The organism is Cupriavidus sp. BIS7 (assembly GCF_000292345.1).
Lineage (GTDB): Bacteria > Pseudomonadota > Gammaproteobacteria > Burkholderiales > Burkholderiaceae > Cupriavidus.
Window position 1 is genome coordinate 115,344 of the sequence record NZ_ALOU01000009.1, and the last position, 57,671, is coordinate 173,014.

Sequence of the window (57,671 nt, forward strand, 5' to 3'; positions counted from 1 at the left end):
TGGGCAACCTGGCCTCGACGCAGCTTCAGCTTGATGTCTACGGCGAAGTCATGGACGCCCTGTTCCAGGCGCGCCTGGGTGGCTTGCCGCGCGACCAGGCGTCGTGGGCGCTGCAGCGGGCACTGGTCGAACACCTTGCCGCGATCTGGCAGCAGCCCGACGAAGGCATCTGGGAAGTCCGCGGCGGGCCGCAGCAGTTTACGTTCTCAAAGGTCATGGCATGGGTAGCGCTGGACCGAGCCATCAAGACGGTGGAAATGCATGACTGGCCGGGCCCCGCCTCGCGCTGGCGTGCGCTGCGGGATGCCATACGTGCCGACGTGCTGACCCACGGCTTCAACCCGAAGCGCAACAGCTTCGTCCAGATATTCGGCGGAGACACCACCGACGCCAGCCTGCTGCTGCTCTCGATGGTGGGGTTCATCGATGGCAAGGACCCGCGCATGCTCGGCACCATCAAGGCAATCGAAGCCGATCTGCTGGCCAATGGGCTCGTCCGCCGCTACCTGCCGTCCCAAACCCCGGACGGCCTTCCCGGCCAGGAGCAAACGTTCCTGGCCTGCAGCTTCTGGCTGGCGGATGCCTATGCGCTGGCCGGCCGCATGCAGGAAGCACGCGATCTGTTTGAACGCCTGCTGCTGCTGCGCAACGATGTTGGCCTGCTGGCCGAAGAATATGACCCGGTCATGCACTGCATGTACGGCAACTTTCCGCAGGCGCTATCACATATCGCGCTGGTCAATACCGCCCTGCTGCTTGACAGTGGCGCAACCCGGAAGACCTGACGAGACTGCGACGCCCGACGCGCGCCCTTATCGCTGAAGCAGCATGAGCGCACGCTGGCAGACGTTGTCGACGGTAAAGCCGTATTCGCGCAGCATCACCTCTCCGGGTGCGGACGCACCGAAACGATCCACCGCCAGCACGTCGCCATGCTCGCCGACATAGCGATGCCAGCCCTGCGACACGCCGGCCTCTACCGCAAGCCTTGCGCCAATCGCTGGCGGCAACACGGTATCGCGATACGCCTGCGGCTGTTCGTCGAACAACTCCCAGCTCGGCATCGAGACCAGACGCACCTTGATGTTCAGCGCCAGCAGTTGCCGGTATGCAGCGACGATCAAGCCAACTTCCGACCCACTGGCGATCAGGATCAGTTCCGGCTTGCCGTCCGGCGCATCAGCCAGCACGTACGCACCGCGCTGCAAGCCATCGGCGGCGGCGAACTGCGTCCGGTCGAGCGTAGGGACGTTCTGCCGCGTCAATACCAGTGCGATCGGCCGGCCTCGTGTTCGTACCGCAACGCGCCAGGCGCTGGCCGTTTCATTGGCGTCGGCCGGACGCACCACGATCAGCCGAGGCACGGCACGCAAGCTGGCAAGCTGTTCCACGGGCTGGTGCGTGGACCCGTCCTCGCCCAGCGCGATGCTGTCATGGGTAAAGACGTAGACCACATGCAGCCCCATCAACGCGGCCAGGCGGATGGACGGACGCAGATAGTCGGAAAACACGAGGAAAGTGGCGCCGAACGGCAACGTGCCACCATGCGCCGCCATGCCGTTCATGATCGCGCCCATGGCATGTTCGCGAACGCCGAAATGCAGATTACGGCCCGCATAACTCCAGCCGCCCTGCGAGCCTTGCCGGTCTTGCCCGCTCCGCCTGCTCTCACCGGGCGGCTGAAAATCCCCGAGGCCGGTCAGCGCCGTATAAGTCGACGGATCAAGGTCAGCGGAGCCGCCGATCAGCGCCGGCAGGCGCCCTGCAATGGCGTTCATGACCTTTCCCGATGCAACGCGCGTGGCCATGCCTTTGGCGTCGGCGGGGAACTGCGGTATCGCGCTATCCCAATCGATGTCCCAAGCTTCCTCCATCAGTTGCCGCAGTTCCGCCGCGAGTTCGGGATACTTCGCTTCATAGGCGGAAAATCCTTCACGCCATGCCTGCTCGCTCTGCTTCCCGCGTGACACTGCTTCGCGAAAATGCGTGTTTGCCTGCTCGGGAACGTGGAACGGCGGCTCCTCCGGCCAGCCAAGGTTCCGCTTGGTCAGGCGGACCTCTTCAGCACCCAGCGGCGAGCCGTGCGCCTCGAACGTGTCCTGCTTGTTGGGCGAGCCGTAGCCAATATGCGTACGCACGAGAAGCAACGAAGGCCGCGTGCTCTCGGCGCGAGCGGCATCCAGCGCGTGCCCGATCGCCGCCACGTCATTGCCGTCTGGCAGCACCTGTGTGTGCCAGCCATATGCGTCGAAGCGTCGCGCGCGGTCCTCTGTAAACGCCATGTCGGTGGCGGCAGACAGCGTGATCCGATTGTCGTCATACAGGTAGATCAGCTTGCCCAATTGCAGATGACCGGCCAGCGATGCGGCTTCCGATGCGATGCCCTCCATCAGGTCGCCGTCGCTCACGATGCCGTACGTGAAATGATCGATCACGCGGCAGTCGTCGCGGTTGTAGCGCGCGGCCAGGTTCGCTTCGGCAATTGCCATGCCCACGCCATTACCGAAACCCTGGCCAAGCGGGCCGGTGGTGACGTCAACGCCCGGCGTCAGGCCCCGTTCCGGATGGCCCGGCGTGATGCTGCCCCACTTCCGGAATTGCTGCAGTTGCGATAGCGGAAGGTCGTAGCCCGTGAGGTGCAGCAGGCTGTACAACAGCGCCGATCCATGCCCGGCGGACAGCACGAAGCGATCGCGGTCGAACCAGCGCGGATTGCCGGGGTTGTGCTTGAGAAAGCGTGTCCACAGTACATAAGCCATTGGCGCCGCATCGAGCGGCAAGCCGGGATGCCCGCTGTTGGCCTGCTGCACGGCATCAACCGACAGAAAGCGCAGCGTGTTGATGCACAGATCGTCCAGCGTTGGGTTGGGTCCAGATGCGATGTGGTTCATCTTCACGTCCTGGCTAGCCTTTCTCGTCGTGCCCGCCAAACTGCTTGCGCATCGCGGACAGGACCCGATTGGCGAAATCGGCATTGCCGCGCGAACTGAAGCGTTCATAAAGCGCGGCACTGAGAACCGGAGCAGGCACCCCCTCGTCAATGGCTGCCGCAATCGTCCATCGCCCTTCCCCGGAATCGGAAACGCGGCCTGCATAGTCCTTCAGGTCCGGGCTGTCCTGCAGCGAGGCAGCGGTAAGGTCGAGCAGCCATGACGCAATCACGCTGCCACGGCGCCACACCTCCGTGATCTCGGGAACGTTCAGGTCGAACTGGTAATACTCCGCCTCGCGCAGCGGCGCGGTTTCGGCGTCCGCATCGCGCACGTGCTTGCCGGCATCGGCGTGGTACAGGATGTTCAGACCCTCCGCATAGGCCGCCATCAGGCCGTACTCGATGCCGTTGTGAATCATCTTTACGAAGTGGCCCGCGCCGTTGGGACCGCAATGCAGATAGCCTTGCTCGGCGGACGTGGGAGTCCCGGTCCTGCCGGGCGTGCGCGAGGCTGCCTCGACCCCGGGCGCAATGCTCCTGAAAATCGGCTCCAGGTGCTGGACCACTTCCGCCTCGCCGCCGATCATCAGGCAAAAGCCGCGCTCCAGCCCGAATATGCCGCCACTGGTGCCGCAATCGACAAGATGGATCCCCTTCTGGCCGAGTGCCCTGGCGCGTGACAGATCGTCGCGGTAATAGCTGTTTCCGCCGTCGATGATGATGTCGCCTACGTCCATGCGGGCAGCGACCTCCTCGATGGTCTGGCCGGTCACGGCTGCAGGAACCATTACCCACACCACGCGCGGCCTGGACAGGTTAGCGACCAGTTCGTCCATCGAGTCCCGCCCCTGGACACCGGCGCCCTCCATCTTCCGCACGGCGGCCGGGTTCACATCGTGGACATCGCAGGTGTGGCCATCCTTGACAAGACGCTGTACCAGACTGGCACCCATGCGCCCCAATCCGATCATGCCGAGATGCATATTGGATCCCCCTCAGCTCTCTTTCGGAGAGCAGTCGCGATAAAGCATAGTGCCGCCGATTCATTCCCGCCAGATCACGCCTGCTCCGCCATAAAAAAGCGCCGCGGCATGGTGGTCGCGGCGGAAATGGGGGTTCGGCGAAAGGAGCCCTCGGACTTTCGTTTATCCCCTATGGTCTGCGGAATTGCGAGCAACCGCAGCCCGCTCACGGATCTGCCCGTCGAGCTCGTGAATCAGCAGTTCCACTCTTTTCCACTTCGCCAGCCGGGTGGCAATGGCAATGGCTTCCTCCCGGGACCGGTACCGCGTGCGGGTCCCGGTGCCTTCGATGGCAATGGCCCACTCACTGCCGTGAGGGACAACGTGGATGTCTCCGGACATGGTGGTTCTCCGTTGGCGCAAGACAGAACCGACAGGCATTCGACATGCATGGCGTGGTCTGCGGGATATCTCTGTTCTATGCGCAATCAGCCAGGCGCGATGTAGGACGTATTCCGATTCTTTCGGCTTGCACGGCTCACGAAAGCACCCTGGCGCTCCACCGGCATTGCTCGACGTGCGGCATGTTTCATTCCTGCTGTCGAAGACCGCACGTTGCCTCGCGAAAATAGGAGATCGTCCGACATCTGGATCAACCGCTGCAGACTAAAAACAAGGAACAGGCACGCGAAATGAGGCGTGTGGCCCAGCCGTGGGCCCCCAACATTCAGGAGTCAGGTATGAACTGGGATCGCATCGAAGGCAAATGGGAACAAACCAAGGGCAAGGTCAAGGAGAAGTGGGGAAAGCTGACCGACAACGACATCGCACGGATTGGCGGCAAGCGAGACCAGCTTGTTGGCAGGATCCAGGAACGCTATGGCTGTACCAAGGAAAAGGCCGAGGAAGAATTGAAGGCGTGGGAGCGAGACATACGCTGGTAAGTCTTGCCGAACAATCCAAATAACCGGATGGCAACGAACGTGCCGCAGGAACGGTTCGAACTTCAGTCGGCCCATCGGCCCATCACCCGCTTCTGCGGCGATCCAGCCAACCATATGGAGCATAGGGAGCCATCATGACCGTCATCACCAGCGCCGGACCTCTCATATCGCTGATCGCGGGCATCCTGATTCTGCTTGTACCGCGATTGCTGAACTACATCGTCGCCATCTACCTCATTGTCATTGGCCTCCTTGGCCTGTTTGGCGGACATCTGCGCTAAGTATCCCTGAGTATCCCGTCTTGCAGTTGACGGGATACTCTCCATTGCACGCATGGCCGGCGCTATCCGCTAGAATCGCTTCACGCCCCCCAGTTCCCCACTGCTATGCGCTCCTGGCGCCTTGACCGCCCTGCCGTCTCCGGCCAGCTTGACTTGTCGCGAGCCACCAGTCTCATGTTGTCGATCGGTGCCACCGACGCCAACGCATTCGCGTCGGAAGTCCTCAAGCTGACGAGTGGCGTGGCGGGCATCTCGCAATGCACGGTATTCGCCTATGAGTTCGGCAACCGGCCGCGCACCATGTCCGTGGCGGACCATCGCGGCGGCCGCTACCTGCGCGACGTGGCCGACACCTACGCGAGCCGCTTCTACGCGCTGGACGGCAACCAGCGCATCGTCAGCGCGGCGGGGTCGCGGCGGCACGGGAGCAGCCTTCTGCTGCACCAGCAGACCAGCGACGACATCGCGCACGAGGGCTACCGCGCAGCCTGCTATCACCAGCCCAATGTATCGGACCGGCTGTCCCTGCTGCTGCAGCCCGCCGAAGACATCTGGCTTTCGGTGAACCTCTACCGCGACCACAGCCGGGGTCTGTTCCAGGTGCGCGAAATCGAGCAGCTGGAGGCCATGGCACCGCTTATCGCCCACGCCGCCAGCCACCACTACACGCTGTGCGGCCAGGTGCAGATGGGCATTCCGCAGCTCATGCTGGCACGCGTGCGCGGTTTGTGCCCGGACCTTTCCAAGCGCGAGCTGGATGTGCTGCGCGGGGTGCTCGAAGGACACACCGCACAAGACATCGGCGAGCGCATCGGCGTCAAGGCGTCCAGCGTGGTGACATACCAGAAACGCGCCTACCGCCGCCTGGGCATTTCCAGCCAGCGCCAGTTGTTCGCGCTGTGCCTGGCCGCCGCCAACTCATAAGGGTTATTACCTAGATCAGGTGCTTGCAGCCTTGTACCCAAATTGGGGACAAGCGCGACTGTCGTGCCATCCATACTCCGGCCATCGCCACGCGTCATATCGTTGACGCGCCGAGCGATTGCATCGGGCCCAGCCCGAGATAGCCCAGATCCCGGAGACAAGCAGCATGGCAACGCCCTCGATTTCAGCATCGTCCCCCCACGTTCCATCTACCCAGTCCCCGGCCGCCGGGCACGTTGTCGGCAAGGTATCGCGGCGGCTGTTGTGGTTCCTGTTCCTGCTGTTCTTCTTCTCGTTCCTGGACCGGATCAACATCGGTTTTGCCGGGCTGACCATGATGAAGGACCTTGGCCTCACCGGCACGCAGTTCGGGCTGGCCACCACGCTGTTCTATATCGCCTATATCGCATTCGGCATCCCTAGCAATATCGTGCTGGCCCGCATCGGCGCGCGGCGATGGATCGCGGTGATCATGGTGGCATGGGGGCTGGCCTCCACAGCGACGATGTTCGCCACCAGCCCGCATACGCTCTATGTGCTGCGCGTTCTGGTCGGCATCACCGAGGCGGGTTTCCTTCCCGGCATGCTGCTGTACCTGACGTACTGGTTCCCGGGCGCTTACCGGGCCCGCGCCAACGCGCTGTTCATGATTGCCATGCCGGTCACCGCGGCGGTTGGCTCGGCACTGTCGGGCTACATCCTTGGACTGGATGGCACGTGGGGGCTCAAGGGCTGGCAGTGGCTGTTCCTGCTTGAAGGGCTGCCTTCGGCCATCCTCGGCCTGGCGGTCTATGCCTACCTGGACGACACGCCCGACCAGGCTCACTGGCTCGACAGCAACGAAAAGACCGTGCTGGCGCGCACGCTGGCCGACGAACACGCGATGCAGGCCGCCACCGCTGCCGCCGCAGGCGCGCCCAAGTCGCTGCTGACAGAGTTGCTGTCCCCGGCCGTGCTCAAGTTCGCGCTCGCCTATTTCTGCCTGGTCAACACGCTGGCAATGGTTGCAGTGTGGACGCCGCTGATCGTCAAGAGCTTCAGCGCCGACGCCAGCAACCGCACCATCGGCCTGCTCGCAGCAATCCCGCAGATCTGCACCATCGTTGCCATGATCTGGTGGGGCCGTCGATCCGACTGCAAGCAGGAACGCAAGTGGCACCTGATGCTGCCAATGCTGTGGTCCGCCGCAGGCTGGCTGTGCACGGCGTACTCCGCGCATCCCGCCGTGCAGCTGCTGGGCGTTTGCCTGGCTTCCGCGGGTTCCTATACGGCCATGTCCATCTTCTGGACCACGCCCGACCATGCGCTGAGCCTGCGCGCGCGTGCCGTGGGCATCGCCGTGATCAACGCCACCGGCAATATCGGCTCGGCGCTCAATCCGCTGGTGGTGGGCTGGCTCAAGGATGCCACGCACAGCTTTACCGCCGGCCTGCTTTACGCAGCCGTGCTGCTGGTGATCGGCGCCATCGTGGTGATGGTGCTGCCGATCCGCAAGCACGCGCCGGCCTGACATTTCGAATCCGGAGTCAACCATGGGTATCGCTTTCCAACCCTATCCCTTTGCGGCAAAGACCTACGCTGCCGCAGTACCTGCGCTGCGGGATGGCGTCGAGACCAGGCGCCACAAGGTGGCCATCGTCGGCGGCGGGCCCGTGGGCCTTACGCTGGCGCTGGGACTGGCCAGCCACGGTATTGCCAGCGTACTGATCGAGGCCGACGATTCGGTCTGCTACGGCAGCCGCGCGATCTGCATCTCGCGCCGCAGCCTAGAGATCATCGAGCGCGTGGGCGCGGTGGACGGCTTTCTCAAGACCGGCCTGCCATGGACCGGCGGGCGCAGCTTCTACCGCGATACGGAGGTGCTGCACTTCACGATGCCGCAGGATGTGGACCAGAAGCTGCCGCCGATGGTCAACCTGGCGCAGTACCACATCGAGCAGTTCCTGCTTGATGCTGCAGAAAGGCACGCCGACCTGATCGACATCCGCTGGCAGACACGCGTGACGGGCCTGTCCACGCGCGATGACGGCGCCAAGCTGCAGCTGGGCACGCCGGCTGGCAACTATGCGCTGGAGGCCGACTGGGTAGTGGCCTGCGACGGCGGCCGCAGCACCATCCGCGAAGCCATGGGCCTGCAGTTGCAGGGCACCAGCTACGAAGGCCGCTATGTGATTGTCGATATCAAGCTGGAAAGCAACCGTCCCACCGAGCGGCTGGCCTACTTCGATCCGCCCTCCAACCCCGGTTCGACCGTGCTGGTGCACAAGCAGCCTGACAACGTCTGGCGCATCGACTACCAACTGCGCGACGGAGAAGACCCCGACGCGGCAGTGAAGCCAGAAAACGTGATGCCTCGCGTGCAGAGCCTGCTGGACATGATGGGCGAGCGAGGGCGGTGGGCGCCGATCTGGATCACGATCTACAAGGCGAACGCGCTGACGCTGGAACGCTATCGCCACGGCCGCGTACTGTTCGGCGGCGACGCCGCGCATCTGGTGCCGATCTTCGGCGTGCGCGGCGCAAACTCTGGCATCGACGACGCGGACAACCTCGCATGGAAGCTGGCGTTCGTCATCAAGGGTCATGCTGGCGACACGCTGCTCGACAGCTATTCCGACGAGCGCGTCTACGCCACGCACGAAAACCTCAGCTATGGCACCAAGAGCACGGAGTTCATGGCCCCGCCGTCGTTTGCGTTTGACCTGATGCGCAAGGCCGTTCTCGGACTCGCGGTCAGGCACGAGGGCCTGCGTTCGCTGATCAACCCGCGCCAGACCTCGGCAATCACCTACTCGGCTTCGCCGCTGAACGTGGCTGACACCGATGCTTTCCAGTCAGGCCCCGTACCGGGCGCGGTGCTGCCCGAGATACCGCTCACGATCATCGCCGATGATGCGGAGCGCGAAGGCCATCTGACCGATCTGATCGGCCCCCGCTTCACGGTTTTGGCATTCACGCAGGACGGGGCCGTGCCTGCGGGCCTGGCGGCACTGGAAGACACGATGCAGGGCCGGGGTGTGCCGTTCGCGGTCCTGCCGGTCAGTGCACAACGGCCATCCACGGGCTCGGGCCAGTGTGCGTGGGACCACACCGGGCGGCTATTCGCCCGCTACGGCGCGCACCCCGGCACGCTCTACCTGGTTCGCCCCGACGGGCACCTGCTTGGCCGGTGGCTGACCGGCTCCGCAGCGGGCATTGCGGATGCCATGCACCGTTGCCTGCATTCGTGAACCCACCTGCATCAAGGAATATCAGGACTACCGGAGTACCACCGTGACCGACACCGAACTCGATACCGTTTATACGCACCTGTGCAAAACCATGACGGCGCTCGGCGAAGCCAACGCCTCGCTCTATCTGGCCCGTCTCGCCCTGCTGGCATTCGATACGATCGCGGATGCCACCGTGGCATCGCGATTGATCGATAGCGCCGCCGAAAGCATCGATGCAGGATGACTGCGGGTTATTCCAAGTTCAGATCATTCATGCAATGCCAGGATTGCCGTCCATGCCCGTCAGACGCGGCAGATTCAGGGCGCGCGGCTTGATGACTTTCTGGTCGCGCAGATACTTCGCAACCACATCCCATATCGGCTCGCCGCCCGCGTGCTTCGCATCCTCCGACACTGGCGCCCAGCCGGCCACCTTGTAGGTCTTGCCCGCGTCGATCGGCTTGCCATGCAGCGACATGCCGCTGATGCGGTTGCCGATACCCGCGTTTGGACTGCAGACATACTGCAGACCGCCGACGCGCACCATGTCACCGCCCTGCTGGTAGTACGGGTCGGGGTTGAAGAGGTTGTCGCAGACGTCTTCAAGGATGGTCTTGATGGTGGCCCCCGTCATCGGCGTCACGGTCGTGTACGGGTACGTGATGGCGGTCTGGTCCAGCACGTTTTCCATCAGGATTGGCTGCCCCGGCAACAGTGATGTCCCCCAGCGGAAACCCGGCGAAAACGCGATTTCCGCATCTTTCGTGGCCATCAACGCATCAAGAATGAGCTGGTCGAACGTGCCGTTGAAATTGCCACGCCGATACAGCACGTCTTCCGACACCGCGAGCTGCTCGCCCAGACGGGACTCATACGGCGCGCGGACCTTCTGGATAAGCGCCTCCATCTCCGGATCGGCCGGCAGCAGGTTGGCGAACACCGGCATGAGCTTGTAGCGGTAATCGACCACCTTGCCGCCCTTCACGTCAAGGTCCAGTACCGCCAGGAACTTGCCGTTGCTGCCCGCGTTGGTGACCAGCGTCTGGCCACCGCCGTTCCTGACGATGACCGGGGTCGGCACACCGTCATGCGTATGGCCACCCAGAATGGCGTCGATGCCGCGCACGCGCGAGGCCATCTTGAGGTCCACGTCCATGCCATTGTGCGACAGCACTACCACGGCCTGCGCGCCCTTGGCGCGCGCTTCGTCCACCACCTGTTGCAGGTTGTCGTCCTGAATGCCGAAGCTCCAGTCGGGCACCAGGTAGCGCGGGTTGGCAATCGGCGTATAGGGAAAAGCCTGGCCAATGATGGCCACCGGCACACCGTTGATCTGGCGAATCGTGTAAGGGCTGAACACCGCGTCGCCAAAATCGGTGGTCTTGATGTTCTGTGCCAGAAACTCGACTTTGCCCTTGAGTTCCTGCTCCACCAACTCCTTGACGCGCTCCTGCCCGAGCGTGAATTCCCAGTGTCCGGTCATGATGTCCACGCCCAGCAGCTTGCAGGCCTGCACCATATCCAGCCCGTTGGTCCACAGCGCGGTACCCGAGCCTTGCCACGTGTCGCCGCCATCCAGCAGCAGTGCGCCCGGGCGGCTGGCCTTCATGCGCTTGACCAGCGTGGCCAGATGCGCAAAGCCGCCGACCTTGCCGTAGGTGCGCGCGGCCTGCGCAAAATCGAGGTACGTGAACGCATAGGCATCGTGGCTGCGTTCTTTCATGCCAAAGTGCTTGAGCAGCGCCTGGCCCACCAGATGTGGCGGCTTCCCGGCCGCTGCGGCCACGCCCATGTTGACATTGGGCTCGCGGAAATAGATTGGCCGCAACTGCGCGTGGCAATCGGTGAAATGCAGCAGGCTGACATTACCGAAGCGGGGCATGTCGTAGTACCCGCCATCGCTGCCGGCTGCCATGGCGCTGTCAAGCGCAAATCCGCCGGCTGCCGCCACGGCCAGAACCTGCAGGAACTCCCTTCGGTGCATCGACATGAAGCCATCCTCCTGATGACGCTGCCAGCTAAATGGCTTTATTGGTTGACCGGGGATTCGGGGTCCAGCAGGAACGCGACCACATCCCGGATCTGCTGCTCGCTCAGGATGCCCTGATGGCCAAAGCGCGGCATGTTCGAGCACGCTGCGTACGCCTGGGAGTTGTAGATCTTGCTGTAGGTGTAGCGCACCAGCGCCTCCGAGTTGCCGCGCAGCTTGCCGTATTGATATAGCGACGGGCCCAGCGTGCCGAATGCGATTTCCTTGGGGGCCATCTGGTGACACGCGTAGCAGTTGCCACCAACCGGGCCGCCCGGCGCATCCGAGAACTGCAGGCCACGGCCTTCCTGCGCGACCCTCTCGCCTTCGCGCCAGTCCCCTGTCAACTTGCCCGATGCGGGATACACCAGCGTGGCAAGTTGCGCCTTTTCCAGCTTCTGCCGCACCTTCGCGGGCGGCTCATTGCGGTACTGGCTGCAGACCGCCTGCGCCTCGTCCTGTTTCAGCCGGGCGGTCCACTCGGGACTGGCATCGGCAAACCCGGCCTTGATCACGGCGAGGGCCGCCGCGCGCTCCGTGGCTGTCGACGCGGACTCGGCGTGGGCAGCGGCCACGCCAGTCAGCATCAGGGCACAAGCTGCCAGGGCACGTGCATGGATGGTGTTCATGACCTTGTGTCCCCTTAGCGTTTCAGTCCGGGGGCGGAGAAGACCCCGCCATTTGCGTTGCGCGCCATGTACTCCGTGAGCGCGGTCGTCAGTTCCGATCCGTATTGCACAGGCGGAAAGCGCTGCTGGCGCAGACAGTCATACAGCCGGTATTCCGTCGATCGCACGGTGCCCTGCGAAACCCGGTACGCAGGCCAGGTACCGTAGACTTTCTGTGCATCTGTGGTGTCCGTCAGATTGGCCAGACTTTGCAGACGGATACGCTTGCCCGATTGGCTGTGGCACGTCGCACACGAGAAATCATGTGGACCGGCGCGAAAGAAGAATGCCTGCTCGCCAATGCGGTAAGCCTCCTTTTCTTTCGGGTGCGACAACGGCACGTTGATCTTCATGCCATCGGACTCGCTGGCGACATACGCAACGAGCGCCTCCATGTCCGATTGCTTGCCGTCGCTGGAGAAGTGATTCTTGCTGGCCTGCGTTTCCGAATACCCTTGCAGCCGCACCATGCAGGTCAACAGCCGCGACTCCAGGCTCTGTACCTTGCCCGTGTCCTGGAAGAAACGGGGCAACTGAACATAGGCGCCCTTGACCACGCCGGGGCCAAGACCGAGGTCGCATTGCTCGAAGCTGGCCTGCCGGGGGCCCTGCTTCTGCTTCCACAAGTCCTCCCCGCGCGCAATCCACAGGTCGGCGGGATTTCCGTCCTGCAGCATCTCGCGGTATCTGGCAATCTCGTCTTCCGGTGAACTGACCTTGCTCGCGCCGTCCTGGGCGGCAGCCAGGCTGGCGAACGCGCCGATGCCGATCGCGGCGACGAACGCCGCCGCGATCGAGCTACGCTGATGATGCATGTGGCCTCCTCCTTGCAGCCGGTGCGGCCGGCTGTCTGTTGTCGCGCCCGGCGGTGCCGCGCCGGGCAACAGCCGTTATCAGCTGATGGTCGATTCGTCGGTGCGCGATTCCCCGCGGTTATCCACCCACGTCACCTGAATCTTGTCTCCCTTCGCCCCGCCCTTGAACCTGAACGCCAGGAACGGGTTGGCCGAAACCGCTGGCCCCCACTGTGCCGACAACACAGTCTTGCCGTTGCACGTTGCCTTCACGGTCTGGATGAAATGGGCCGGGATCACCTGACCGTTCGTGTCCTTGCGCTGCCCCGTTTCCATGATGTGGTTCATCAAGACTTTGACGTCCACTTCGTCGCCCTGCATGGACGCACGAATCCGCATCGGATTTGCCATCTCGTACTCCCTCTCAGTATCTTGTGATCAACCGCCGCAGCCGCCGAGCGTGACCTTGACTTCCTTCGAGGTCACGTAGAACTTGTCGTCCGCCTTCACCAGCGCATAGACGTTGGAGCTTTGCCCCATCTTGACGCGGGTATTGACGGTCGGCGTGGTGCCTTCCGCAAGGTCGAACGCGGCAGCGAGCGTGTTCGGGTTCTTCTCGACCAGAATTGCGATCGACTGGGTCTTGGGGAGATTGCTGGTGACCGTGATCGGTACCACGGCGCCATTCTCGGCAATGCTGGGCGCGGTCAGCGTGATCTCGGCGCTCTGTGCGGCACTGGTGCCGTTCAGGGCCTTGATCGTGCCGTCCACACTGGTGGTGGCGAACGCTGCGGGGTTCCATCCGGCTGCCGCCTGTTCCGCTGCCCGGGCCAGCACGGATCTGGTCAGCCCTGTGGCAAACAGCGCGCCCATCAGCGCAAGGTTGCCGCCTGCCTTGAGTGCTTGTCTACGTGTTTGATTCATCGTCTCTCTCCTTCTTGCTGCCGCCTTGGTTGGGTAGGCGTGTCATGAATGATCCGCGGGCCTGCAATCGCCATCTGCAACATCATTTCGCGCCGGCCAGGACCCATCGAACCAGCGCGTTCAGGTCGTCTTCCTTGACCTGACTTTGCGGCGGCATGGAAATGGCGCCCCATTCTCCAGAACCGCCAACCTTGACCTTTGCCAGCAGCCTGGCGGGCGCTGCCGCATCGCCCTTGTACTTGGCGGCGACGTCCTGGAATGCCGGCCCAACGATCTTGTTGGTGACGCCATGACAGGCCATGCATCCGGATTGGCTGGCCAGAGACTGAAGCGACGGCTTGCTCCCGGCACTGCGGGCCGGGTCCGCGCCACCCGCAGGCCGCGTGCCCGGCGGCAGCATGGTCTGCGCACCGCGAATCGCCCCGTACGGCCGGTTCTGCTGCGACAGGTCGCCATGCGCGTCACGTGCCTCAAGCGGAAGCGTTGACGTGACACGGACCTCGGCCTCGCAGTTCTTCATGCAGGCGACGTTATGCGTATCGGGCTTGCCCCGGGTCTCCCATAACCCGTGCGCGCGCGTCATGCCATTGCGGTTCGGCATGGTCTTCTGGACCTCGGCAATGTTGTCGCTGCTCAGGGTTGCATCGGCAGGCAGGATCTCGCCCAGGTTCAGCAGGTACGCCAGCACCGAATACACCTCGTCGTTCGACAACGACTTGGGCGCGTTCCACGGCATCGCACGGTGGATGTAGTCCCATAGCGTCGAGAGCGTGGCAACTTTGGACAGCGTGGAGCGCAATGGATGCGGCGAAGCCAGCGTGGCCGATCGCCCGCGCTTCATGTCTTCCGCGGTCGTGCCGCCTGTCAGCGGGCCGAATACCTCGGAACTCTCGCCGAACGTGCCATGACACGAAGCGCAACGGGATTCCCAGACCTCCTGGCCCTGCGCTACGGTGCCTGACCCTTTTGGCAGCCCCTGGAAATCGGGGCCCACGTCAATATCCCACGCGCGAATCTCCGCCGGCGTGGCAGCACGCCCAAGGCTGGCCGAACCATTCCCCTGCGCGAGCGCAACGCCTGCACACAGCATCAGCGCGGCGGCCGCAACGATCCGGTTAGTCGACCTGGACATTGGACACCTCCCCGGATTCGGCAACGTTCCACGATTGAATGGCGTTGTTGTGATAGATCGACCTGGTGCCGCGCACCTCGCGCAACTGTCGGATCTTTGGCTGCACGAACCCGGTCTCGTCGATCGCGCGGCTTTGCAGCGTGGCAGGCTTTCCGTCCCAGTTCCAGTCGATGTTGAAGCGCGTAAGCGCCTTGCTCAGGACCGGCGTTTCCAGACGTGCAGTACGCCAGTTCCTGCCGCCGTCGACCGACACGTCCACGCGCTTGACGCGCCCGCGCCCGGACCACGCCAGCCCCGTGATGTTGTAGAAACCCTTCTCCATCAGGAACTGCCCGCCGGAAGGCGACGTGATGACGGACTTGCATTCCTGCACCGACGTGTACTGGCGCAGCGTGCCGTCCGGCATCAGGTCAACGTAGTGCACGGCCTCGTCCTTGGCAGCGAACGGCATATCTCCCACCTTGATGCGACGCAGCCATTTGACGGAGGACACGCCCTGGACGCCCGGCACGACCAACCGCAGCGGATAGCCGTTCTCGGGACGCAGCATTTCGCCGTTCTGCCCCCAGACGACGATCACGTCATCGAGCGCGCGGTCGATGGCAATGGTGCGGGTCATGCCGGAGCCGTCGGCACCTTCGGCCAGCACGTACTTGCCGTTCTTCTTGTCGAAGCCGCAGTCTTCCAGCAGCACCGACAGCGGCACACCGGTAAATTCGCTGCAGGACAGCATGCCGTGCGTGTACTGCACGGTGGGCACGGCCACGTTGCCCCATTCCATGCCCGTATTGGCGCCGCACTCGATGAAATGGATGCGCGACACCGAAGGCATGCGCATCAGGTCATCCATGGTGTAGACCTTCGGATTCTTCACCAGGCCGTTGATCATCAGGCGGTGCTGGTTCGGATCGATATCCACCCAGCCCTGATGGTGCCGCTCAAAGTGCAAACCGCTGGGTGTGATGATGCCGAACAGACCCTGCAATGGCGTAAAGGCGACCGATGACTGCGGCACCTGCGTCAACCCGGGGCTTTGACGCCGCACCAGGTTCTTTTCGTACGACGAAGGCATGCCGTACGGTTGCGTTGCAACACCCTTGCCGAGCGAGGTGCTCCACGGCGGCAAATCGAGAATGGCGGGATCCCCCTCGCCTTGCGCGGCGGCAGCCTTGCCTGCAACAGTCGCAACGGCTGCGCCACCGGCCAGCGCAAGACTGCGGCGCAGAAAGCCCCGGCGGCCGGTCTCGACCTCCCTGATCTCTTCCGGCGAAAGAAAGCCCTCCGGCGCGGGCCTCAATCGGCCCCGCCGCTGCGTCATGTTCGACATGCGTCTCCTCCTCGGCGCGCTGGCGTACTCGTGTACGCCGTCTTATGGGTATGGCAACGTGAAGCGGCAGCGCACGCCAGGTGCCGCTTCTTCGCATCAGGACTGCGTATGGCGCATCGCTGCCGGGGTAGGGAGAAACCCGAGTTTTCCCGCCATCCCGTATGCTGATGCGCGATGCACGGAGGCAGGGTCGCCGTGTGCAACGCCGGTACGCTTCCATTGATGGTTAAGACGCAGGACTCCCCCGATTTATTCCAGGAATTTTTCAGACGTAATAGATGGAATAACTTGCCGTGCCCGGACGTCTTACAAGGAGACCGGTAGTCCCGTTGCACGTCATCCCCATAACGACACCAAAAGCGCGATGAAAATTTTCGGCCTGCTGGGCAGATCCAGAGAGTTCCACGACAAGCTGGAGGGCAGCCGCCCAAGGCTTTATCGCATGGCGCGCGCATGGTGCCGCAATGCGGTGCTGGCCGATGACCTGGTGCAGGAATGCCTTTCCAAGGCATTGCAGAATTCGGCGCAGCTGCGGGATCTGGCGACCATGGATAGCTGGCTGTTCAGCATCCTGGCGAACTGCCTGCGCGACCATCTTCGTCAGCATCGGGCGACGGAAGACATCGACGAGGTGGCCGAGCAGCATCTGGTGAGCGATCGCACCCCGGAAGACGACTGCGCCCGGAATGAAATCGTTACAAGGGTCAGGGCCGCGATCAAGTGCCTGCCGCTGGGCCAGCGTCAGGTGCTGGTGCTGGTCGATGTGGAGGAATGTTCGTACGCCGAGGTTGCGCAGATTCTCGACATTCCCGTGGGCACCGTGATGAGTCGCCTGTCGCGCGCGCGGCAGGCCCTGAAGGCAAAATTGCTGGCTCCCGCACCGCGATGGCACGCCAATGCGGTAGAGACGGCAGACAACGTGGTGAGGCTGAAATGAAGAACGACGTATCGGATGAACTGCTCAACGCATTCGTTGATGCCCAGCTCGACGATATCGAGCGCGGGCGTGTACTGTCCATCATCAATGACGACCCCGCCGTTGGCAAACGCGCGTTCGATCTGTGGCGCCTCAAGGAAATGGTGCAGCACGCCCTGCCCATGCCGGTGCCGCAATCCACGTCCGGCGGCGGATCGCGTTGGCATACGCGGTGGCCAACCCATGCCATGGCTGCAGGCCTGATCGCGGCCGTTGGCGTGACAGGCGGATGGTTTGCGCGTGGCCCGCTGGGTACCGGTAGCCAGCCCGGCGTCGCCCAGGTCGCTCAGGTCGCTCAGGTCACCCCCATGCAGAATCACCAGAAGGTGCTGCTGCACATTGGCTCTTCCAACCCCGTCAGGATCAAGGCGATACTGGACGAGGCCGAGCAACTGCTGCGCTCAAGCGACAGCCGGGGAGACTCGATGCAAGTGGAAGTCGTGGCCAACGAAGGTGGCCTGGACATGCTGCGTGCCGGTATCTCCCCGTATGCCGAACGCATCCAGCAGATGCGGCACGCACACAAGAACCTGTCGTTCGTCGCCTGCGGCAATACCGTGGAGCGGTTGCGCAATGCAGGCGAGGATACGCGGCTGTTGCCGCATACTCTCATTGCATCATCGGCCATCGATGAAATCGTGACGCGGCAACGGCAGGGCTGGCTCTATATTGGCGTTTGAGATCGGGCCGCGAGCACTAACGCAGGGAAACAATGGGACGCAAAAATCACTGGGAGCAGGTCTACAAGACCAAGGCTCCCGATGCCGTGAGCTGGTACACGCCTCACCTGAGCGAATCACTGAAGTACATCAACGCCACCGGCCTGGACCCGCAGAATGCCGCCGTCATCGACGTGGGCGGCGGCGAGGCGACCCTGGTCGACGACCTGCTGGCCGCCGGCTACCGAAACGTGAGCGTGCTGGACATTTCCGCCAAGGCCCTGGAGGTTGCTGCAGAGAGACTTGGCCCACGCGCCGCGTCGGTGAGGTGGATCGCTGCGGACATCCTGGAGCATGAGTTCGCCGAGGCATCCGTGGACATCTGGCACGACCGCGCCGTGTTCCACTTCCTGACCACCACCGAGCAGCGCCAGGCCTATGTGGCGCAGGTGCTGAAGGCGCTGCGGCCGGGCGGCTTTGCCATCGTCGGAACGTTCGGGCCGAACGGCCCCGAGAAATGCAGCGGCCTGCCCGTCATGCGTTACGAACCTGATGCACTGCACAATACCTTTGGCACGCACTTTACGCTGCTGAAGCACAGTGTCGATATGCACACCACGCCGTGGAACGCGCCACAGGAGTTCGTGTACTGCTTCTGCCGGCGGGAGGACTGAGCCGGAACGGCGAGCGTGGCCGCGGCCTTGCTGTGCCTTGCGCGACGCAACGAGCGGTGGGACTCCAATGCATATGGAGTTTGCAGCCCATATCGCCAATAATGGTCAGACTGCAACGGCTGGACGAGGGCACCCCATGCTTTATAGTCCCGAGGCAATTCGTACGATCGCCCTGCTGGGGCACACGGGGTGCGGCAAGACCTCGTTGATCGAAGCGCTGCTGCACAAGGGAGGTGCGCTGCACACCCCAGGCAGCGTCGAGCGCGGCACCACGGTCTGTGACTCCGACCCGCTCGAGCGCAAGTATCGACATTCGCTCTCCACCGCGATCGCCCACCTCCACTATCACGACACCCGCATCTACCTGCTCGACACGCCGGGCTATCCGGACTTCTCTGGCCTGTCGATGAGCGGGATGGCGGCTGTCGAGACAGCCGCCATCGTCATCAATGCGCAGACTGGCATCGAGATGACGACGCGCCGCATGATGGCCTGGGCGCAGGCGCGCAAGCTGTGCCGGATGATCATCGTCAACGGCATCGACAAGGAAAAGGTCGATCTGCCCGCGCTGCTGGCCGACATTCAGGAGGCGTTCGGCAAGGAGTGCCTGCCGATCAACCTTCCGGCGGGGCGGGCCACCGAGGTCGTCGACTGCTTCTTCAACCCGGCGGGCGAGGCCGATTTCCTGTCCGTGGCATCGGCGCACGAGGCGCTCGTCGATCAGGTCGTCGAGATGGATCCCGAACTGATGGAGCTTTACCTCGAGCAAGGCCAGCAAATCGCGCCCGAACAGTTGCACGCGCCGTTCGAGCGGGCGCTCCGCGAAGGCCACCTGGTGCCGATCTGCTTCACGTCGGCGGCCAATGGCACCGGCATCACGGAGTTGCTCGACGTGTTCGTGCGGTTGCTGCCCAACCCAACCGAGGGCAACCCGCCGCTGTTTTACCGTGACACGGGCGGACACCAGGAAACCGTTCGCGCCGAGCCGCTGCCGGACAAGCACGTGCTGGCGCATGTCTTCAAGATCGCCATCGATCCGTACCTCGGCAAACTGGCTGTGTTTCGCATCCACCAGGGCACGGTCACGCGCGACAGCCAGCTTTATATCGGCGATGGGCGCCAGCCGTTCAAGGTTGCACATCTGCTGATGCTGCAGGGCAAGGATCGCGTGGAAGTGCCGCAGGCGGGCCCCGGTGATATCTGCGCCGTTGCGAAGATCGACGAAATCAACTTCGATGCCGTGTTGCATGATGCCAGCGAGGATGGCGACATCCACCTGGCCCCGCTGGATTTTCCCAAGCCGATCTATGGACTGGCGATCGAGCCCGCGCGCCGGGGCAACGAGCAGCGCCTGTCGGAACTGCTGCAGAAGCTCACCGCGGGAGACCCATGCCTGCGCGTCGAGCATCCAGCCGGCACCAATGAAACCGTGATACTTGGCCTGGGCGAACTCCAGCTGCGCTGCGCGCTGGAGCGCCTGACCGAACATTACAAGCTCGATGTCGTGACGCGGCCACCCAGGATTGCCTACCGCGAGACCATCGACGGCAAGGCCGAGGGGCATCACCGGCACAAGAAGCAGACCGGCGGCGCCGGTCAGTTCGGCGAGGTATTTCTCCGTATCGAGCCGCTGCCGCGTGGCAACGGCTTTGAATTCGTCGACGCGGTCAAGGGCGGCGCGATTCCGGGCCAGTTCATTCCCGCCGTTGAAAAAGGCATCCGCCAGGTCCTTGATAGCGGGCCGCTGGCCGGCTTTCCGATGCAGGACGTGCGCGTCACGGTGTTCGACGGCAAGAGCCATTCGGTCGATTCGAAGGAAGTGGCGTTCATGGTCGCGGGGCGCAAGGCATTCATCGACGCCGTGCTCAAGGCGCGGCCCAGCGTGCTGGAGCCGATCGTGGATATCGAGGTGACGATTCCCGAAGCGACGATGGGCGACATCATCAGCGACCTCTCCACCAAGCGCGGGCAGGTCCGGGGCACGCGTACCGCGGTTGGCAGCAACATCGTTATCGCGGGACAAGTACCGCTATCCGAGCTCAACGACTACCAGTCGCGCCTGAACAGCCTCACGGGCGGGCACGGCAACTACACGATCCAGCTCAGTCACTACGAGCCCGTTCCGCCCGCCCAGCAGGAACAGATGGCATCGCAGCACAAGTCGCATGAGGACACCAGCGACCACTGATCGCTACCCGCTGCCGGTTATGCCGAGCGAGCGCTCTTCTTCTTCGCGGGCTTCGCGTTGCGCGGCCACGCGTCGATGCCGTCGAGCGTGATGCGCAGGCCCTCTTCGAACGCGGTGTCAGATGAGAGATGGGAGAAGGCCTTGCTGACGAAGCGCGCGCCGGGATACTGCTCGGCGGATACCGAATCAAGCTTGTTCTGAATGAACGCCTGGTGATAAGCAGGCAACTGCCGCGACGCTTCGGCCATGCTGGCCGCGACCAGGTATTGCGCCAGCAGGTGATAGCCAAGCGAAACCTGCTCGGACGAGAAGCCGCCCTGCATGATGGCGGACGTCATGCGGTTGAAGAACTCGAGACCATAGTCGGTTTCGCCTGGCTGGACCTCCTGGAACAGGCGGTACCGGTTGTGCGATGCCACGTAATTGCTGACGCCGGGATTCTCCACCGCAACCTGGAAGCTGAGCCGCGCAATGCCCTCGACGTCGGCGCGCCAGTCGCCCGTCAGTGGTGGAATTCGCAGCGTGCGTTGGCGATAGTAGTCATTCAGCACACCTGAAACCAGTTGGTCGCGGCCACCCAGATAATAGTGAATCAGCCCCGGCGCCACGCCAAAGTCCTTGGCAAGCTGAACCATCGAGATCTGGTCCAGCGGCGTCGTCTTGGCCAGGCCGATCGCGTGCTGCAGGATAGCCGTGCGGCTGAGGGTCGGCTCATTGCCAATCGGCGACTCCGTCCGCGGCGGACGTCCGCGCCGACGCGGCGCCGGGCTGGCTGGTTGCGGCGCGGCGGCTTTTACTGCAGGCGATTTACGTGCGGCAGGCATGATGGGCGAAGCGGACCGACTCGGAATTGGTAGTGCGCCAATTCTATCCGCGTTCGCCCGCCATGCCACCTTTGGGCCCCACCCTAGGCTGATGCCACCGCTACCGCTCCATGCCGGCTGCCTACGCGGTACCGGCCAAGGGACAGCACCAGGGCCGAAGCCGCAACCAGCATGCACGGCAGCACCAGCAGCGGCAAATCGTAGCTGCCATGCCGGTCGAACCACGCACCCAGCCCGATTGGGCCGATGACCGCGCCCAGTCCGTAGCCGGAGAATGCGATGCCGAACAGCGAACCAAACGATGTGAGCCCGAAGTACGAACGGACGAGATACGAAATCAGATCGCCTTCGGCGCCGATGGTCAGTCCGATCAGCATCGTGGCCACCAGCAATGTGTTGTAGTCGTGGTTCGCACGCAGCAGGATTATCCCGACGGCGCCGCCCACGAAGAACACGCTGGCCACCAGCGGCGCGTGAATCCGATCGATCAGCAGGCCCGTGAGCAGCCGCCCTACCAGCAGGCCCACGCCGACCATCGACGCGCTGCGCGCCGCCATGCCCGCATCGAAGCCCCGATCCGCGAACAGCGACGGCAGATGTGGCCCCAGCGACAACGTGGCGGCAGAACTGAGCACGAATACCAGCCAGATTGCCCAGAGCCTGTAACTGCGCAGTGCCGTGGCCAACGCCACACCTTCCGGCGCCGGTGCCGATGCATGACCGGCCCCGCCAGTTCCCGGAAAACGCTCGCGCAGCATCGCGCAGGCCACCATCGACAGAACGACAGAGCCAAACCCCATGGCGACATAGGCCATGCGCCAGCCGAACGTCGTCACCAGATACTGCGCAGTAACAGGAAGGATCACGGTGCCCGCGCCCAGCCCGCACATGGCGATGCCCAGCGCCAGCCCCAGGCGGCGGTCAAACCATTGCGGCAGCACCGCCAGGTAGCCGAGCACCGATGTCGCGGCACCCGATACACCGACGACGATCGAAAGTGCCACCCACACCAGCATGCTGCCGTTCTGAAGCGACATCGCTGCCGTGGCCAGGCCAAATACGATTGCTGATCCGGCAATCACGCGGCGAATGCCAAACCGATCCATCATCGCGCCAACGACCGGACTGATAATCGCCAACCCAAACATCGATGCGGCATAGGACAGCGAGGCCTGGGAGCGCCCCCAGCCGAACTCGGCCGCAAGGGGCCTGGCAAATACGCCGGCCGTGGCATTGAACAATGGCGCGTAGCCGGCCAGCATGCCAAGTGCGGCACCGAGAATCACACTCGCGTAGATCCATCCGGACACGCGGGGCAGCGTATTGGGGGCGGTTTGCATGAAGCATGTCTCCTTGATGCGGCGCCTTCGTGGGCGGCCGCTTGTGATTTGGATTGCCGAAGTTCAGCGCAATCCGGTCTGGCTACCCAGGTAGGCGCCGGCATTCGGGGCATTGGCGGAAAGGCCGAGCTTGCGCAGCATCTGCCGCGCCGTGCAGACAGCCGTCGACGTCACGGGGATACCCAATGCCTGCTGCGCCTGTTCGATGGCGGCCAGCGATGGCATCTGCACGCAGGCCGACAGCACCACCGTATCCACGCCCCTCACGTCCAGCCGCCTGACGTCTTCGAGCAATTGCAGGGGGTTACGCTCGCCAACTTCCAGGTTGTCCAGGATCGAGAAGTTGATCGCATCCTTGACCTCGATGCCTTCGTGCTCGATGTACTCGACCACGGTCTTTGTCAACGCATCGCTGTATGGCGCCATCAGCGAGATGCGCCGAGCGCCGAAGTCCTTCAGTTCCTCTACCAGCGCACCCGCCGAAGTCATGATCTGGGGACGATACGGTGCGGCGCCCATGGCAGTGTCCACGGCCGCCCCCAGTTCCTCGATGACCTGCCGGTGGTAACCCTTCCCCATGCACATCGTGGCCACGAGGCAAGCGGTGCTCATCACATCGACGCGCGCATCGGCAAGTTCCAGCGCGCAGCGACCCATGTCGCGGTTCATCTTCTCGAGTTCCTCAGCCACTACGCGATGCATGCGTACCCGGCTGGAGTGAAAGCTGAACTGCTCGGGCAGCGTCTGCATACGGCCCGCGAAAATGGCGGGAACCTCGCGCTCCATCGTGATGTTGGAGCTGGGCACGATTTGTCCGATTCGATACTTCATCTTTGGCTAATCCAAAAACTTCAAAGGGCGGGAGACAGGAAGCGGCTCAGCACCGCACGCAGCGATTCGGGGATCGGTGTGCCCTCTCGCCTGTCCAGCCGCACGCAGATTGGCGAGAACATGGCGTCGAACACTGGCGCGCCATCGGGCCGGCGTGCCACGCAGCGAATGTCGAACGAGCGGGTGCGAATCGCCTCCACCGTGCAGGTGACGTCGATGTCGTCGTCGGGCCAGAGCGTGCCAATGAACTCGAACCGCATCGCCTTGCAAGGCGTGCCCACACCGTGCGCCTCGCCCAGCCTGCCGTGGCCGCCGGCCATGTGCGTCGTGTAGAGGCCGACCGCACCGAGCAGGTAGTCGGTGAACCGACCCGTGTAGACCACGCCGGCCGGATCGCAATCGCCCCATCGCACCTTTCGCCTGACAACGAACGGACTTTCGCTGAGCACATACTCCGTGGCCTGGATCATGGCTGGCCTGCCGTGGCTGACGCGGCGACGCCGCCTGCGGCAAGCTCCGCCATCAGCGCGGGGAACTGCGCACGCAAGCGTTCGGCATCGATGCGGCCTGTCCGGGTCATGAAACGGAACACGAACTCATGCGCGGTCGGCAGATCCATCCACTCTCGGATGCGTTCGTACCAGTTGTACGACGCTTCGGACGCGCTGATCAGCTTGGCCTTCTCCGGCTTGCGCGCAGCCTCGTACTGCTGCAGTGCAGCCGGTACGTCATCGGGATTGGCGACGATGGCATCCGCCAGCGCCATGGCATCTTCCATGGCGATCCGGGTGCCGGAACCGATCGAGAAATGCGCGCTCGTCAGCGCATCGCCAATCAGCACCTGGCGGCCGACGTGCCAGTTTGCATTGAGGATCACCGGGAACTGGCGCCAGATCGAGTTGTTCGACACCAACCCATACCCGGCCAGCTCGGGGGCGAAGACCTTTTCGAACAGCGACTGCCGGGCCTCCGCGCTCATCTCCTCCATGCCGAAGTCCAGCCACGTCTGATGATCGCACTCGGCCACAAACGTGCTCATCGAATCGGAGTACGGGTAGTAGTGCGCGATGAAGTAGCCACCCTCATGTTTCCGGAAAACCAGTGCCGGGCTCGCGAATGGCTTCTCCACGCCAAACCAGGCGAAGTGGTTCGTCAACATGCGGCGGGTGGTGCCAAAGCCCGCCTCGTTGGCAGTACGCAACTGCGAGCCGATGCCATCCGCGCCAACAATCAGATCGGCATCCAGCGCATCGAAATCGGCAATCCGTTTGTTGTAGCTCACGCGCACGCCAAGCTCCTGTGCGCGCTGCTGCAGAACCGAAAGCAGGCTGATGCGCGGAATAGCGCCGCCCCCCGCACCGGGCTTCTTCATGACGATGGGATGCTCGTGGCACACGATCGAATGCTGGTCGTTGAAGCGCATGACGCTGGCCAGGCGATCCACCACGACCGGTGATGCCGCGCGCAGGTTCGACAGGCCGGTATCGGCCAGCACCACACCGAAACCAAACGTGGCGTGCTCCGGATTCTGTTCGAAGACGTCGATGTCGGCGTTCGGCATGCGCTCCTTCAGCAGGATCGACAGGAACAGTCCAGCCGGCCCGCCGCCAATGATGGCCGCCTTCATTGCGCGTCTCCCGGAGCAATCACCAGCGCATCCATATCGAACTGGCGGATCTGGCCCGTCAGGCCACCGGTCAGTGCGCCGTACCAGACCGCCGGCTTGAAGCCGAGTTCCTTGCGGCGGAACTGCAGTGTCGGATTGCCGTCGATGCGGACATAGCCGTTGCCAAGTGCCGTAGCCTGGTAGCCGTCGGTCTTCCGCGCCACGTCGATCAGCGCTGCGAACTCTGGAACGTCGAGCACGTACACCGATGCCCGCTCCTTGTCCGCAGTCGCTTCCTCGATGCGTTCGGCCTTGCGCTGCCACACCGGCTCGATCGATGCAAACGCAGCGCCGGTGTCACGTGCCCGTTCGAGTTCGATGGCCGAGTCGATAGTCAGTGCGGCATCCTGCTTATCGGCATCGCTGAACGGCCGCACCTGCCAGGTGATCTCGATCGGATAGCCGTTCGGGTCATTGAAGTAAATCGACTCGATGACTTCGTGCCGAATCTGGTAGCGCAGCGGAATGCCGACGGCCTCCACGCGCTGACGCCACTGCAACAACTCCGCCTCATCACGGACGCGCCATGCGGTGTGCGTGGCGCGGTCCTGGTAGTGCTCTCGCACGGTCAGCCAGTCGGGCCGCTCGGTACCGATGTAGTAGAAGAATGCAATGGTGCTGTGGTTACCACTGTCGAAGAAGAAATGCAGGAAGTCAGCATGATTGTCGGGTCCCCAGCCCTTCGCCGAAATAGCGTGGATCAACGGCAGGCCGAGCAGGTCCCGATAGAAATGTACGGTTTCCGCAAGCTTCCATGTGGGCCTGGCGGTATGGTGGACGCCGTGCAGCGCGACAACGGGCGCGGAGGCGTGGGCGGCTTGTGTGGATTGGGTCATGTCACCTTCCTTCTTCACTTTGCTTGCTGGGCTGCAGCGTTCTCAGCCTCAGCCTTTAGCTGCTGCACGATGCGGTCTCGCAGGATCACCTTGCTGAGTTTTCCGGACGCGGTGAGCGGAAACTCCGGAATGATCTCCAGCCGCTCCGGCCACTTGAACTTGGCCAATCCCGCTTGCTCCAGATACCGGGTCAGGTCGGACAGCGTCAGGCCAGCCGCTGCAGCGGGCTTGAGTAGTACGAACGCGCAGACGCGCTCGCCGTAGATCTTGTCGGGCATCCCGACCACAGCGGTTGCCAGGATGGCGGGATGCTCGTTGATGACGTTCTCGAGTTCCTCGGCGTTGATCTTCTCGCCGCCACGGTCAACGACGTCCTTGATACGGCCACGGAAGAAGTAGTAGCGCTTGCCGTCGACCATGCTCGACGACATCAGGTCGCCCGAACGATAGAAGCCATCGGTCGTGAAGCGCGTGACATCTTCCTTCTCGGACTTGTAGTACCCGCGGATCGTGTAGGGACCGCGGAACAGCGCTTCACCGATTTCGCCCTCGGCTACGTCGTCTTCGGTGCCCGGATACACGATGCGCACCTCGTCGGCAGCCGAGACTGGACACCCGACCGACTGCTCGCGAATCTCGGGCGGGTCTTCCGGCCGGGTGAACATGATCACGCCCTCTGTCATGCCAAAGATGTGGTAGGTGGGCGAGCCCGTCAGGCGCTCAAGATTGGCCGCATTCTTGGGCACGATGAAGCTGCGGCGTGCCTTGTCTGCGGCCGTTCCCCGCAGCAGTTCCGGAGCGATGCGGTTCAGGATCGGGCCAGCTACGCCAAACCAGGTCGGCTCGTAGTCGCGTACCAGCGCTTGCAGCGTGTTCTCGGACAGATCGGGGGCCACCGTCACTGTCGCGCCGCTCAACAGGAATGGCCCGAAGAAGCAGCCCATGTTGAGGTTATGCATGTACGGCGTGGGAAAGAACAGCACGTCGTTGCGCGTGTAGCCATTGAAAGCCGCCACCGCACGCATGTTGTAGAGGTATTCGTTCTGGAAGCGAGGAATGATCTTCGGCACGCCTGTGGTGCCGCCGGACAACTGGAACACGGCGGCCTGGAACGGTTCATACTCGACGTCGGCCAGGATTTCCCGGGCCCGTGCCAGCGGCATGTCACGGATCAGGTCTGCCAGCAGCGTGGCACGACCACGGCGTTCGCCACGGGCCTGCAGGATGAACGCAAGGCTTGGTACCTCGGCTTGCATCTCTTCGGCGAATGCCACGTCATCGAACTTTGGATCATCGCCCTGAACAAGATGCAGCCGGGCCTGGCACAGATTGGCCAGGTAGCCGATCTCGAGCTTGCGGAACGCCTGAAGCGAACACAGCGGGATGATGCCGGCCTTCAGGCAGCCAAGGAACGCCAGCAACAATTCATTGCTGTTGCCGCACTGGAAGACGGCGCGATCGAGTGGCTTGAGCCCCAGCGCCAGCAGCGCGGCGCCCAGGCGGTCGGTCTGCTCGTCCAGTTCCCGATACGTGAAATCGCCCTCGGGTCCTGCCAACGCCAGACGGTCATGGTGCTCGCGAAACGATTGGCGCAAGGCATCGACCAGGGTCTCGTCGGAGAGGTAAGCCTCGGCCACATAACGATGCAGTCGGTCTTCATCGGGATAACGCACACCGTCGAGCAGCACAGACGGTCGTACACGGGTGGGTTGCAGCATCTTTGTCTACCTCTGTATTTATATATGTATGCGCGATGTCGCTCAGACCATGGTTTCACGGAGCCAATCGACGATGTGCCGTCCGGCAATCTGCTGGCCGGACTCTTCCTCGCGGCTTAGCGCCATGCCGTGGTGATTGCCGCGCACGCGGATATGACGCTTGTGCGGCGCCGGAATCTGCTCGTAGATCGCGCGAATGTCGGCCGGGAATGTGCATTGGTCACCGGTGTACTCCAGCAACAGCGTGGGTTGATGAAGCGCGCCCAGCGTCTTGTCCAGCGCTGCATTCGACGACAGACCCGACCACGTGGACAGCCACGACTCAGGCGTGACCACCCGGCCAAAGCCGACACTGCCCCAGTTCGACACGAACGGGTCCTTGCCCCAAAGCGAACCGGTCTTGCGATCCGAGGGATCGAGCGTGATATCCCACGAACGCAGGTCGGCGTCCGTACGCCAGACTTCGAAGATCGGTGCGTGCGCTGCCACCCGGCGATCCACTTCCGTGGCCGTGCCCGCTTTTACGCGCTGCCGCGCTTCGTGCTTGGCGCGCAACATCGCCTTGGCGCGCGCATCGATGCGCGCTACACGTTCAATTTGCGCAGCCTGGTAGCGTTCGACGAACTCCGGCGTGTAGCGTCCCCTGCCCGCTTCGACATCGAACCCATTGGCCTGCGAGAACGGATCAAGTGCCGGGTCCGTCTGCATGGGATCGTCCTCGTCAATCACGGACGGATCGACGCCGCTCATCAGCAGCTTGCCCTGCCCCGGATGCGGCGACACCAAAATAAAGGCGTCTACCTCCGGCATGTGCAGCTCGCCCAGGTTCGTTGGCCGGCCACCGGGGGTGCGGCCAATGCGCATCTCGCGCGGCGTCAACGCCTGCTGGTTGTAGAACGTATAGAGGCCGGCGCCGCCAGAGTTGCCGAGCATGACGATCTTCTCGAAACCCAGCTCACGCAGGTGTGCCATGCCCGCCGCGACATCGAACAGCGCAATCTCATGCTCCAGACGCAGGTCGTTGCCGATCGAACGAGGTCCCTGCACCCAGCAGGCGCAGCCCGCGTCTAGCACAAACGGCACAAGGTAATGGGTGATGGCCATCTCGCGTGGATGCATCAGCGAGACCACGGTCTTCTCCTTGCCGGTCACGCTGAACAGAAAGCCGAGCGTGCGCTGCCCGTCGGCCGTGTCCAATGCATAAGGCACCATCTGGTACGGGCGATTCATCAGGCGGGTGTCCCACGACGCACCCCGCATCCCTGCCGTCACCTGCGGCTTGTCTTGTTCAGTCACGCTGTCTCCTTCGTAAATGCCACCGTCTCAATAATCTAGGGTCTATTTGATATGCTGTCAAATAAATTCACACTGACCTCGGGAAAGCCCGCAACAAAAGGGCATGCCACCAATGCGGCACACAACAAGGCGGCGCGGCTAGGGAGATCGATGCCGCTAGCGGCGCTAACAAAACGAAGCGAAGCGGTTCTGGCTAGACGCGCGGCCGCAGACAGTACAAGTAGTCTGGCCAAGGCCGCGCAACGACGCCAGAATCGTTTTGTTAGCGCCGCTTAACGCGCCCGCTCTTGTAGCAGTGTGATCATGCGCTGCGCCAACGGTGGCAGATAAGCATCCGCTCGATGGATCACGCCCACATGTCTGCGCAAATCCAGCTCGCCTGGATCGAGGTTGAGCGCACGCAGGCCTGTCAACATACCGAGCGCTTCAGTTCCGCCAATGCAGAGCATCGTGGTGCCTCGCAGCAATTGCAGCAGCGACGTACTGCTGAAATCCGTCTCGATGCGCAATTTCGGCAGGCCAAGACCGCGCCGCTGGAACGCGGCATCGACCAGCTGGCGCAACGGAATCGTCGGCCCCGGCAGCAACCACTCCTGCTCGGACAGGTCCTCTAGCGTCACGCGGCGTTTGCGGTGCAGCGGATGCGCCTCGTCGGCCAGGATGGACAGTGCATCGTGGAACAGCGGGACGATCGAGAGCGCGCCCGCGTCGTGCTGCGGCTGCGGCGCGATGACCAGGTCCAGTTCCCCTGCAACCAGCAAATCCATCAGATCCTGCGCAAGCCGCCTGCGTAGCCGCAAGTGTGCGGCTGGCCGTTCGCTCATCAGTTGGCGGCAGGCGCCCAGCACGAGTGCGCCTGGCACGGTCGGCGAATAGCCGATGCGCACCATGCCCAGTTCTCCGCCACGCAGCGCGCGCATTTCCTTCAGGGCGTCGTCGTATGCCAGCGTGATCGTTCGTGCCCGGGCAATAAACAGCATGCCTGCGTGGGTAGGCGTCACGCCATTTCCCGTACGTTCGAACAGCGGCAGTCCAACCTTCGCCTCCATCCTCTGAATTGCCTTGGTCACTGCGGGCTGGCTGATGCCCAGTTCCTCAGCCGCCCTGCCGATGCCGCCGTACTCCTGCACCGCCAGCAAATAGTCCAGGTCCCGTGTCTCCATGACATTCCACGTGGTTATGGGTTTATAGCTTTTACCTCATTGAGGTAATGCCCGCCATCTTACAGACTTCATGGCAAGCAGACGAACGGAGACAGAGGTGAGCTTTGCATATTTCCTGCGGCGGGCTGCCCGCTACTGGGGGGATCAACCGGCCGTGCTATATGGCGACCGGCAACTGACATATCGCCAACTGGACGAACGCTCGACGCGTCTTGCCAATGCCCTGCTGGGTCTTGGGCTGACAAAGGGCGACCGTGTTGCGATCCAGGCCCGCAATTGCCCGGAACTGGTCGAAATCGAATGTGCGCTGTACAAGGCCGGACTGGTAAAAGCCGCACTCAATGCACGCTTCAAGCCGGCCGAAGCGTCCGACGTGGTGGAAAACTGCGCACCGCGCGCAATGATTGCTGGCCCGGGATTTACCGATTACTCGTCCGCCACGCCGGGCTTCGGTTCGGTCGAAACCTTCATCGCAATCGGGAAAGCCAGCGCAGGCTACGCGGACTACGAGACGTTGATTACTCGCGCCAGCGCGCAGGAGCCCGACGTGGCGACCACGGCGGACGATCTGGCCGTACTGCATTTTTCCTCCGGTTCGACCGGCAAGATCAAGGCGGCGATGCAGACCTACGGCAATCGGATCGCGTCGTTGCGGAAGATCCTGCTCGGCATGGACCGCCCCGCACAGGCAGGCGACCGTCTGGCGCTGATCGGCCCGATCACGCACGCGTCAGGCATGTTGATGCAGCCATATCTTTACTGTGGCGCCACGCTGGTCCTGTTCGATACGTTCGAGCCGGCCCAATTCCTGGCTCAGGCGCAGCGGTTGCGGATCACGCACGCTTTCATGGTGCCCGCGATGATCAACATGCTGCTCAATGAACCGGCACTGGCGCATGCGGATCTGAGCAGCCTGAAGACCCTCGGCTACGGCGCCGCACCCATGGCGCCAGCGCGTATCGAGGAAGCGTGGGCCCGTATCGGCCCCGTTCTGTCGCAAGGCTATGGGTTGAGCGAATCGACCTCCGGTGTCACTCGCCTGAGCATCGCCGACCACGCCTATGCGCTCAAGCATCGTCCGGAGCGGCTTGCATCGTGCGGCAGGCCGCTGGGCGAGACGGAAGTGCGTGTCGTCGATGAACAGGGGCGTGAAGCGACAGGCGACGATATCGGCGAAATCATCATTCGCGGTGCAGACGTGTTCGGCGGCTACTGGGGCGCACCGGAACTGACCAGCGAAGTGCTCGTCGACGGCTGGCTCAGGACAGCAGACCTGGCGCGCACCGATGAAGAGGGCTTCGTCTATCTCGTCGACCGCAAGAAGGACATGATCATCTCGGGCGGCTTCAACGTGTATCCAACCGAAGTCGAAGCGTCGCTCTACCAGCACCCCGACGTACTGGAAGCCTGTGTCGTCGGTGTGCCTGACGAAAAATGGGGCGAATCGGTCAAGGCGGTCGTGGTGCTCAAGTCTGGTCGCTGCGTCGACGCGGACAACCTCATCGACCACTGCCGCGCACGGCTCGCCGATTACAAGCTGCCGCGCAGTGTCAATTTCGTCGCGGACCTTCCCAAGAACGCCAGCGGAAAGATTGCCCGCAAGCTCGTCCGCGAAGCGTACTGGCACGGCGCCGCGCGACGCGTCAACTAACAGTAGCAGCGAGACCAATCATGTTCGATTACCTCAAGAATCCCGTGTTTGAACAGACGCGCGAAGGCATCCGGCGCTTCATTGCCGAAGAGCTGATGCCGATGGAGCACGAACTGGCCCTCGGGTCGGAAGACGCCTGGCCAAAGGAGGTGCTGCAGCGCGTGTGGCGCCGTTCCGCCGAACTCGGCTTCTACGCATCGTGCCTGCCGCCGGCACTGGGCGGCAAAGGCTTCTCCGTTCTTGAGCAGTGCGCGCTGAAAGCCGACCTTGCCGCTTCAGGCTCCGCACTTGCGCCGCATGTCCTGGGTGACCTCGGTGGACCGCCGCGGGTCGGCAACATGCTCAAGTACGCAACGCCGCAGCAACTCGCCCGTTACTTCGAACCGGTGATCCGCGGCGAAAAATCCACCTGTTTCGCACTCACCGAGCCGCAATCCGGTTCCGATGCGCAGAGCATTACGACGACCGCAGTCCAGGACGGTGACGAACTGGTGATCAATGGCGTCAAGCACTACATCAGCGGCGCGCCGTTCGCCGACTTCGCGATTGTCATGTGCGTGACCGATGCCAGCGCCACCCCGCCAGCCATCACGGCCGTGCTTGTCGATCTGGACCTGCCCGGCGTGACAGTCAGCCAGCGATACGTGCCAATGTCAGGCCAGCACATCGATGCGGATATTGAGTTCGTCAACGTACGCGTGCCGAGTGCCAACGTCTTTGGCGGCCTGGGCAACGGCTTCAAGCTTGGCATGTCGCGCATCAACGTCAATCGGCTGCTGCACTGCCCGACGATGCTCGGTCTCGCCACGTCCGCCTATGAGGCCTCACTCGACTACGCACGCACGCGCCGCCAGTTCGGCGCCCCGATCGCCCGCTTCCAGGCAATCCAGCACATGCTGGCCGACATGGCTTCTGCGCTGTGGGCTTGCGAAAGCATGATCGCGCAAACGGCCATGCTCGCCGATGCCGGTGGGGATCTGCGCATGAAGGCGGCCGCCTGCAAACTGTTTGTCTCCGAGCGCTGTTTCGAGATCGCGGACAAGGCAGTGCAGATTCACGGCAATGTTGGCGTGACGCGACACCACCCGATCGAACAGACGTTCCGCAAGCTTCGGATGTTCCGCATCTTCACCGGCACCAGCGAGATCCAGCGCAACACGATTGCCCGGGCCATTCTCGATACAGCGGGCGCGTCCGCCTGATCGCCAACCGGGGAAGACACGTGAAACCAGACTGGTCCTGCCTGAACGGTGTGAGAATCGTCGATCTGAGTCAACTGCTGCCCGGGCCGCACGCCACGGCGTTGTTGCAGCAGCTTGGCGCTGACGTTATTAAAGTCGAGCCGCCCACTGTGGGCGACACATCCCGCCAGCTCGGTCCAGCCGTCTTCGCGCAGTTCAATCGTGGCAAGCAGTCCATTGCGCTCGATCTCAAGCAGCCGGCCGGGAAAGCCGCGTTCCTGGACCTTGTACGCGATGCCGACGCCGTGGTCGAAGGGTTTCGGCCCGGCGTCATGCAGCGCCTTGGTCTTGGCTACGATGCGTTGGCGCAGGTCAACCCGAAGATCGTGCTTTGCTCGATTTCCGGTTTCGGCCAGACCGGCCCCTACGCAAGCCATGCCGGGCACGATCTGAACTACCTCGCGCTGGCGGGCTTCTGGTCGATACCAGTTCAGGTGGAGGACAAGGTTGCGCGACCGCGCGTGCGCGTGGCCGACTACGCGGCATCAAGCTACGCGGCACTTTCCCTGGCCGTTGCAGTTCTCAGTTCGCGCCAGAACGGGCGAGGTCAACACCTCGACGTATCGATCCACGATGCAGTCATGTCATGGACCGCACCGGCAGCCTGGTCCGCACGCGGGCATGCGGACCGGCCATGGGAATCGCAAACCGTCATGCCGGATAACGATCTGTTCGAGACGCGCGACGGACGCCATCTTGCGCTCGGCATTCTTGAGAACAAGTTCTGGCTGAACTTTCGCGAAGCGATCGGCAGCGACTTTCCTGCACTGATGGATGAGCGATTCGCCACCCGCGCGGGTCGTCAGTCGCATAAGGCCGAGGTCAACGCATTGCTCAAGGCGATATTCGCAAGCCGTACGTTGGCCGATTGGCTCGACACGCTGGGCGCGCATGATCTGCCGGTGTCACCGCTGCTCGCGGCGGACGAACTATTTGCCGATCCCCATGTGCGGGCGCGCGGCATGATCCGGGAACTCGACGACGGCCAGACCATTGCGCTGCGCTTCCCCGTGAAGTTCTCACTCGGCCTTCCGGATGGCAGCGATCACGTTCCCGGACTGGACGAACACGAAATCTGACAAGGCCCGATAGATCGGCACGAAAGCCGACGCGATCATAAGTATGGAGACAGGAATGACAGCGGAACGCTCAGAGTATCGCCCCGCACGAGCATGGTCCATTGCGATCATGCTTGCGCTCATGATGTTGGTGAACTTCCTCGACAAGGTGGTGCTCGGCCTCGTTTCAGTGCCGATGATGCGCGAGCTTCATCTCACGCCCACACAGTTCGGCCTGCTCGGTGGCAGCCTCAATTGGCTGTTTTCAATCTCGGCAGTAGTTGGCGGACTTGCGGCAAACCGTCTGTCGACCAAGTGGCTGCTCCTGACCATGGCCGCTGCCTGGTCTGTATTGCAGTTGCCGATGCTGGTTGCCAGTTCCGTCTGGGTCATCATCGCCTGCCGCGTGTTGCTCGGCGTCGGTGAAGGGCCGGCCTCGCCCGTCGCCACACATGCCATCTACAAGTGGTTTCCAGATGCCAGGCGCAATCTGCCAATTGCCGTGCTGCATCAGGGCAGCGCGCTCGGACTGCTGATTGCCGGCCTTGCCATTCCCACCATCACCACCCATTGGGGCTGGCGAGCGAATTTCCTTGTACTCGCTGCCCTGGGGCTGGTGTGGTGTGCCGCCTGGCTTGTTTTCGGTGCCGAAGGCAGCCTCGAGCGCGTGGCGCATGCTTCGAGCGCGAAGCGTATCCCATACGCGGTGTTGCTGACTGACCGAACCGTGTTGGGCAACTTTCTCGGTCACTTTGCAGCGAACTGGATTCTGGCGATGACACTCACCTGGCTGCCGACCTATCTGCAACTCGGGCTCGGCTACGAAGCGCATGCGGCCGGCAGGATATTTGCGCTGTTCGTTGCTGTCACGGCCCCAATGAGCCTGGGGTTCGCATGGCTCTCTCAACGCCTTCTGGCGCGCGGGGTTCCGTCGCGGATCGCACGAGGCCTCTTTGTGTCTGTCATGCTGGTGTTTGCAGGCGGGCTGCTTGCCGCACTCGCGTACCCCGGGCTCGGGCCCACCGCAAAGACTGTCGCGCTGGCGCTTGGCAGCGGCATGTCGCTGATCATGTATTCCGTTGGCCCGGCCATGCTGGGCGAGGTCACGCCCAGTGTTCAGCGTGCAGGCGTGCTGGCCATGAGCAACGGATTGGCCGCTCTCGCCGGCCTGGCCGCTCCGGTCATCACCGGCATGCTGATTGAAACAGCAGGCGGATCGACGTCGCATGGATTTGAACAGGCGTGCCTTGTTTGCGGCGTCGTACTGCTGGGCTGCGGCCTGCTCGGCACTGTTTGTCTCGATCCACAACGCTCGCAGCGCCGCTTCGCTGATGCCCTTTCCGGGACGGAGGACGTGGCAGGGACGTATCCGCTTTATTGAGATCTCCTTGTAGCGTTCCGATTGGCCTGCCCGCAAGCAACAAAACGACATCTGGAGACACCATGCAATCTGGAAACAAGCACGGTATCGGCGTAGCAATGGCGATGGCCGCAATGCTCGCTGCCGCATCCGTACCGGCATATGCGCAGGTGCAAAATCAGGCCGAGACCACCGACCCAGTCAGGCTCGGTGTCATGCAGGGGTTTCCGCCACCAGCGGACAAGCGCGTCACCAAGGCCAATGCATTCCAGCTACCGAACCTGCGATGGGCGTTCCGCCACGCGCGCGAGACATCGCCCACTGCCGGCATTTCACGCGCGTCGTCAGCCCTTGCGCTTCCTTCACGCCCGGTGGCTGATCTTGATAACGTGCAGTTCGAAGTCGACGGGCAGCAGATCAAGCTATCCAGTTACCTTCACGATACCTACACCGACGGGTTTATCGTCCTTCACAAGGGGAAAGTCGTCTACGAGCGCTACTTCGATTCGTTCGGGCCTCGGCAGCAGCACATCTGGGCTTCGATGACGAAGTCCATTACTGGCTTGATTGCAGCCATGCTGATCGACGAAGGAAGACTGGATCCCCACGCAAAACTGGCAACCTACGTGCCGGAACTTGCCGGCAATCCATTCGGCGAAGCCACGATTCAGCAGAATCTGGATATGGAGGTGGCAGTGAGCTACCCGGCAAGCCTGCCGCCTGATCTTGGGCTGTTCGGTGCTGTTGGCATTGTTCCCCGCCGCGACGGCGCGCCCGACAATATCTATGACTTCCTGAAGGTCGCCCGCAGATCGCAGGACACGACGGGGACGGGCGTCTTCTACTATCAGAACGGCTCGCCAGAGGCTATCGCCTGGGCGCTAAGCAGGATCACTGGCCAGTCCTGGAGCACTCTGGTTTCAGACCGGCTCTGGTCGAAGTTCGCCGAGGACGAGGCCAGTATCCAGGTTGACCCGCTCGGCATTGCAATGGCGAGCGGCGGCATGAACACCACCCTGCGCGATGCCGCCCGCTTCGCCGAAGTCGTACGCAAGGCCAGTTCGGGAGAGAACCCGGACGCGCACCTCAGCAAGGCGGTTCGCATCGCCCTGACGCCCAACAACAACCAGGCGCTGTTCGCCGCAGGCAACCTGGCCGCCGGCAGAGCCAACTACGGCTATCGGGACTATTGGTACCAGGTCAATGATGGCGACGGTTCGATCGAGGCGAGTGGACGCTTTGGCCAGCGGATCTACATCAATCCGAAGCAGGCACTGACCATCGTGAAGTTCTCGTCCAATCCAGACTCCGCGCCGAGGCCCACCAGTGCCAACGCAACAACGCAATCGGTGCAGCACCGGTCAATCGAATCCCCGGGGGCATTCGCCGGTGCCGTCAAGGCGGTCCTTGCGGCGATCGCGCACTAGCCCACCCAATGCCCTTATCCAAAACGAACACAATAAACGGGCGGCAAATGCGCTGAAATCAAATGCCAGCTTTCACCGCCGTCGTCGGACGTCCATAGCGCGCCGGTGGTCGATCCCATCGCCAGGCGCGCGCCGGAGTCATCTACGGCGAGGCCGTGCCGATACACCAGGTCATACGCCGGTGCGGACGGCAACCCCGTTGAAAAACGCTCGAACGTGCGTCCGCCATCCCGGGTGCGCGTGACGACGAACTGGCCATCTACCGGAATCCGGCATTGGTCCTTCACGGCGGGCACGAACCACGCGGTGTCCGGCTCGCGCGGATGCACGGCAACCGCGAAGCCGAAGCTCGATGGCTGCGCTTCAATCCGCTGCCAGTGCGCCGCCCCGTCGGTCGAGCGGAAGATTGCGCAGTGGTGCTGCGTCCACAGTACATCCGGGTTGGCCGCGCATTGCACGACGCGGTGCGGGTCTTGCGCGTTGGCATCGCCGCGCCGATCCGGCGGCATGTAGTCGGCCTCCATGCCTTCGGCAGTCACGCGCCAGGTCGAGCCGCCGTCGGTGGTTTGCCAGACACCGCCGCACGACACGCCGATCGTCACGTGCCGGCTGTCGCGCGGGTCAACCATCACCGAATGGATGCCCGGCGCGTCGTAACCGCCCCCGAACCATTCGGGGCGCTCCGGACGATCCCACAGCGCGCGGTTGAGCACCCATGTATCGCCACCATCATCGGAACGGAAGAGCCCGCCTGGAATCGTGCCGGCCCACAGGACGCCCGGCTCATCCCGGCCACCGGTTTCGAGCGACCAGATTTGCTGAAGCGTCCAGGGAGGAGACGGTGGACTGGGCGCGGCGGCGCTCGCGTTGTCCGCACTTGCGTTTGTGCCGTCACCGGTGCGCTCGGCGGTTGGCTGCGGCGGGTAGACAGGGACCGCGCACTCTTCCCAATCGTCCATGCCCGCGCGCCGGCGATGCAGCTTCACGCCGAAGTGACCGAGATTGAGCGCGGCATACAGCGATCCGTCGCGCCGGTCAGGCAGCACCATGCTCACTGGCTCGCCAACGAATTGCGGCTTGCCGAGAGTCCAGCCGCCGTCGCCATCGGCCTGCAGTACGAACAATCCCTTTCGAGTTGCGACGAGCAATCGGTCGCTCATGTCGAATGCCTCCTCGGGTAAGAGTGAGAAATCCCGCTATCCGCCCGACAGCGCCTGTATGACGTACACGTGGCTTTTCTCGTCGAGCGCATCGGACAGATGTTGTCGGTCGTGCACCCGCCGGCCGTCGATAAACACGGCGAGATGCCTTCGCAGCGATCCCTGATCGTCAAGGATATAGCCGCGCAGCTGAGGCTGCACCGCGAAGACGGCCTCCAGCGCTTCGCCAAGCGTCCGCGCATCGATCTCGCGCTCAGGCGTCGCGATATGTCGCTGAATCGAAGCGGCAAAGAAGATGTGCGCCATGGAGGGCGGCCACGCGGGAACGGCTGTGTCTGTGGGTTTTGTAGTGTAGGCGATCCACGCAGCACTGGCATCCAGCCACCGCCCCCACGTACCAACCTCGGCAGGTGAGCGCCCTATGGCCGGCCGTCAGAACACATGGCGGATGCCCACTGCAACGCCAACCATTGAGTTCTGGCCAGAGGGAAGGACGTAACTGTTCACCGTAAGACTGGTTGCGAAGTTACTCGCTGCCGAATCCATGGTCAGGCCAGCGTTCCTTGAGTAAGCCGTCGTCAGGTAAATGTCAGTCCGCTTCGATAACGTGTAATCCGCAATCAGGGCAATCTGCCAAGGATTGGCAACATTGGCGTTCCCGCCCAGGTTCTTTATGTTCTGATAGTCGTACTCGAGCGTGAAATCGAGCGCGGAGGAGAAGCGGTATTGACCGCCGACCCAGTAGAAATCATCACGAAGCATCAGGGTGCCGTTCTGGTCCTTGTTCTGTCCCCAGCGGTAACCGCCCATTACCTTCGCGGTGCCATTGATCGCGTAGCTTGCCATGACCGCAGCCTTTTTGAAGGTAGCACTGCCAGTGCCGATCGTCGGATTCCACTGGTCATAGCCGATGGCCACCCCAAAACGTTCGGCCAGATAGGTCAGACCCGCGCCATAGGCAGAGTCACGGCGGAACTGCCCTGGTACTTCGCCGTTACCGCCAGCGGCCGGAACAGCAGGATCGACTTGCGGAAGCGCTATGCCCGCGCCGAACGACCAATGTGCCATGGCCGTGAAGGGTCCGAACACTCCCGTGTACTTCGCCACATTGTCCTCGCGGAAGTTGGCACCGGCGATCACGCCGACGGGCTCGTACTGAGTGGCATATCGTGCCGGGGCGAAGTTGGCCAACGTGAGGAACAGCGAGTGATACTGCCGACCGAAGGTGAACTGGCCGTATGCCGTGTCAAGGCCAACATAGGCTTGACGACCGAACAAACGACCGCCTTGTTGCATGCCGCCGTTATCGCTATTGAAGCCGCTTTCCAGGACGAAGACAGACTTCATCCCGCCGCCAAGGTCTTCGGTCCCGCGCAGACCCCAGCGCGAGCCGGAATATCCACCGGCGTCTTCGCGAAAGACCTTGCCGCCCTGACCTGGATTAAAACCGTTACTCGCCTGCGGCACTACGCCGACATGGTTGACGTACTCCACATTGACGTCGGCAACGCCGTACAACGTCACGCTGGATTGTGCTTCGGCTGCGCCGCATGCACTAACAGCAGCCAACGCAAGAATCGTCTTTTTCATTACCTGCTCTCCTCCATGGTTCATCATTTTTGATATATCGCGGGTCAACGGCCATATGACCCTAACCAACTGCCGTCCAAAATTGCCTCGTCGGGAAGAATCGGGACGAACGGGGTCCGTCAGGCATCCTTCCGGAGCCCTCTCGTGCTTGAACTTTTCTTCGATGAAACATCGCTTGCGGCAGAACCCGCGCCGTGCGCAAGCAAGACCGATGGTCGTTGTCGAATAACGCGCTCCCAGCTCACTCCTATGCGCCACGCAACAACGACTCCACGAACTTCATAGGCGCGTAAGTAGTGCCGTTTGATGAGGGACGGCCACAACCCTTGACGAGTTACCCGGTCATGAGAGCCCGCTTAAGCTGAAAGGCACACATCTGGACAGCTACGTTGGCTTCGTCGTTGACGCGCCCCATCACAATGAAGGCGTGAATCTGACGCTCAAAGTTCACCAGCGTTGCCTGACTTCCCGCCTTCGTCATGGACTGCGCGTACTGCATCCCTTCATCGCGCAGCGGGTCATATCCAGCCGTGATGATGAAGGCTGGCGGCAAGTCGGCATGACTGGAGTGAAGTAGCGGAGAAGCGCGCCAGTCAAGATCCTGAGCCGGGTCGGTGATATAGAGATCGTGGCAGTAGTCGATCAGCTCCTTGGTGAGCAGATAGCCATGGGCGTTACTGACACGTGAAGGCCAATGCTCGCGCTGATCGGTGCTGGGGTAGATCAGAAGCTGAAACGCAATTGGCATGTCGCCGGTATCGCGCGCCCACAGCGCAGTCACTGCCGCGAGGTTGCCCCCGGCACTGTCACCACCGACGGCCATACGGTGCGGATCGATCTTTAGCGCGGCCGCATTGCCGTATACCCAGCGGGCAGCAGCAATGGCGTCTTCCGGCGCAGCAGGGAAGCGGTGTTCGGGTGCCAGCCGGTAGTCGACAGAGATGACGGCGCAGCCCGAATCATTGGTCAGTTGGCGACAGAGCCCGTCATGTGAATCAAGATCGCCAAATACGAAGCCGCCTCCGTGGAAGTACACCAGTACGGGCAAGGGATCATCGGCGCTGCTGGCAGCCGGGCGGTAGCTTCGCAACGGAATGGGGCCTCTCGGACCCGGGGCATGCAGGTCGCGGACAGACCCCACCTCCGGCGCATCGGGTTGCAGTAGCGGGCGGCCTTTTCGCTGGGCGTCCCGTAGCAGCTCGGGCGGCAATTCTTGAAGAGGCGGTGCGTCGCTTTCTCGCGTTCGGCACAACAACGCCTCAACTTGTGGGTGCAACATGGTCAACTCTCCTTGGCAAGCTTTACGACAGCCGATTCGACAACTCAACTCCACCCTCTTCCGTCTGCCCCTGCAATCGGCGACTTTCATCCCGGTGCAGCGATCAGTCACGCAGATTTCGCAACGAGCGCGCCGGATCTTGGCCCAGCACTCCAACCACAGCGCCTGCCACCATCACCGCACCACACACCATAAAGCCGAACTCGAAGCTGTTCAGGCTGCTTCCCCCATGTGTTTGCAAAACGCGTCCCATGACGATGGGTGCGATGGCGCCGGCGCAAGTGCTCACGGCGGTGTACAGGGCGATCATGCCGCTGCGTTGTGCGTCTGGCACGATCTCGCCCAGCACAGCCGGTCCGAGTGAGAACGCCAGGGGCGGCAACGTCGACGCCACGGCCAGCATGGCCACCCTGCCGCCTGGCGTGGTCGCAATCGACGGAAAGAGCAGGAGGATCAAGCCGCCGATTCCTACGCAACCACAACTGAACATGCAGCGCGCGATACGCGAGGAGACGCCGCGCTTCAACATTGACTGCGAGCACCAACTCAGCGCCATGGCGGCCGGTGTGCCAACGGCGACGATCACGGCGAACATCCGTCCTGCAGTAACGCTGTCATATCCAAGACCTCGCTCCAGGAAGGCCGGTAGCCATGTAAGCGTCAGCGCGCTACCCCAGTACGCGGCGAAGCCCGTTACGCAGCTGCACAGGACTGTCGCGTCGGTCAACAATTTGCGATAGGGCACAGGACGTCGCTGGCGCTCCGCATTTCCGCCTGCCGATGCAGGTATCACGGTGTGGAGCGTGCCTTCACGCCCCCAGCACAGCCACCCCAGCGCCCAGAGGAGGGAGACGGTGCCCAGCACAATGAAGTTGGCCCGCCAGCCCCAGTGTTGCGTGATATAGGGCACCATCAGCCCGGCCACCAGCATGCCGATGACAGCGCCCTGGCTGATCAGCGCGACGGGAAGATTGCGCTTTTCATGGGGAAACCACTTGTAAAGAGCGTGCACGGAAACGGGAAAGGCCGGCCCCTCCCCCGCACCCAGCAGTACGCGCCCCACCAGCAGGGCTGTGGCCGACGCAGCAAAGATCACCGGAAGCTGCACGACTGACCAAACCAGCGCCATGCCAAGCAGCAGCCAGCGCGCGGGCAGGCGGTTGCCGATAAATCCCACCAGCGCCGCCGAGATCGTGAATAGCCAGAAGAAGCTGCTGGCGACCACGCCAAACTCGGTAGGACTCAGGTGCAGGTCACGCATGAGGGGTACGGCCACCATGCCCAGCACGACCTTGTCGAGAAAGTTGATGGAAGCGAAAACCGTCAGCGCAGCCGCCACGCCCCAGGCCTTGCCAGGCTGATACCTGCCCGCGCTGTCGACCGCCGACTCGCGTGCGGGTTCGCCTTCTCCTGACGCCGTTATCAATATGTCTGCCATGTTGTCTCCCTCCTTGAACCGCCTTTGTGGCGTCTTTATTTATGGAAGTGGGCGAAGCACCAGCCTGCCCGTATGTTGAGCGGCGCTCTCAGGAATCTCCGCGACCTCGGGATCGAGTTTGTTGATCTGCATGCGCAGCGGCGCCTCGGACATGCCAGCGCTTTGCGGTCTCGCGAGTGCCTCGCGGGGGGGGCGGATCTCAGCATCGTGAAAACAGGAGTTTTCACTCAAGACAATTCGTTCGGATAAATCGGCCAGGGCTGGACGCGGATACATGATGGTCGTGTATAGGCTTGTATATACATGATCAGTATCGCTTCGCAGACTACCGGTTTCAATGACATCCGATGATCAATCGTGTTCGAAAAAACAGAACAACCCGAGTCCACGCAGATGTCGGCGATCGCGCCCGCAGGCCCCTTGATGGTGGCGGCCGAGTACCGCGATGGAGAGATTTCGCCGCCGCCCTGGCACTACTGCGTGACGCCACTCTCGCCCGTGTCTACCTCGACGGTGATGCGGTGACGACCACCTTCCGTCGCTCGGCGCGCCGAGTAGTTGGGCTGAGTTAGCCGCCGCCCCCATTAGAGCGCCTTGCTTCTGAATGGGGAGGAATGCCTATGGCCTCGGTCACCTTGATGCGGACATCCCGGCGATGGCTCCGCATCCAGCTGTGGTCACCCTCCAACGCTCGCTTCAGTGCGCGTCACCGCGAACAGGCGGCGTGAGGCCATGCAACAGGCTCAGAAGATCGGCCTGCCTTGTCGTGTCGGCTTTTGAGTAGATGTGCTGCAGGTGGGTGCGAACCGTTGGCTCGCTGATGCAGAGCATTCCTGCCGACTCCATTCCGCTTAGCCCTTGCGAGAGGGCCAGCAGCACGTGCAGTTCGCCCCCAGTCGGCCCGTGCAGTCGCACAAAGGCCTCAGCGTCACTGGACCGGCTCTGCCTCAGGAAAGCTCCACTTTCCAGTGAGAATTTCGGCGCGAGGACGGTAGAGCCTGACCATGTAGTTCCAACCCTTCATTGTCGGAAGGCAATTCGGAAGCTTGCCGTCGCAACCTCCAAACTGAATGTTGATGGCTCCATTCGCACTCTTGCGTGCCGTGATGTTGTTGAGCGAATAGGCTCCCAGTTTGTTGGGTTCAAAGTAGCCCTTTTCGTTGTACACCGTGACGGACCAGAACCCATCGACCGGCACATCCTTGACGCTCAACCGGTAGGTTGTTGTGCCGTCATTCCTGCCAGGCGTGACATTAAGGTAAAGGGCATCTTTCTCGGGAGACCCTCCCCAGCCCATCGCCGTTCCAAGCAAATGCCTGATTGGATCGACCTCGCTCTTGGCACCAAACATGCGTCTGGTGTCAGGGACAGTGCTGGCAAGTGCGAGCAGTGAATTGCGGACTTCCGTCAAACTCTTCTGGTCCCAGTTTGGAACGTCGAAGGTCCCACCGTGCTCCTGGTGCACTTTGAGCGCATCCTGCAACACGTGAGCTTGCGCAACATCCTTCGGGTCTTGTGGATCGATCAGTGTGCGGACTCCCACCATGACATACCGGGTGCCGACGTTCTCGCGTGTCAAGACTTGCTGTCCTGGCGCATACGTCTGAAGCGGTGTGTAGTGGTCCTCGTTTACGACCTGCATTGACATCAGTCGCCCGCCCGGGTCAGGAAGCGTAATGGTGACAGGCCCTGCATCAAGGTCGAACACCGCAAGCGACATCAGAGTGTCCCGGTTCATGCGGACGACGTTCTGTTCCTCCACGCGAGTCGGTTCGCGGCGATGCACGAATTTTCCAAATGCACCTACCTTTACCTTGGCGGCAAAGTAGTGATCCGTCTCCGCACGCGCGTAGTTTTCAACAGTCACTGGCTTCAGGTCCTGCGCCAGTGCGCCGTGAACACCGGAGGCAACGATGCCAGCGGCCAGACAGATACGGGCGATGCGAAACACCCGGCGATGCGAATCGGTATGCATTTTTTGGCTATCCCTCCAGAGTCAGGTTGAAGAAACTCGAATGTGCGGTGCGACTGCACTTCGCCAACAGGACTTTCTGCACAGGAGCAAGTTAGCGGGCGACAAAGCGAAGCCGCTGGCAATCCGGGACTCTGACATGACATTTCGGGACATTGAGGGAAAACGCGAGGTTTGCCCGGCGTGGCCATGCCTGACGCCTACCTGACCACGGCCCTTTCAAAGGGCGCTGGCTTGACTACCTGCCCCTGTTCCGGCTGGATGGCCCGGCCGGGAGATCAGCGGTTGCGCCCTCGCGAAATTTCGCATCCTGCATCAGGTCCGCCAATCCCTGGCAGACGGCGACCACCCCCGGCGAGTCCGCCGTGTCGTCGCGCGTTACGAACACCGTACGTCCGGGCGCGAACCAGGCGTCGTGGCGAACCTGCCGCACCATGCCGAGACGTGCATAGTGCCGCACGGCGCTCTCGGGCGCGAGCGTCAGCAGGTCACTGCTGGCGACCATGCAAAGGTTGGTGTGGAACGAGAAGGACTCGATTTTCGGCTGCGGCGGCACGACGCCTGCGTCAAGGAACGGCATTTCGAACAACGTGCGCGTATGGGCCCCGCGTGGAGTGATCACCCAGTCGTATTCGCGCAGGTCGGAAAGTTCGATCTTGCGCTTGCGTGCGACCGGATGGTCCAGCGCGCACGCGATGGAGAGACGCTCCTCCCACAGCGGCGTAACCCGCATCTCGCGGGAGATGCCTGCCTCCAGACTGCTGCCAACGCGCCCTATCACGCAGTCGAGCTCGCCTCGATCGAGCAAGCCGAGCAGTCCGCCAACCGTGGATTCCTGAATCACAAGGTGCGGACAGTCCGGCCGTGCGGTCAGCTTGGCGAGCAGCATCGGCAAGGCTACGACGCCGACCAGCGGCAGGATGCCAAGGCGGACCACTGGCACCGGCGGCGCGGTGTTGATGGCCTCCATCGCGGCGGTCAGCGCATTGAGGGCAACCCGCAAGCGTCCGAGTGCGAGTTGCCCGGCCGGCGTCAGCGTCGCGCCGCGCGTCGTGCGCGCGACCAGTTTCGCGCCAAAGACCAGTTCGAGTTCCTGCAGCATCTTGGTTGCGGCGGGCTGGCTAAGCGCGAATTGCGCCGCGGCGCCCGACAGCGAGCCGTGCGCTTCGATCATTTCCAGAAAGCGCAGGTGGCGGATGCGCAGCCGATCAAGGCGCGCGGCCAGCCGTGCCTGCCGCGTGCCAGGCGTGTTGTCGGTCATAGCAAAACGTGATGACTAGATCGAGAACTAATAATTTACAGGAAAGTTTATCGCTCTCACAATCGGCTCCATCTGTCCACATAACGACAAGGAGACGACGCAGTGCGCACGACAAGATTCCTTCTGGCCCGGCTGGGCCTGGTGGTCGCCGTTGCCGGTCTTTCCTGCACGGCGGCAACGGCGGCCCCGGCTGCCGAGAGTACGTTCCCTACCCGACCAATCCGGCTGATCGTTCCCTACGCAGCCGGCGGCGGCCCCGACATCCAGGCGCGCAAGCTGGCGGAAGTTGCCGGGCGCGAACTGGGGCAGCCGCTGGTGGTTGAGAACAAGGTTGGCGCGGGTGGCATCCTGGCGGCCGAGTACGTCGCACAACAACCGGCAGACGGCTACACCCTGATGCTCGGCGCCTCCACACACATCACGCAGAAGCTGCTTCAGCCGTCAGTCAGGTTCGACCCGATGACGAGTTTCACCCACATCATCCGGTCAGGGTTCAGCCCGCAGGTAATGCTCGTGAAGGACGACGCGCCGTATCGCACGGTCGCTGACGTAGTGCAGGCCGCGCGCAAGGCACCCGGATCACTGAACTACGCGTCGGGCGGAATCGGCAGTGCAGCTCATCTGGCGGGTGCGGCATTTGCCAATGCGGCAGGGGTCGATCTCGTTCATGTGCCGTACAAGGGCTCGGTCGAGATCGTGCCGTCACTGATCAGGGGCGATGCCACGGTCGGCTTTTCGATCGCGTCGACCGCCATTCCGCAATTGCAGAACCACTCGGTGCGGGCTCTGGCGGTGACGTCGGCGCGGCGGCTCGCTGGCATGCCGCAGGTACCAACGCTGAACGAGGCGCTGGGCCGCAAAGATCTGGCGCTGGACGCATGGCTGGGCATCTGGGCACCCGCGGGTCTGCCGAAGCCTGTCGTCGCCCGGCTGCATGCTGCTTTCCTGAAGGCACTCAACGATCCCGCCGTGCGCGACTTCTATAACAGTGCCGGCACGGTCATCGACACCACGCCGACCCCGGAAGCGTTCGACCGCTTCATTGCCGACGAAACGGTCAAGTATCGCCGTATCGTCGAACAGAGCCATATCACGTTGCAGTGAGGCAGACATGAATCCCACGGAACTCCCTTTCGCCCCGCTGAGCGGCATCCGCGTGCTCGACTTCTCCCACGTCATCGCCGGGCCGCTTGCAACCTTCTACCTGGCGCAACTCGGCGCCACGGTCATGAAGATGGAAAACGCCAATGGCGGGGATGTCATGCGCCGCACCGAGAAGGGCCGGCAAGGCTTCGTCGCGCTGAATGCCGGCAAGCAAAGCCATGTGGTCGATCTCGGCAACCCGGAGGACCTCGCCCGGGCGCTGGAGCTTGCTGCGACCTGCGACGTGGTGGTCGACAACCTGCGCCCCGGCGTGCTGGAGCGCTTCGGACTCGGTTTCGAGGCGATCCGGGCGCTCAATCCAAAAGTCGTGTACTGCACGATCTCGGGCTATGGCCGCGCCAGCGCGGACGTGGCCGGCCGGGCCGCCTACGACCACGTGATCCAGGCCGCCACCGGCATGACTTTCATGGCCGGCACCGAAGACGATCCGCCGATCAAGACCGGATTTCCGGTGGTCGATTCAGCAACAGGCATGCAGGCTGCGCTGGCGATCCTGGCCGGGCTGCGCGAGCGGGACCGCAAGGACTGCGCTGTACAACTGGATGTGTCGATGACGGGTGCGGCGATGCAGCTGATGTATTCGTTCGCGTGCGAGGCGCTGACCAGCGGCACGTCACCGGCGCGGGTCGGCAATCAAGGCTATTCGGGCAGCCCCACCGCCGATTTCTTCGCCACGCGCAACGGCTGGATCGCGCTCGGCGCCAATACTCCGCGCCAGTTGATGCGGCTGCTGGAAGTCCTCGACCTGCAGCACGTGGCAGTTGATCCGGCCTTCTTCGCGGAGCCGCTGGACCCGGACTCTCCGGTATCCTTCGTACGCTCGGTCGATCCGGCCAGGCTCAAAGCCGTGCTGGCCGAACGCCTGAAGACGCTGGAGTCGGAAGACCTCGAACGCCGCCTCGCCCCGCTCGGCGTACCCGCCGCCCGACTGCGCAAGCTGGGCGAGTTCGCCACCGAAGCCATGCAGAGCGGTTGGCTGTCGACCGTCGAACTACAGGCCGATGATGCTACGGTGATCTCGCCGGGCCTCGGCTTTGGCGCGCGGGCGCACTGCTGACGCCTGCTGAAGAACTGTAAAAAAGCCCGCCGATTGGCGGGCTTGACGTGATTACTGCACACACTCCCAACCGGCTCATCAGAAAGACAAGCAGACTTTGCCGAAGTGCCGGCCCGCCGCCTGGTGGGCGAACGCGTTTGCGATGTCATCAAGCGGAAACGTGCAGTCAATCACAGGCTTGAGGCCGGTTGCGTCGATCGCGCGGATCATGTCGACCTGGTGCTTCCGGCTGCCGACAATCAGGCCCTGCAGCCGCTGGTGGCGGCGCATCAGTTCGCGCGTAGGCACCGTGCCGGCTCCGCCGGTCAAGGCCCCGATCAGGGCGATGTGACCGCCGATCCTGCACGCACGGATCGACTCCCCTAGCGTACCCGGGCCTCCAACTTCGACGACGTGATCGACGCCACGGCCGTTCGTGAATTCGAGGACCTTCGTGGCCCAGTCAGCATCGCGCTTGTAGTTGATGATGTGATCGGCACCAAGCGCTACGGCCCTCTCCAGCTTTTCGTCTGACGAGGAGGTTGCAATCACCGTTGCCCCCATCTGTTTGGCAAACTGCAGTGCGAAGATTGAAACGCCGCCGGTCCCCTGAACAACGATCGTGTCACCGGCCTTCAGCGCACCATCGACAACCAAGGCGCGCCATGCGGTCAGACCTGCCGTGGTCAACGTGGCCGCCTCTTCCGCGCTGTAGCCTCGCGGCGCGTGCGTGAACCATTGCGCGGGACGCACGACGGCCTCGCGGGCATATCCATCGACGCCGTCGCCCGGCGTGGTCGAGAAATCGGCAAGTGTGGGGCCGCCGTCGAGCCAGTATGGAAAGAATGTCGATACGACCGCGTCACCGACCGCGAATTCGGTTACCCCTTCCCCGATCGCTTCTACGACACCTGCGCCATCCGACATCGGAATCCGGCCGTCTTCAGTAGGCAGGCGTCCTGAAACGACGCCGAGGTCGTGGAAGTTGAGTGAACTCGCGTGGATGCGGACGCGAACTTCGCCCGGTGCCGGTGCGCCGGGATCAGGAAGCTCTGCGCGGTTGAGATGTTCCAGTCCACCGGGACTGCGCAAGGTAATGCCTTTCATTGAAGCAACTCCTGGTCGATTAACGTAACGAGCATCCGTGATGTGGTATCAGCGCCGTGCTGACAAGGCACGCCGGCGATTGTCCGATCGTATGTCGATAATCGCAAGAAGGTAGCGATCAATGCGCCCCGACAGCAAGCGTGGCTGCGCAGTTGGAGTCACGTTATCTGTTATGGGGCTGCCGAAGAGCTGGAAATCGCCAGGGACGTCGGCGCGTTGCCGGACCGGGAAGGCGGCGAAGGCGGGGAAAGACGCGGCCGTGCGCCTATAATCCGGCATGACTTCTTCCTCCCCCACCTCATTCGCCACGCTGCCGCTGTCCGCGGCCATGCAGGCCACCCTTGCCCAGCTTGGCTATGACGCCATGACGCCGATCCAGGCTGCCAGCCTGCCGCTCGCGCTGGCTGGTCACGACCTGATCGCCCAGGCCCGCACTGGCAGCGGCAAGACCGCTGCGTTCGCGCTCTCCCTGCTGCACCGCCTGGATCCGCGTCCGCTCGACGTACAGGCGCTGGTGCTCTGCCCCACGCGCGAACTGGCCGATCAGGTTACACAGGAGATCCGTCGCCTCGCCCGCGCCGAGGACAACGTCAAGGTACTGACGCTCAGCGGCGGCTCGCCGATCCGGCCGCAGGTGGATAGCCTTGTTCATGGTGCACACGTTGTTGTTGGAACGCCGGGTCGCATCATCGATCACCTTGATCGCGGAAGCCTGAATATCGACACGATCAACACGCTTGTTCTCGATGAGGCCGACCGCATGCTGGACATGGGCTTTCACGACGACATCTCCTTCATTGCCAGCCACGCGCCGAAGGACCGGCAGACGTTGCTGTTCTCGGCCACCTATCCGGCTGCCATCGACAAGCTCGCCCATCGCTTCCTGCGCCAGCCGAAGACCGTGAAGGTGGAGGAGGCGCACGACGCCGCCACCATCACCCAGCGCTTCTACGAAGTGGAGGACGACGCGCGGCTCAACGCCGTCGGCCTGTTGCTCGACCATTTCCGCCCGGCCACCAGCCTTGCCTTCTGCAATACGAAAGCGCGTTGTCGCGATCTGGCCGACCTGCTTCACGCGCAGGGCTATTCCGCGCTTGCGCTGCATGGCGATCTGGACCAACGCGAGCGCGATCAGGTGCTGGTGCAGTTTGCCAACCGGAGTTGCTCGGTACTGGTGGCCACCGACGTGGCCGCGCGCGGGCTCGACATCGCTCAACTGGAAGCCGTGATCAATGTCGACGTCACGCCGGACCCCGAGGTGCATGTCCACCGCGTCGGCCGCACCGGGCGTGCCGGCGAGGCGGGCTGGGCCTTCAGCCTGGTCAGCCTTGACGAAATGGGTCGCGTGGGCAACATCGAACAGCATCAGGGCGGCGAATTCGAGTGGCATGCGCTCGAAGAACTGACGCCGTCAGGCGGCGCACGCCTGCTGCCGCCGATGGTCACGCTGCAGATGCTGGGCGGGCGCAAGGAGAAGATCCGGCCCGGCGACATCCTCGGCGCGCTGACAGGCGATGCTGGCTTCACGAAGGAACAGGTCGGCAAGATCAGCGTGATGGAGATGTCGACCTATATCGCCGTGGACCGCGCCATTGGGCGCGAGGCGGTGAAGCGGCTGAACGAAGGCAAGGTGAAGGGCCGCAAGGTAAAAGTGAGAATGCTGACGACCGACCAGCGGTAACTTGCCACTGCCGTAGCACGCTTGCTCGCCGGATGCGCCCCGCCAATCCGGCGACTTGCTGCCCCTGCTGAACGCCCTGATCTAGGGATGAAAGGTTTCGCCTCGGGTCAGCATGCCGATGAACTCCTCGATCTTGCGCTTCCGTGTTGCCGGCATCCTGGCGTTATGTACCCGAAACAGGATGGCGTAGCGGTTGCGGCTGTTCAGCGTCGCAAAGAACGCGTTGGCTTTTGGATTGGCATCCAGTGCGGCCTGCAGATCCTCCGGTACAACCGCGTTGCTGGCGGACGCATACGCAGCCTCCCAGCGGCCGTCTTTCCTGGCTTTCTCGATCTCCCGCATGCCAGATGGATGCATTCTTCCCGCGGCGATCAGCGCTTCGGCCCTGTCCTTGTTGAGCTTCGACCAGATACTTCTTGCGGAGCGCCGAGTGAAGCGTTGCAACCAGTACTCTTCACTTCCCGCCTGTTTTTGGCCATCGATCCAACCATGGCACAGGGCGCTTTCCAGCGCTTGTTCGTAAGTCAGGGTTGGCCGGCTGGCGCCTTTTTTGGCAAGGCGCAGCCATATTCCGGCGGAGGTACCGCCGTTTTGCGCCAGCCAGGCTTCCCATTCATTCTGGTCAAGGAATGTCAGATGCGGGTCAGTCATGAAATGGCTCCGAACAGGCGAATTCGTAGTCGCTTCGAGTGGAAGCAGAGCTGTCAACCAGAACACGCTGGAAGACTGGAGATTACCTCCTTATTGGAATACACAGTAGACCCATCACTTGCGTTTGCGCCCTAGTCCGAATTGACGTTGGCCTCCGAAATTCACCCATGTACGCTCCCATTGGCGCCACATCGCGGGTGATTGTGAAAGCGCAGAGCAGTCGCCACGCGCCCAAACAGGAGGAGACCCCAAGATGCCTTGCTACAGCCTGGACGGCCTGACCCCAGTGGTCGATCCGACCGCCTATGTACACCCGACCGCAGTGCTGATTGGTGACGTAATCGTCGGCCCCGGCTGCTACGTCGGCCCGCTCGCGGCGCTGCGCGGCGACTTTGGGCGGATCATTCTGGAAGAGGGAGTGAACCTGCAGGACACCTGCGTCATACACGGCTTCCCTGGCAGCGACACTGTGGTCGAACGCCACGGCCACATCGGGCACGGCGCGGTGCTGCACGGCTGCCGTATCGGCGCTGATGCACTGGTGGGGATGAACGCGGTGGTCATGGACAATGCGCGCATCGGTGAGCGCTGTTTCGTCGCCGCTACGGCCTTTGTCAAGGCCGGTTTTGAGTGCCCTCCGCAGAGCCTGGTGATGGGATCGCCTGCCAGGGTGAAGCGCCAGCTTGGCGCACAGGAAATCGCCTGGAAACAGCGCGGCACCGCCGAGTATCAAACGTTGGCCAGGCGCTGCCTGGCCGGCCTGTTGGAGTGCGAGCCGCTGGCGGCAATGGAAGCCGACCGCCCACGTGTGCATGATTCGGGAATACGGCCCAAGAGCCCTGGCGGATAGACTTTCGCCCGCTCGGCGACATAGTCCATATGGACTATGTCGCCGAGCGCGTGAGCAGAAACAATGCGCATGGCAGCCGCACCCGTCGCGGTTGCTCCACCAACCACGACGTCAAGGAGAGACAGCAAGTGACGACTCAACACCCTGCCGACAACGACTATCGCGTAGCCTTGAACACTCCGGGCAGCAGTGTCGTGATTACCGGCGCCGCCTCCGGCATTGGCGAGGCTTGCGCGGAGGCGCTGGCCGCGATTGGCCGGCCGGTTGCCATCTGGGACATTCAGGAGGACAAGGCGCGCGCCGTCGCTGCGACGCTCGCCGAACGCTACGATGTGCCCACCTTTGGGCTCGGCATTGATCTCCGGACACCCGCGGCCCTGGACGACGCGCTGGCCCGCACCCGCGCCGCCCTGCCCGCGCTCGGGGGCATGGTGCACGCTGCCGGCGTAGTGGACCAGAGCGGGATCGACGGCCTGACAGAGGCACGCTGGGATGCCGTACTTGATGTCAACCTGCGCGCCATGGCCCTGCTGGTGCAGGCCATGCTGCCCGACCTCCGTGCGCAACCCGGCGCGTCCGTCGTCGGCATCGCGTCGATCAATGCCACACTGGGCAACGGACTGATTCCGGCTTACTCCGCCTCCAAGGGCGGCCTGCTTTCGCTGGTGCGCTCGCTGGCGGATAGCCTGGGCCACGACGGCATTCGCATCAACGCCGTCTCCCCCGGCCAGATCCACACGCCAATGCTGCAACCCGCCATCGACGCGCTGCCTCCAGGCACTTTCGAGCGCCGCATCCAGCTGGGCCGCCTTGGCACCCCCGCAGAGATCGGCCGCGTAGTCCGTTTCCTTCTGTCGAACGAAGCCAGCTATATCACTGGCACCGAGCTCGTCGTCGACGGCGGCAACATTCCCTCGCAGCGCTGAGTCGAAGCGTCAGTGCAGCCCGTCTCAGCCAAGTGAAACGACGCTGCCAAGCAGTGTGCGCACCAGCGTCGCTTGCCGTGTCACGCCGGTCTTCGAGAAGATTGCCCGCAGATGTGCCCGCGCAGTGTTCTTGCTGACCGCAAGTTCCTCCGCGGCTTCGTCAAGCGTGAGCCCGTTTGCCAGTTGCAGGGCAAGCTCCGTCTCGGCAGGTGTGAAGTCAAACAACTGACGCACCGTGTCACGCGACGCCTCTGACTTTCGCTCGGGGTCACGGATAAAGATCACGCAGGCGGGGCGGTGCCGGTTGTTTTCCGACCATTCGCTCAACGGTATCGTGCGCACCAGCACGCCGAGCGCAGCTTTTCCGGATGGACGCGTAATCGACATCGCCTCCGCAACTGCCGGAATCCTGCCAACGTGCGCCGTTATGGCTCGCCGAAGCAGCCGCTGGAATTTCCGGTTCTCCTGCGCGTAGTTGACTTCCAGTCCGCCCATGGCCGCCCGGATGCCATCCCTTGCAGCAAGAATTTCGTCGGCTGCGGCGTTCGTCTTGATGACGGCCCCCGACTCGTCAACCATGACCATGCCGACCAGCATGCGGTCGATGGCGCCCGCACAGACGTTGCGCTCGGACCTGACCACATCCAACTGGGAATGCAGGTCAACCGCTCGCCTCAAATGCGGTAGCAAGACCGTGCAGAGTGCCTTTTCGGATTCGGTGAAATCGGGCGCGTCGATGTTGCGGGAAACACGGAAGCGACACTCCACGCCGGACTCGGTGCGCAGGTCCGCACCAAGGACATAGCGCACGCCGAGTGGTTGCAGGAACTGCTGGTATAGCTCGCTGCTACACCATGCGGCGTGGCCAAGGTGTTCATCGATGGTGACAACACGGTCCGAAGGCAGCCCGACGAAGGGGTCGAGCGAATAGTAGTAGCTGTTGTAGGACACCTCACCAGGCGACGTGGTGCCGTGCTCGGACGCATTCACCATCAGGCCGGCGCGGCCTGCCGCCGGCGAACGCAGGATCAGCGTGACGTAGTTCGCGCACAGTTGCGTGCGGATCTGCTCGAGCGCCAGTCCCCATGGCACGTGCTCCATCGGCCCTTGGTAGATCTTTCCAAGTAGCGCACTGAAATCCGGGAGCGACACCGCCAATTGCGCAAACGAACCTGCGGCGGACGTCGGGTTCTGGATCACCTCCATCAGCATTTCCTCTTGTCTCCACGCCACTCGCGCTTGCTGCGGTGGCGCTGGCCCTGCCATGAAATGGGCTCTGCCGGCCTGAAGCACGGAGCAAAAAAAGCCCGTAATGACGGGCTGAAGACCATGCGACGGGGAGACCTACATGCCGCATGGGCACGACCCCGGTGCCACCTTTGAAGGACGCTCCGCCCTTTCGAGCCCAAGCCAGACAGCAAGCGCCGGCAGCAGAAATACTGTTTTCATGGGTGCCTTTTTCAGTACAGCACCGATGTTCGCACAAACGCTACACGCGATGTATTAGGGAATCTCAGTACTTCGTCCAGACTATGCGCCGCACACCCGCTGCTACCTACACTTCGCCGGCAACTTTCAGGTAGGCGTTCTCAAGAAAGGGAGAAGCAATGCGTGTGCAGCAGCTTGGGTTGGGGGGGCCACCCGCGCGGTGGCGAAGGACGTTGGTAGCAATGGCAACAACGGCGGCGGTCATGCCGGCATGGGGCGGGGAGACGATCAATCTCGGAGCGGATACCACGCTCGACTATCACCTGACGCTGGGCTATGGCGTCGGCATTCGAACTCGATCGCCAAGCGGCACGCTGCTTGCGCCCGAGAACATCAACGGCGACGACGGTGACCGCAACTTCAAGAAAGGCGGGCTGATCGAAAACCAGATCAGCCTCCTTGGCGAGGCCGATCTCAAGCACGAAGATCTTGGATTCTTTCTGCGCTTCAGCGCGTTCTACGACCAGGCGTATCACCGCCCGAACGCCAACGACGCGCCAGCCACCGTCAACCATGACGGGCAGTTCAACAGGTTCACGTCGGATGCGCAGTACTATCTCGGCCAGCGCGCGAAACTACTTTCGGCTTATGCGTACGACACGTTCCAGCTCGGCAACACCGACCTGAACGTCAAGCTCGGCAGCCAGGTCGTCGCGTGGGGCGAAAGCCTTTTCTTCGCGAATATTGCTGCAGCCCAGGGGCCAGTGGATGCCTCGAAGGGCTACGTCGCAGGCGCGGAAGTCAAGGATATCCTGCTGCCCACGCCTCAGTTGTCGTTGCAATGGCAGCTGGCGCCGAACTTCAGCGTGCTTGGGTACTACCAGTTTCAGTTCCGCCCCAACGAACTGGTACCGCCGGGCGGCTACTTCAGTTACTCCGATGTCGTCGGACCTGGTGCACAGTTCATCATCGGCCCGGACGGCATGCAGATCCCGCGCGGCCCGGACCTCAAACCGAAGAGCCATAACCAGTGGGGTGTGGGCACACGCTGGCGCGCCGAAATGGGCACGGAATTCGGGCTCTACTACCTGCACTACAACGACACGAATCCCAGTGTTGTCACGAGCTTCTTCCCGACGCTCCAGTATCAACAGCAGTACTTCGGGAATATCCAGCTGTACGGGGCAAGCTTTTCGACTGAACTCGGCGGCGTCAACGTAGCAGGCGAGACGTCATACCGGTCCGGCGCGGCCGTGCTCGTCAACACGCCGGACGGTCCGGCCGCCACGCGCGGCAATGTCTGGCAGACCAATCTATCCGCCATTCACACGATAGGCCCAACGTTCCTAGCTGCATCGCAGGCAGTTGTGGCGGAAATTTCCTACGTCCACGTCTTCGGCGTCACGCCTTTGCAGGGGTCGACGGAGCTGACCAACACGCGCGACGCAGCCGCCTTCGAAGTGGCCTGGACGCTCAGCTACAAGAACGTTTTTGAGGGCTGGGATCTCGACGTTCCGCTGACCCTTGCGCATCAGTTCGCAGGTAATACCTCCCTGGCCGGGTCGCTCGGTGCGTTGACCGGCATACACGACACGCAAGCGTCTGTGGGGCTGACGTTCACCTACCTGAACAACCTGAAGCTCGGTCTTGTGTATGCGAAGTACATGGGCGGCCCGAATGTAGTCTCACGCCCACTCGCCGATCGCGATTATCTGGTGGGAACGGCGACGTATTCGTTCTGACACTCATCCCGAGCCACTCGAATCACTCACCATTACGAGGAATCCCGCAATGAATTCCATTACTCTCGCTACGCTGCGAGCCATGGCCTGGGTTGCCGGCGCCACCTTCGCCGTCACGGCCTTCGCCAAACTCACTCCAGACGAGGTCAAGCGCCTTGATGGCCCATTGACGCCGATAGGTGCCGAGCGCGCCGGCAATGCCGACGGAAGCATTCCCGCCTGGTCGGCGAAGATTGTCGGTACGCCGCCTGGCGTCCATTACACACCTGGCGATCGCTATCCTGACCCGTATGCCAATGAAAAGCCGTTGGTGGTGATCACTCCGCAGAACATGCATCAATATGAATCAAAGCTGACTGAAGGCCAGAAGGCGATGTTCAAGCGGTATCCCGACACGTTCAAGATGTACGTGTATCCGAGTCACCGCGACTTTGCGCTGCCAGAGAGCAAGTACAGCGCGATTCGCACCTGGGCTGCGCAGACAACCACCACGAGCGATCAGAACGGGCTCAAGGACTTCCCGCCGCTGGCGCCATTTCCGATTCCCAAAACAGGGATCGAACTGATGTGGAACCTGCGCATGTCTGCCGACCTGGTTGCGGAAGATGCCGTCTACGATCAGGCCGTCGTCTATCCGAATGGCAATATCGTCTGGGGAAAGACGCAATACACCATCTACGCGCCTGTCGGCGCGGACGTTTTCAATCCCAAAAACCCCTTGAACGCCAAGAGCTTTTACCGCTCAACGACGATGCTGCCGCTCTCCGACCGGGGCACCATCATCACTGGCTACGAGATGTGGGATCAGGAAGGCGCGGATACGCGACGTACCTGGGTGTACAACCCCGGCACGCGGCGCGTGCGACAGGCACCGGAGTTTGGCTATGACCAGCCGCAGGGCCCCGGCGGGTTCCGCACTGTCGACGACGACCGGCTCTTCAACGGTTCCGGGCAACGCTACGACTGGAAGATCGTAGGCAAGCGCGAAGTCTATGTTCCGTACAACAACTACAAGATGCTGGACCCGAAGGTCAGCTACGCCTCGCTGCTGACCAAGGGCCACGAGAACATGGAATTCATGCGCTTTGAATTGCATCGCGTCTGGGTTCTGCAGGCCACCCTCAAGGAAAACTTCCGCCACCAGTACGCGAAGCGGGTTCTCTACATCGATGAAGATACGTGGAACGCCCTGGCTGCCGACAACTATGATGCGCGCGGCACGCTGTGGCGGACCAACCTCGCAGCGACGATCTACGCGTTTGATGCCAAGGACTTCTATTCCACGTCGGTCTTCTATCACGATCTCGTTTCTGGCGCCTATTACGCCGATCGCCTGACCAACGAGGCGT

Annotated in this window: 54 protein-coding genes (2 of these 54 cut by a window edge); 24 read left to right on the forward strand and 30 right to left on the reverse strand. The window is 62.7% G+C overall.

The window, feature by feature from the left end; translation table 11 throughout:
- Positions 1–785 carry the 3' end of a glycoside hydrolase family 15 protein gene (locus tag B552_RS0103340; protein WP_019447585.1) on the forward strand. The gene continues 1,024 nt to the left of window position 1, outside the view, so 785 of the gene's 1,809 nt are visible here — the last part of the coding sequence; the start codon falls outside the window, past its left edge; its stop codon occupies positions 783–785.
- A 27-nt stretch (positions 786–812) separates the two neighbouring features.
- Here the strand turns inward: B552_RS0103340 and tkt are convergent, their stop codons facing one another.
- From tkt to B552_RS0103355, 3 genes are all read right to left on the reverse strand, one after another.
- Positions 813–2,891 carry a transketolase gene (tkt, locus tag B552_RS0103345; protein ID WP_019447586.1) on the reverse strand — a complete coding sequence of 693 codons (2,079 nt, stop codon included), beginning with the start codon at positions 2,889–2,891 and terminating at the stop codon, positions 813–815.
- Positions 2,892–2,904: 13 nt separating this feature from the next.
- On the reverse strand, positions 2,905–3,915 hold the full coding sequence (gene gnd, locus B552_RS0103350; protein ID WP_019447587.1) for a phosphogluconate dehydrogenase (NAD(+)-dependent, decarboxylating): 1,011 nt from the start codon (positions 3,913–3,915) through the stop codon (positions 2,905–2,907).
- Positions 3,916–4,077: 162 nt separating this feature from the next.
- On the reverse strand, positions 4,078–4,296 hold the full coding sequence (locus B552_RS0103355) for a DUF2188 domain-containing protein (RefSeq protein ID WP_019447588.1): 219 nt from the start codon (positions 4,294–4,296) through the stop codon (positions 4,078–4,080).
- A gap of 338 nt (positions 4,297–4,634) precedes the next feature.
- Between B552_RS0103355 and B552_RS0103360 the strand changes: the two genes are divergently transcribed.
- From B552_RS0103360 to B552_RS0103385, 6 genes are all read left to right on the forward strand, one after another.
- Entirely contained in the window at positions 4,635–4,838 is a 204-nt protein-coding gene (locus B552_RS0103360; protein ID WP_019447590.1) for a CsbD family protein, read from the forward strand.
- A gap of 134 nt (positions 4,839–4,972) precedes the next feature.
- Positions 4,973–5,119 carry a DUF3096 domain-containing protein gene (locus B552_RS28180; protein WP_019447591.1) on the forward strand — a complete coding sequence of 49 codons (147 nt, stop codon included), beginning with the start codon at positions 4,973–4,975 and terminating at the stop codon, positions 5,117–5,119.
- Between the two features lie 105 nt (positions 5,120–5,224).
- A complete protein-coding gene (locus tag B552_RS0103370) occupies positions 5,225–6,043 on the forward strand; it encodes a LuxR C-terminal-related transcriptional regulator (RefSeq protein ID WP_026035270.1) in 819 nt (272 codons plus the stop codon).
- A gap of 166 nt (positions 6,044–6,209) precedes the next feature.
- Positions 6,210–7,553, forward strand: coding sequence for a 4-hydroxyphenylacetate permease (gene hpaX / locus B552_RS0103375; protein ID WP_026035271.1), 1,344 nt, complete (start codon positions 6,210–6,212; stop codon positions 7,551–7,553).
- A 22-nt stretch (positions 7,554–7,575) separates the two neighbouring features.
- Positions 7,576–9,273, forward strand: coding sequence for an FAD-dependent oxidoreductase (locus tag B552_RS0103380; protein WP_019447594.1), 1,698 nt, complete (start codon positions 7,576–7,578; stop codon positions 9,271–9,273).
- Positions 9,274–9,316: 43 nt separating this feature from the next.
- Entirely contained in the window at positions 9,317–9,499 is a 183-nt protein-coding gene (locus B552_RS0103385; RefSeq protein ID WP_026035272.1) for a hypothetical protein, read from the forward strand.
- Positions 9,500–9,526: 27 nt separating this feature from the next.
- On the opposite strand, the gene soxB is transcribed toward B552_RS0103385, so the two are convergent.
- From soxB to soxC, 7 genes are all read right to left on the reverse strand, one after another.
- A complete protein-coding gene (soxB, locus tag B552_RS0103390) occupies positions 9,527–11,239 on the reverse strand; it encodes a thiosulfohydrolase SoxB (protein WP_026035273.1) in 1,713 nt (570 codons plus the stop codon).
- Positions 11,240–11,283: 44 nt separating this feature from the next.
- On the reverse strand, positions 11,284–11,913 hold the full coding sequence (soxX, locus tag B552_RS0103395) for a sulfur oxidation c-type cytochrome SoxX (RefSeq protein ID WP_019447597.1): 630 nt from the start codon (positions 11,911–11,913) through the stop codon (positions 11,284–11,286).
- 14 nt (positions 11,914–11,927) lie between these two features.
- Positions 11,928–12,767 carry a sulfur oxidation c-type cytochrome SoxA gene (gene soxA, locus B552_RS0103400; RefSeq protein WP_019447598.1) on the reverse strand — a complete coding sequence of 280 codons (840 nt, stop codon included), beginning with the start codon at positions 12,765–12,767 and terminating at the stop codon, positions 11,928–11,930.
- A 78-nt stretch (positions 12,768–12,845) separates the two neighbouring features.
- Complete coding sequence (gene soxZ, locus B552_RS0103405; protein ID WP_019447599.1) at positions 12,846–13,157, reverse strand: thiosulfate oxidation carrier complex protein SoxZ; 312 nt, start codon at positions 13,155–13,157, stop codon at positions 12,846–12,848.
- A gap of 27 nt (positions 13,158–13,184) precedes the next feature.
- On the reverse strand, positions 13,185–13,670 hold the full coding sequence (gene soxY, locus B552_RS0103410; protein WP_019447600.1) for a thiosulfate oxidation carrier protein SoxY: 486 nt from the start codon (positions 13,668–13,670) through the stop codon (positions 13,185–13,187).
- Positions 13,671–13,752: 82 nt separating this feature from the next.
- Complete coding sequence (locus tag B552_RS0103415) at positions 13,753–14,760, reverse strand: c-type cytochrome (protein ID WP_237718157.1); 1,008 nt, start codon at positions 14,758–14,760, stop codon at positions 13,753–13,755.
- Between the two features lie 25 nt (positions 14,761–14,785).
- Positions 14,786–16,129 carry a sulfite dehydrogenase gene (gene soxC / locus B552_RS0103420; RefSeq protein WP_019447602.1) on the reverse strand — a complete coding sequence of 448 codons (1,344 nt, stop codon included), beginning with the start codon at positions 16,127–16,129 and terminating at the stop codon, positions 14,786–14,788.
- Positions 16,130–16,493: 364 nt separating this feature from the next.
- Between soxC and B552_RS27075 the strand changes: the two genes are divergently transcribed.
- From B552_RS27075 to fusA, 4 genes are all read left to right on the forward strand, one after another.
- Positions 16,494–17,066 carry an RNA polymerase sigma factor gene (locus B552_RS27075; protein WP_019447603.1) on the forward strand — a complete coding sequence of 191 codons (573 nt, stop codon included), beginning with the start codon at positions 16,494–16,496 and terminating at the stop codon, positions 17,064–17,066.
- A complete protein-coding gene (locus B552_RS0103430) occupies positions 17,063–17,785 on the forward strand; it encodes a hypothetical protein (protein ID WP_019447604.1) in 723 nt (240 codons plus the stop codon). The genes B552_RS27075 and B552_RS0103430 overlap by 4 nt, the downstream gene beginning before the upstream one ends.
- A gap of 32 nt (positions 17,786–17,817) precedes the next feature.
- Entirely contained in the window at positions 17,818–18,438 is a 621-nt protein-coding gene (locus B552_RS0103435) for a class I SAM-dependent methyltransferase (protein ID WP_019447605.1), read from the forward strand.
- Positions 18,439–18,574: 136 nt separating this feature from the next.
- Entirely contained in the window at positions 18,575–20,626 is a 2,052-nt protein-coding gene (gene fusA / locus B552_RS0103440; protein ID WP_019447606.1) for an elongation factor G, read from the forward strand.
- Between the two features lie 17 nt (positions 20,627–20,643).
- Here fusA and B552_RS0103445 read toward each other — a convergent pair whose 3' ends face one another.
- The 9 genes from B552_RS0103445 to B552_RS0103485 form a co-directional block, all read right to left on the reverse strand.
- Entirely contained in the window at positions 20,644–21,450 is an 807-nt protein-coding gene (locus tag B552_RS0103445) for a TetR/AcrR family transcriptional regulator C-terminal domain-containing protein (protein ID WP_019447607.1), read from the reverse strand.
- Positions 21,451–21,533: 83 nt separating this feature from the next.
- Positions 21,534–22,790 (reverse strand): MFS transporter, encoded by a 1,257-nt coding sequence (locus B552_RS0103450; protein WP_019447608.1) that lies wholly within the window; start codon positions 22,788–22,790, stop codon positions 21,534–21,536.
- 63 nt (positions 22,791–22,853) lie between these two features.
- Entirely contained in the window at positions 22,854–23,621 is a 768-nt protein-coding gene (locus B552_RS0103455; protein WP_019447609.1) for an Asp/Glu racemase, read from the reverse strand.
- A 20-nt stretch (positions 23,622–23,641) separates the two neighbouring features.
- Entirely contained in the window at positions 23,642–24,091 is a 450-nt protein-coding gene (locus tag B552_RS0103460; protein ID WP_019447610.1) for a thioesterase family protein, read from the reverse strand.
- Positions 24,088–25,248, reverse strand: coding sequence for an FAD-dependent monooxygenase (locus tag B552_RS0103465; protein ID WP_019447611.1), 1,161 nt, complete (start codon positions 25,246–25,248; stop codon positions 24,088–24,090). The genes B552_RS0103460 and B552_RS0103465 overlap by 4 nt, the downstream gene beginning before the upstream one ends.
- A complete protein-coding gene (locus B552_RS0103470) occupies positions 25,245–26,123 on the reverse strand; it encodes a VOC family protein (protein ID WP_026035275.1) in 879 nt (292 codons plus the stop codon). The genes B552_RS0103465 and B552_RS0103470 overlap by 4 nt, the downstream gene beginning before the upstream one ends.
- Before the next feature lie 14 nt (positions 26,124–26,137).
- Positions 26,138–27,841 carry an AMP-binding protein gene (locus tag B552_RS0103475; protein WP_026035276.1) on the reverse strand — a complete coding sequence of 568 codons (1,704 nt, stop codon included), beginning with the start codon at positions 27,839–27,841 and terminating at the stop codon, positions 26,138–26,140.
- A 42-nt stretch (positions 27,842–27,883) separates the two neighbouring features.
- A complete protein-coding gene (locus tag B552_RS0103480; protein ID WP_035879372.1) occupies positions 27,884–29,071 on the reverse strand; it encodes a hypothetical protein in 1,188 nt (395 codons plus the stop codon).
- Positions 29,072–29,409: 338 nt separating this feature from the next.
- On the reverse strand, positions 29,410–30,300 hold the full coding sequence (locus tag B552_RS0103485; protein WP_019447615.1) for a LysR family transcriptional regulator: 891 nt from the start codon (positions 30,298–30,300) through the stop codon (positions 29,410–29,412).
- A 97-nt stretch (positions 30,301–30,397) separates the two neighbouring features.
- Between B552_RS0103485 and B552_RS0103490 the strand changes: the two genes are divergently transcribed.
- The 5 genes from B552_RS0103490 to B552_RS0103510 all read left to right on the forward strand — a co-directional run bounded on the left by B552_RS0103490 (position 30,398) and on the right by B552_RS0103510 (position 37,037).
- Positions 30,398–31,951, forward strand: coding sequence for an AMP-binding protein (locus B552_RS0103490; RefSeq protein ID WP_019447616.1), 1,554 nt, complete (start codon positions 30,398–30,400; stop codon positions 31,949–31,951).
- A 20-nt stretch (positions 31,952–31,971) separates the two neighbouring features.
- Entirely contained in the window at positions 31,972–33,153 is a 1,182-nt protein-coding gene (locus B552_RS0103495) for an acyl-CoA dehydrogenase family protein (protein WP_019447617.1), read from the forward strand.
- A 20-nt stretch (positions 33,154–33,173) separates the two neighbouring features.
- Positions 33,174–34,271 (forward strand): CoA transferase, encoded by a 1,098-nt coding sequence (locus B552_RS0103500; protein ID WP_026035277.1) that lies wholly within the window; start codon positions 33,174–33,176, stop codon positions 34,269–34,271.
- Between the two features lie 55 nt (positions 34,272–34,326).
- Positions 34,327–35,631, forward strand: a complete 1,305-nt coding sequence (locus tag B552_RS27080; protein WP_019447619.1) for an MFS transporter — start codon at positions 34,327–34,329, stop codon at positions 35,629–35,631.
- A 62-nt stretch (positions 35,632–35,693) separates the two neighbouring features.
- Positions 35,694–37,037: a serine hydrolase gene (locus B552_RS0103510; protein ID WP_026035278.1), complete on the forward strand. Its 1,344-nt coding sequence runs from the start codon at positions 35,694–35,696 to the stop codon at positions 37,035–37,037.
- 14 nt (positions 37,038–37,051) lie between these two features.
- On the opposite strand, the gene B552_RS0103515 is transcribed toward B552_RS0103510, so the two are convergent.
- The 5 genes from B552_RS0103515 to B552_RS0103535 form a co-directional block, all read right to left on the reverse strand.
- Positions 37,052–38,197 (reverse strand): hypothetical protein, encoded by a 1,146-nt coding sequence (locus B552_RS0103515; protein WP_026035279.1) that lies wholly within the window; start codon positions 38,195–38,197, stop codon positions 37,052–37,054.
- A 36-nt stretch (positions 38,198–38,233) separates the two neighbouring features.
- On the reverse strand, positions 38,234–38,503 hold the full coding sequence (locus B552_RS0103520) for a MoaD/ThiS family protein (protein WP_019447622.1): 270 nt from the start codon (positions 38,501–38,503) through the stop codon (positions 38,234–38,236).
- A gap of 126 nt (positions 38,504–38,629) precedes the next feature.
- Positions 38,630–39,787: a porin gene (locus tag B552_RS0103525; RefSeq protein ID WP_019447623.1), complete on the reverse strand. Its 1,158-nt coding sequence runs from the start codon at positions 39,785–39,787 to the stop codon at positions 38,630–38,632.
- 334 nt (positions 39,788–40,121) lie between these two features.
- Positions 40,122–41,066 (reverse strand): alpha/beta hydrolase, encoded by a 945-nt coding sequence (locus tag B552_RS0103530; RefSeq protein ID WP_026035280.1) that lies wholly within the window; start codon positions 41,064–41,066, stop codon positions 40,122–40,124.
- A gap of 103 nt (positions 41,067–41,169) precedes the next feature.
- Positions 41,170–42,504 carry an MFS transporter gene (locus B552_RS0103535; protein WP_019447625.1) on the reverse strand — a complete coding sequence of 445 codons (1,335 nt, stop codon included), beginning with the start codon at positions 42,502–42,504 and terminating at the stop codon, positions 41,170–41,172.
- 357 nt (positions 42,505–42,861) lie between these two features.
- Between B552_RS0103535 and B552_RS28715 the strand changes: the two genes are divergently transcribed.
- The gene (locus B552_RS28715; RefSeq protein WP_157160166.1) at positions 42,862–43,029 is read left to right on the forward strand and encodes a hypothetical protein; all 168 of its coding nucleotides are present in this window, start codon (positions 42,862–42,864) and stop codon (positions 43,027–43,029) included.
- Positions 43,030–43,200: 171 nt separating this feature from the next.
- Here the strand turns inward: B552_RS28715 and B552_RS29125 are convergent, their stop codons facing one another.
- From B552_RS29125 to B552_RS0103555, 3 genes are all read right to left on the reverse strand, one after another.
- Entirely contained in the window at positions 43,201–43,419 is a 219-nt protein-coding gene (locus B552_RS29125; protein ID WP_348599224.1) for a helix-turn-helix transcriptional regulator, read from the reverse strand.
- 13 nt (positions 43,420–43,432) lie between these two features.
- Positions 43,433–44,479: a DUF1254 domain-containing protein gene (locus B552_RS0103550; protein WP_019447628.1), complete on the reverse strand. Its 1,047-nt coding sequence runs from the start codon at positions 44,477–44,479 to the stop codon at positions 43,433–43,435.
- Between the two features lie 235 nt (positions 44,480–44,714).
- On the reverse strand, positions 44,715–45,737 hold the full coding sequence (locus tag B552_RS0103555; RefSeq protein WP_019447629.1) for a LysR family transcriptional regulator: 1,023 nt from the start codon (positions 45,735–45,737) through the stop codon (positions 44,715–44,717).
- A 102-nt stretch (positions 45,738–45,839) separates the two neighbouring features.
- Between B552_RS0103555 and B552_RS0103560 the strand changes: the two genes are divergently transcribed.
- Entirely contained in the window at positions 45,840–46,841 is a 1,002-nt protein-coding gene (locus B552_RS0103560; protein WP_019447630.1) for a tripartite tricarboxylate transporter substrate binding protein, read from the forward strand.
- 7 nt (positions 46,842–46,848) lie between these two features.
- A complete protein-coding gene (locus B552_RS0103565; RefSeq protein WP_019447631.1) occupies positions 46,849–47,958 on the forward strand; it encodes a CoA transferase in 1,110 nt (369 codons plus the stop codon).
- A 78-nt stretch (positions 47,959–48,036) separates the two neighbouring features.
- Here B552_RS0103565 and B552_RS0103570 read toward each other — a convergent pair whose 3' ends face one another.
- A complete protein-coding gene (locus B552_RS0103570) occupies positions 48,037–49,044 on the reverse strand; it encodes an NAD(P)-dependent alcohol dehydrogenase (protein ID WP_019447632.1) in 1,008 nt (335 codons plus the stop codon).
- A gap of 277 nt (positions 49,045–49,321) precedes the next feature.
- Between B552_RS0103570 and dbpA the strand changes: the two genes are divergently transcribed.
- Positions 49,322–50,725: an ATP-dependent RNA helicase DbpA gene (gene dbpA / locus B552_RS0103580; RefSeq protein WP_026035282.1), complete on the forward strand. Its 1,404-nt coding sequence runs from the start codon at positions 49,322–49,324 to the stop codon at positions 50,723–50,725.
- Positions 50,726–50,806: 81 nt separating this feature from the next.
- Here dbpA and B552_RS0103585 read toward each other — a convergent pair whose 3' ends face one another.
- Complete coding sequence (locus tag B552_RS0103585) at positions 50,807–51,376, reverse strand: YdeI/OmpD-associated family protein (RefSeq protein WP_019447635.1); 570 nt, start codon at positions 51,374–51,376, stop codon at positions 50,807–50,809.
- Between the two features lie 253 nt (positions 51,377–51,629).
- Here B552_RS0103585 and paaY point away from each other — a divergent pair, with 253 nt between their 5' ends.
- The gene (paaY, locus tag B552_RS0103590) at positions 51,630–52,226 is read left to right on the forward strand and encodes a phenylacetic acid degradation protein PaaY (protein WP_019447636.1); all 597 of its coding nucleotides are present in this window, start codon (positions 51,630–51,632) and stop codon (positions 52,224–52,226) included.
- Between the two features lie 29 nt (positions 52,227–52,255).
- Positions 52,256–53,152, forward strand: coding sequence for an SDR family oxidoreductase (locus B552_RS0103595; protein WP_019447637.1), 897 nt, complete (start codon positions 52,256–52,258; stop codon positions 53,150–53,152).
- Between the two features lie 24 nt (positions 53,153–53,176).
- On the opposite strand, the gene B552_RS0103600 is transcribed toward B552_RS0103595, so the two are convergent.
- The gene (locus B552_RS0103600) at positions 53,177–54,364 is read right to left on the reverse strand and encodes a helix-turn-helix transcriptional regulator (RefSeq protein WP_019447638.1); all 1,188 of its coding nucleotides are present in this window, start codon (positions 54,362–54,364) and stop codon (positions 53,177–53,179) included.
- A 395-nt stretch (positions 54,365–54,759) separates the two neighbouring features.
- Between B552_RS0103600 and B552_RS0103605 the strand changes: the two genes are divergently transcribed.
- A complete protein-coding gene (locus B552_RS0103605) occupies positions 54,760–56,322 on the forward strand; it encodes a DUF1302 family protein (protein ID WP_035879357.1) in 1,563 nt (520 codons plus the stop codon).
- An 82-nt stretch (positions 56,323–56,404) separates the two neighbouring features.
- Positions 56,405–57,671, forward strand: partial view of a DUF1329 domain-containing protein gene (locus B552_RS0103610; RefSeq protein ID WP_237718158.1) — the 5' portion only. Its footprint extends 80 nt past the window's final position; only the first 1,267 of its 1,347 coding nucleotides appear in the window; it begins with the start codon at positions 56,405–56,407; its stop codon lies beyond the right edge, outside the window.

Coding starts and splice junctions, on each gene's coding strand:
- tkt (WP_019447586.1), bottom strand. CDS start 2,891: ATGAACCACATCGCATCTGGACCCAACCCAACGCTGGACGATCTGTGC.
- gnd (WP_019447587.1), bottom strand. CDS start 3,915: ATGCATCTCGGCATGATCGGATTGGGGCGCATGGGTGCCAGTCTGGTA.
- B552_RS0103355 (WP_019447588.1), bottom strand. CDS start 4,296: ATGTCCGGAGACATCCACGTTGTCCCTCACGGCAGTGAGTGGGCCATT.
- B552_RS0103360 (WP_019447590.1), top strand. CDS start 4,635: ATGAACTGGGATCGCATCGAAGGCAAATGGGAACAAACCAAGGGCAAG.
- B552_RS28180 (WP_019447591.1), top strand. CDS start 4,973: ATGACCGTCATCACCAGCGCCGGACCTCTCATATCGCTGATCGCGGGC.
- B552_RS0103370 (WP_026035270.1), top strand. CDS start 5,225: ATGCGCTCCTGGCGCCTTGACCGCCCTGCCGTCTCCGGCCAGCTTGAC.
- hpaX (WP_026035271.1), top strand. CDS start 6,210: ATGGCAACGCCCTCGATTTCAGCATCGTCCCCCCACGTTCCATCTACC.
- B552_RS0103380 (WP_019447594.1), top strand. CDS start 7,576: ATGGGTATCGCTTTCCAACCCTATCCCTTTGCGGCAAAGACCTACGCT.
- soxB (WP_026035273.1), bottom strand. CDS start 11,239: ATGCACCGAAGGGAGTTCCTGCAGGTTCTGGCCGTGGCGGCAGCCGGC.
- soxX (WP_019447597.1), bottom strand. CDS start 11,913: ATGAACACCATCCATGCACGTGCCCTGGCAGCTTGTGCCCTGATGCTG.
- soxA (WP_019447598.1), bottom strand. CDS start 12,767: ATGCATCATCAGCGTAGCTCGATCGCGGCGGCGTTCGTCGCCGCGATC.
- soxZ (WP_019447599.1), bottom strand. CDS start 13,157: ATGGCAAATCCGATGCGGATTCGTGCGTCCATGCAGGGCGACGAAGTG.
- soxY (WP_019447600.1), bottom strand. CDS start 13,670: ATGAATCAAACACGTAGACAAGCACTCAAGGCAGGCGGCAACCTTGCG.
- B552_RS0103415 (WP_237718157.1), bottom strand. CDS start 14,760: ATGCTGTGTGCAGGCGTTGCGCTCGCGCAGGGGAATGGTTCGGCCAGC.
- soxC (WP_019447602.1), bottom strand. CDS start 16,129: ATGTCGAACATGACGCAGCGGCGGGGCCGATTGAGGCCCGCGCCGGAG.
- B552_RS27075 (WP_019447603.1), top strand. CDS start 16,494: ATGAAAATTTTCGGCCTGCTGGGCAGATCCAGAGAGTTCCACGACAAG.
- B552_RS0103430 (WP_019447604.1), top strand. CDS start 17,063: ATGAAGAACGACGTATCGGATGAACTGCTCAACGCATTCGTTGATGCC.
- B552_RS0103435 (WP_019447605.1), top strand. CDS start 17,818: ATGGGACGCAAAAATCACTGGGAGCAGGTCTACAAGACCAAGGCTCCC.
- fusA (WP_019447606.1), top strand. CDS start 18,575: ATGCTTTATAGTCCCGAGGCAATTCGTACGATCGCCCTGCTGGGGCAC.
- B552_RS0103445 (WP_019447607.1), bottom strand. CDS start 21,450: ATGCCTGCCGCACGTAAATCGCCTGCAGTAAAAGCCGCCGCGCCGCAA.
- B552_RS0103450 (WP_019447608.1), bottom strand. CDS start 22,790: ATGCAAACCGCCCCCAATACGCTGCCCCGCGTGTCCGGATGGATCTAC.
- B552_RS0103455 (WP_019447609.1), bottom strand. CDS start 23,621: ATGAAGTATCGAATCGGACAAATCGTGCCCAGCTCCAACATCACGATG.
- B552_RS0103460 (WP_019447610.1), bottom strand. CDS start 24,091: ATGATCCAGGCCACGGAGTATGTGCTCAGCGAAAGTCCGTTCGTTGTC.
- B552_RS0103465 (WP_019447611.1), bottom strand. CDS start 25,248: ATGAAGGCGGCCATCATTGGCGGCGGGCCGGCTGGACTGTTCCTGTCG.
- B552_RS0103470 (WP_026035275.1), bottom strand. CDS start 26,123: ATGACCCAATCCACACAAGCCGCCCACGCCTCCGCGCCCGTTGTCGCG.
- B552_RS0103475 (WP_026035276.1), bottom strand. CDS start 27,841: ATGCTGCAACCCACCCGTGTACGACCGTCTGTGCTGCTCGACGGTGTG.
- B552_RS0103480 (WP_035879372.1), bottom strand. CDS start 29,071: ATGAATCGCCCGTACCAGATGGTGCCTTATGCATTGGACACGGCCGAC.
- B552_RS0103485 (WP_019447615.1), bottom strand. CDS start 30,300: ATGGAGACACGGGACCTGGACTATTTGCTGGCGGTGCAGGAGTACGGC.
- B552_RS0103495 (WP_019447617.1), top strand. CDS start 31,972: ATGTTCGATTACCTCAAGAATCCCGTGTTTGAACAGACGCGCGAAGGC.
- B552_RS27080 (WP_019447619.1), top strand. CDS start 34,327: ATGACAGCGGAACGCTCAGAGTATCGCCCCGCACGAGCATGGTCCATT.
- B552_RS0103510 (WP_026035278.1), top strand. CDS start 35,694: ATGCAATCTGGAAACAAGCACGGTATCGGCGTAGCAATGGCGATGGCC.
- B552_RS0103515 (WP_026035279.1), bottom strand. CDS start 38,197: ATGAGCGACCGATTGCTCGTCGCAACTCGAAAGGGATTGTTCGTACTG.
- B552_RS0103520 (WP_019447622.1), bottom strand. CDS start 38,503: ATGGCGCACATCTTCTTTGCCGCTTCGATTCAGCGACATATCGCGACG.
- B552_RS0103525 (WP_019447623.1), bottom strand. CDS start 39,787: ATGAAAAAGACGATTCTTGCGTTGGCTGCTGTTAGTGCATGCGGCGCA.
- B552_RS0103530 (WP_026035280.1), bottom strand. CDS start 41,066: ATGTTGCACCCACAAGTTGAGGCGTTGTTGTGCCGAACGCGAGAAAGC.
- B552_RS0103535 (WP_019447625.1), bottom strand. CDS start 42,504: ATGGCAGACATATTGATAACGGCGTCAGGAGAAGGCGAACCCGCACGC.
- B552_RS0103550 (WP_019447628.1), bottom strand. CDS start 44,479: ATGCATACCGATTCGCATCGCCGGGTGTTTCGCATCGCCCGTATCTGT.
- B552_RS0103555 (WP_019447629.1), bottom strand. CDS start 45,737: ATGACCGACAACACGCCTGGCACGCGGCAGGCACGGCTGGCCGCGCGC.
- B552_RS0103565 (WP_019447631.1), top strand. CDS start 46,849: ATGAATCCCACGGAACTCCCTTTCGCCCCGCTGAGCGGCATCCGCGTG.
- B552_RS0103570 (WP_019447632.1), bottom strand. CDS start 49,044: ATGAAAGGCATTACCTTGCGCAGTCCCGGTGGACTGGAACATCTCAAC.
- dbpA (WP_026035282.1), top strand. CDS start 49,322: ATGACTTCTTCCTCCCCCACCTCATTCGCCACGCTGCCGCTGTCCGCG.
- B552_RS0103585 (WP_019447635.1), bottom strand. CDS start 51,376: ATGACTGACCCGCATCTGACATTCCTTGACCAGAATGAATGGGAAGCC.
- paaY (WP_019447636.1), top strand. CDS start 51,630: ATGCCTTGCTACAGCCTGGACGGCCTGACCCCAGTGGTCGATCCGACC.
- B552_RS0103595 (WP_019447637.1), top strand. CDS start 52,256: ATGGACTATGTCGCCGAGCGCGTGAGCAGAAACAATGCGCATGGCAGC.
- B552_RS0103600 (WP_019447638.1), bottom strand. CDS start 54,364: ATGCTGATGGAGGTGATCCAGAACCCGACGTCCGCCGCAGGTTCGTTT.
- B552_RS0103605 (WP_035879357.1), top strand. CDS start 54,760: ATGCGTGTGCAGCAGCTTGGGTTGGGGGGGCCACCCGCGCGGTGGCGA.